Here is a 57,065-nt window from a genome sequence, read left to right on the forward strand (position 1 = left end):
CAAAAAGGAAGCCCACTAGCAGAGCGTTATTACCAGATTCGAAGCAGGAGAGGACCGCAAAAAGCAACTATTGCACTCGCACATCAACTTCTTAAAATAGCTTATATCCTTTTGAAAGAAAATCTCACTTATCAGGAGTTTGTGCTACAAAAAAGGCTACTAGAGACGAGCCAGTAGCCTAATACAATTTTTTCACTTTCATTATATCACAAGGGGAGTCTTTTTGCGCTCTTTTGAGTTTTCGTATAAAAAGTCCTAGACTCTTCAATTGTCTTTGGATTGTAGAGCAAGACGCAGTGGTTGAGTGGGCTCTACTACGCTTATTTTATCAGCTTTTACAGCCCTACTCAACTGTGCGGAGGTGGGACGACGAAATCGAATTCTAACGAATTACCGATTTCTGTCCCACTCTCTCTTTTTCTTGTTGTTATGAATTTGGATCATCCAAACTGCGGCCATGAAGACCTTTCTCGCGTTGAACTTGACGCAATTTTTCAGGTGTCACATCATTGCCTTCCTCGTCGACAATCTTGATGCCTTCAATATGATGGCGAACAGAGCGACGGTAGCCTTCGATGTACTCTTCACGAAGCTTGGCTTGTTCCACTTTTTCCTCAGCAGTTAAGCCTTCGGTTTTTTTCTTTTTAGCCAGTTCGTTGATGCGTTCAATTTTTTTAGGATCCATGATTCTACCTCTCTTACCTGTTATTTGGTATTAATCTGATTAAACTGGGCCAGCTGTCCCGCCTTTGCTGTCAGAGATGCGAGGAGAGCTAGGCGGTTGTTACGCACAGCCTCATCTTCTACCATGACCATGGTGTGGTCAAAGAAAGAGTCAATAACTGGACTGAGGGCAAAGAGTTGGTCCAGATTGGCAGCTAAGTCAGCTGTCAACTCCACTTTTTCAATGGCCGCAGCCAGGTCTTTTTCCTCTTGATTTTCAAAGAGAGCTGGATTGACAGCTGTCTGCCCTTGAGCTTTCTCAGCTAGATTGAAGACTCGAGACAGGCTTTCCACTGCTGACTTAAAGTTGTCTTCTTTGGCTTTTTCCGCTAGAAGCGCAGCTGTTTCTACCAAATCGCGTACAACGAAGTGAGTGCTTTGAAGAACAGCTGTCACGATATCTTTCGGAATACTGCGATCCATCATCTTCTCAACACGGGCACGGAAGAAGTCCAGCACAGCCTCTTGATTGTCATAACTTAGACTATCAAACTTCAGTTCGTAAAGTCGACCAAGAAGCTGGGCCAAGTCAATGTTCCAACCAAACTTGTCCAAGATACGCACGACACCCTGAGTCGCACGGCGTAGTGCATACGGGTCATTGGAACCGCTTGGAATCAAGCCAACTGAGAAGAAGGACAGAATGGTATCCAGCTTATCAGCCAGAGCCAAGACGGCTCCGACCTTGGTGTCAGGCAATTCGCCATCGGCTGAAGTCGGCATATAGTGCTCCCGAATGGCAGCTGCGACCGCAGCATTCTCACCAGCCAGCAGAGCATACTTTTCACCCATGATACCTTGCAGCTCATCAAATTCCCCAACCATGCCAGTCAGCAAATCAAACTTATAAATAGCCGCTGCACGAGCCAAGTCAGCTGTCTCCTCAGCATCCAATCCTGCCTCTTGTGCCAAGAGAGCAGCAATCTTGCCAGTCCGCTCCATATGCTCTGCCAGAGAGCCTATCTTTTCATGGAAGGTCACATTGCTCAGCTTTTCAACCAAGTCAGCAATAGCCAGCTTTTGGTCTTCCCGCCAGAAGAATTCCCCATCTTCCAGACGAGCCACCAATACTTTCTCATTTCCCTTGATGACATTTTCCAGATGCTCTGCATTTCCGTTGCGGACAGAGATGAAGTGCGGCAAAAGTTTGCCTTCAGCATCGCGCACAACAAAGTAACGCTGGTGCTCTTTCATGGAAGTTACCAAGACTTCCTCAGGCACTTCTAAGTATTTGGCATCAAAATTACCCAAGAAAGCAGTTGGATATTCTACCAGATTCAAGACTTCATTGAGCAGGTCTTCGTCAATCTCGATAGAAACACCGTGCTCCTGCTCTAATGCCCGAATCTGTTCAATAATCATCTTTTCCCGCTCAAGAGGATTGGTAATGACAAACTGAGCCCGTAGGTCATCTTCATAGGAATTTGCTGAAGCAATCTCTGTTTCTTGCCCCAAAAAGCGATGTCCACGACTAGTACGACCGCTCTTGATGTCCAAGAAATCCAAGTCAAAGGCCCGCTCATCTAAGAGTACAGTTAAGGTGTGGACAGGGCGGATGTATTCAAAGGTGTTGTTGGCCCAGTGCATGCTGACAGGGAATGTCAGAGCTTGCAGGACTTCCGTCACTGCTGGGATGATTTCCTCTACCGGGCGACCGACTTCTTCCTTGGTCACATAGACGTATTCTTCTCCCTTGATTTCACGGAAAGTAATGTCCTCAACCGTCAAGCCCTTACCACGGACAAAACCTTCGGCAGCCTTGGTAAAGTTACCATCTGCGTCCAGTGCGATTTTCTTAGAAGGGCCTTTAAAATCTTCTGTTAAGTCGGACTGCTTGTCCGCCAAGCCAACCACGCGCACCGCCAAACGACGAGGCGTTGAGAACATTTCAATTTTCTCAAAGGTCAGACGATGGTCTGTCAGGAAGGCTCCCATCTTGTCGCGCAGCTGCTTCATGCTCGGTGTCACGACATAGGCTGGCATTTCCTCCAAGCCTAGTTCAACTAATAAATTTTTTACCATGATTATTCTCCCTCCTCTGCCAAGAGTTTCTCGCGAGTCTCTGCATCCAAAAGTGGGTAGCCTAGACGCTTGCGCTCAGCAACAAAGGTCTTAGCCACAACACGAGCCAGATTACGAATACGAGCGATGTAACCAGCACGCTCTGTCACAGATACAGCACCACGCGCATCCAAGAGGTTAAAGGTATGCGAGCATTTGAGAACATAGTCATAGGCCGGGTGCACTAGATGCTCGTCCAGACAGCGCTTGGCTTCCGCTTCAAACTTCTCAAAATTCCCCAAGAGCAAGTCTTGGTCGCTGACCTCAAAGCTGTATTTGGAATGTTCATACTCAGGATGAGTGAAAATTTCGCCGTACTTAACGCCATCAGCCCACTCAATGTCATAGACTGAGTCCACTTCTTGGATATAAGAAGCCAGACGCTCCAGACCATAAGTCACCTCAGCAGTCACCGGCTGAGTTGGCAGACCTCCGACCTGCTGGAAGTATGTGAACTGAGTGATTTCCATACCATCCAGCCAGACTTCCCAGCCCAGACCAGCCGAGCCAGTTGACGGATTTTCCCAGTTATCCTCGACAAAGCGGATGTCGTGCTCCAGCGGATTGATACCCAAGAGCTCCAAAGACTGCAAATAAAGTTCTTGGATATTGCTTGGAGACGGCTTCATGACTACCTGAAATTGATGGTGCTGATAAAGACGGTTCGGATTTTCCCCATAACGACCATCTGCTGGTCGGCGAGACGGCTCTACATAGGCCGCATTCCAAGGCTCTGGCCCAATAGCCCGCAGGAAGGTATAGGGACTCATGGTTCCCGCCCCCTTCTCATTATCATAAGCCTGCATGAGCATACAGCCTTGGTCATTCCAGAACTGCTGTAAAGTCAAGATAATTTCTTGAAAAGTCAATTTTTTAGACATTTGTTACTCCTTTATTTTTATTTCTAGCACTAGGCTCATCCTCTGTTCTGTTTGAACAAGCAAAAGAACCACATCCGACACTCCTAGGCTATTTACCTAGGGGCGTCAAGACGCGGTTCCACCCTAATTTATTACTTCATTACTTTTGAAATTATAACCGAAAGCGCCATCTGCACTGCTTCCCTATCCGGCTCCCACCAACCCAGACTCGCTAAAAAGTAGACAATGAGAATTCTCTCTGTAAAAGATTATAGCAGAAAATAGATAATTTGTAAAATACTTCTTGAGCTTCAGCTATAAATTCTTCCTATGTAAATTATAAATTTACTTTCTATCAATTTATCAGATAAGCATTTTCATAGAAATTTTCAAACACTTTCATATATTAACCTATTTACTTTAAAAACCTATTCTTTATCTAATTATTTATTAGGAAGAAACAGCCAGAAAAGCTTGATAGAATAGGATTTCTCTACAAAAATAAACTTTGAAAATCCTTGTTACTTTGACTCAGGTACTTGCATTTTTCATGAAAACGTTTTATAATAATAGTTAGCCTTAAAGTTTTCTTAAACTTAAGTCAAACATTTTATAAGGAGGAAAAACAATAATGAGTATTGGAATCATTATTGCCAGCCACGGTGAATTTGCTGCCGGCATTCATCAGTCAGGTTCTATGATTTTTGGTGAGCAAGAAAAAGTTCAAGTTGTAACTTTCATGCCAAACGAAGGTCCTGATGATCTGTATGCAAAATTCAATGACGCTGTGGCTTCGTTTGATGCGAACGATGAGGTATTGGTCTTGGCTGACCTTTGGAGTGGGTCTCCATTTAACCAAGCTAGCCGTGTCATGGGTGAAAATCCAGACCGCAAGTTCGCTATTATTACAGGTTTGAACTTGCCTATGCTAATTCAAGCCTACACAGAGCGCATGATGGATGCAAACGCTGGCGTAGATGCTGTCGTTGCAAACATTATTAAGGAAGCTAAGGAAGGCGTAAAAGCACTCCCAGAAGAGCTAAATCCAGTCCTAGAAAGCGCTGCTCCTGCTGCTGCACCAGTTGCTCAAGCAGCTATCCCAGAAGGAACTGTTATCGGAGACGGCCAGCTCAAAATCAACCTTGCTCGTATCGATACTCGTTTGTTGCACGGACAAGTTGCGACAGCTTGGACTCCAGATTCAAAAGCAGACCGTATCATCGTAGCTTCTGACTCAGTAGCTAAAGATGAACTTCGTAAAGAACTCATCAAACAAGCTGCACCTGGTAATGTTAAAGCAAACGTTGTTCCAATTGATAAGCTGATTGCTGTCTCAAAAGATCCACGCTTTGGTAATACGCACGCTCTTATCTTATTTGAAACTCCGCAAGATGCCCTACGCGCTATCGAAGGCGGTGTGCCAATCAAGACTCTCAACGTCGGCTCAATGGCTCACTCAACTGGTAAGACAATGGTCAACAACGTTCTGTCAATGGACAAGGACGATGTGGCAACTTACGAAAAATTACGTGATCTCGGAGTTGAATTCGACGTACGTAAAGTACCAAATGACTCTAAGAAAGATTTGTTTGACTTAATTAACAAAGCCAACGTTCAATAATCTGAAACGTTTCGCTCTCATATTATTATGAAAGGATTTAAAACATGTCTATTATTTCTATGGTTTTAGTAGTCTTTGTTGCCTTCCTAGCTGGTCTTGAAGGTATCTTGGACCAATTCCAATTCCACCAACCGCTGGTTGCTTGTACCTTGATTGGACTGGTAACTGGTAATTTGGCAGCCGGTGTTATGCTGGGTGGCTCTCTCCAGCTGATCGCTCTTGGCTGGGCTAATATCGGAGCTGCTGTAGCACCTGATGCGGCCCTCGCTTCTGTTGCCGCTGCCATCATCATGGTACTGGGTGGAGACTTCTCAAGCAAAGGAATCGCTGTAGCACAAGGTGTTGCTATTCCACTTGCTGTTGCTGGTCTCTTCTTGACTATGATTGTCCGTACTTTGTCAGTCGGTTTGGTTCACGGTGCAGATGCTGCTGCGAAAAAAGGAGACTTCAAAGGCGTTGAACGCGCTCACTTCATCGCTCTCTTCATGCAAGGAGCACGCATTGCTATCCCTGCAGCACTGCTTTTGATGATTCCTGCTGAGTCTGTTAAATCTGCTCTTGAAGCTATGCCAGCTTGGCTATCAGAAGGTATGCAAATCGGTGGTGGTATGGTCGTTGCCGTTGGTTATGCCATGGTTATCAACATGATGGCAACTCGTGAAGTATGGCCATTCTTCGCTATTGGTTTCGCTTTGGCTGCTGTCAGCGAACTCACTCTAATTGCCCTTGGTGCAATTGGTGTCGCTATTGCCCTCATCTACCTTGCCCTGTCTAAAAAAGGCGGAAATGGTGGTAGCGGAGCAACAGCTTCATCTAACGATCCAATCGGCGACATCCTAGAAGACTACTAAGAAAGGAGACACACTATCATGACAGAATTAAATACTGTAAAATCTGATGAGTCAGGAAAATTGACTCTTTCAAAGGCTGACCGTCAAAAAGTTTGGTGGCGTTCTACTTTCTTGCAAGGTTCTTGGAACTACGAACGTATGCAAAACCTGGGCTGGGCTTATTCACTGATTCCAGCCATTAAGAAACTTTATACTAAAAAAGAAGATCAAGCTGCTGCTCTTGAGCGTCACTTGGAATTCTTCAATACTCACCCGTATGTTGCAGCTCCAATCATCGGAGTTACACTTGCACTTGAAGAAGAAAAAGCAAATGGTGCAGCAATTGACGATGCGGCTATCCAAGGGGTTAAAATCGGCATGATGGGACCTCTGGCTGGTATCGGAGACCCTGTCTTCTGGTTCACAGTTCGTCCTATCCTTGGTGCACTTGGGGCATCTCTTGCTTTGACAGGAAATATCATCGGTCCACTTATCTTCTTTGTAGCTTGGAATGCTATCCGTATGACTTTCCTCTGGTACACACAAGAATTGGGCTACAAGGCTGGTTCTGAAATCACTAAAGACATGTCTGGTGGTATCCTCCAAGACATTACCAAAGGCGCTTCAATCCTAGGTATGTTTATCTTGGCTGTTCTGGTTGAGCGCTGGGTATCAATTAAGTTTGTCTTTAACGTTTCATCTGTTAAGCTAGATGATAAAGCATATATCCATTGGGACAAATTGTCTAGTGGCTATAAGGGTATCCAAGAAGCCTTTGCTCAAGTAGGTCAAGGACTATCTCAAACCCCTGAAAAAGTTACAACTTTCCAACAAAACTTGGATTCCTTGATTCCTGGTTTGATGGGGCTGCTTCTAACTTTCGCTTGTATGTGGTTGCTTAAGAAGAAAGTATCCCCTATCACTATCATCATCGCTCTCTTTGTAGTTGGTGTACTAGCTCACGTTGCTGGTTTGATGTAATCAAAAAGAAGGTTTCGGCCTTCTTTTTATTGTGGTATAATAGCTATATCATTTAAAAGGGAGATGTTCTATGGCGCAATCGCAAAATAAATCGATTGAATTTCAAACGACAGGAGTTTCCTATCTGGGTTTGGGTGGCAAGGTTGGGAAGTTTTTGGTCGGTGATGTCGCACTGGAATTCTACGCTGACGCCAATGTAGAAGACTATATCCAGCTACCTTGGTCTAGCATTCAGCAGATCGGTGCCAATGTCTCTGGGAAAAATATCAGTCGACATTTCGAAGTGTTTACGGATAAGGGCAAGTTTCTCTTTGCCTCAAAAGACACTGGAAAGATTCTCAAAATTGCACGGCAACATATCGGGAATGAGAAAGTCGTCAAATTGCCTACTTTGATCCAAACAATTGGCCAATTCTTTAAAAATCTATTTGCAAAAAAATAGAAAATCCTGTATAATCTAGGAAACGGATAAGTAAGACTATCGCTTCTTTCAGAAAGTCTGCGGGTGCTGCGAGCAGATAGGAGCCTAGTGTGAAATTCTACCGTTGCAATACAACTACATACATAATCAAGTGCACACCTGTGAAGTTGGATGGAACCGCGGCCTAGCCGCTCCAACAGTTTCCTCGGTGTGCTTTTATTTTTGGAGGTCTTATGTTAGATTTAAAACGTATTCGTACAGACTTTGATGCTGTCGCAGAGAAATTAGCTACCCGTGGCGTAGCAGCTGATGTGCTCAATCAAATGAAGGAAATTGATGAGCAACGACGTGATTTGCTGGTGAAAGTAGAAAATCTCAAAGCAGAACGCAACACCGTTTCTGCAGAGATTGCCCAAGCTAAGCGCAACAAAGAAAATGCAGATGACAAGATTGCAGCCATGCAAAAACTATCTGCTGAAGTCAAGGATTTGGATGCTACTTTGGCTGAATTGGATGCTAAATTGACCGAGTTCACCACAACCCTGCCAAACATTCCGCACGATAGCGTGCCAGTCGGGGCAGACGAGGATGACAATGTAGAGGTCCGTCGCTGGGGTACACCGCGCCAATTTGACTTTGAAGCTAAGGCTCACTGGGATTTGGGTGAAGATTTGGATATCCTGGACTGGGAGCGTGGAGCAAAAGTTACGGGAGCCCGTTTCCTCTTCTACAAGGGCTTGGGAGCTCGTTTGGAGCGCGCTATCTACAACTTCATGCTGGATGAGCATGGCAAAGAAGGTTATACAGAAGTCATCACTCCCTATATGGTCAACCATGACTCTATGTTTGGTACCGGGCAATATCCTAAGTTCAAAGAAGATACGTTTGAACTGAGCGACACTAACTTCGTGCTCATTCCGACTGCTGAAGTTCCACTGACCAACTACTATCGAGACGAAATTCTAGACGGCAAAGACTTGCCAATCTACTTCACAGCTATGAGCCCATCATTCCGTTCTGAAGCTGGTTCTGCTGGTCGTGACACGCGCGGTCTGATCCGCCTACACCAATTCCACAAGGTTGAAATGGTGAAATTTGCCAAGCCAGAAGAATCTTATGAAGAGCTAGAAAAGATGACTGCCAATGCAGAAAACATCCTGCAAAAGCTCAATCTTCCTTACCGCGTTGTTGCTCTTTCTACTGGCGACATGGGCTTCTCAGCTGCTAAAACCTACGACTTAGAAGTCTGGATTCCAGCTCAGAACACCTACCGTGAAATCTCTAGCTGCTCTAACACAGAAGATTTCCAAGCTCGTCGTGCCCAAATCCGCTACCGTGACGAAGCAGATGGCAAGGTCAAACTCCTCCACACTCTCAATGGTTCTGGATTGGCTGTCGGACGCACAGTCGCTGCTATCTTGGAAAATTACCAAAATGAAGATGGTTCTGTGACCATTCCTGAAGTCCTACGTCCTTACATGGGTGGCTTAGAAGTCATCGCACCAAAATAAACAATGAAAGGTCCGAAACAATCGGACCTTTTCTTATTTCTCCTTAAGGAGAAACTCAACAGTTCAAAAAAATAAACGAAATATAGGATTTTCTACTTTAAAAGAGAGTGGGACAGAAATCGGTAATTCGTTAGAATTCGATTTCGTCGTCCCACCTCCGCACAGTTAGTAGGGCTGTAAAAGATGATGAAATCAGCGTAGTAGAGCCCACTCAGCCACTGCGTCTTGCTCTACAATCCAAAGAAAAGAGGCTAGGACTTTTGTCCCAGCCTCTTTTCTTTTATTTAACGTGACTTGCTAACTCTTCTTGAGCTTTTTTATTTGATTCTTCTTTTTCTTTTTCCCATTTTTCCAATGCTTTTTGATAATCAGCTACTGTCAGAACCTTATCTTGAAGCTCCATTCCCTTAAATACATAGACATCACCCTTGATACCTACATAAGAGTAGGCTTTGGTAAATGGTACAACTTTTTGAACCATTGGTGAGGCACCTGCAGAAATAGACGGGATCACAATGGAACTATCTGTTAACCAAGCCTGCGCTGCTGCATATTTCGTATAGCGAGCATTGGTATCTTGCTTTTCTGCATCTGCCTGATCCAAAAGCGCTTTGTAGTCCGTTAAACCAACTTTGGAAGCAAGGTCTTGGTTTTGGCCTTTTGTCAGACCAATATTGTCCAAGATATCCCCTGTCTCTGGGTTAAAGATATTCAGATAAGTCACTGGGTCTTGGTAGTCTGCTGACCAACCAGACATATTGAGGTCATAGTCCTTTTGGGCAGCTGTTTCTGCGAAGTAAGTAGAGTTATCAAAATCGTCTGATGACATTTGATGCACGTCAATCACAACGTTTTCTTGGCCTAGAGCTGCCTCAACAGATTGTTTGAAAGAGTTGGTCCGCTGCACCATGATTTTATCAGTTTGGTCAACTGGTACATCTAGATGAATTGGGAATTCAACTCCCTGTGCTTGCAAAGCTTCTTTTGCCTTAGCAAATTCTGCCTTGGCCTTATCTGGGTTGTAAATGCTGTCCTGGGCATCAGCTAATTTGACACCTTGCCATTCATCCCCATAAGAAGCCAACTGTGATTCAACGACATCCGAGAAATCCTTGCCATCTACTTGCACAAAACTAGGAGGTACAAGCAAGCTTCTGATGATTTTCGTTGCTCCTTCATTACCATTCATCTGAGCACCAAAGGATTTACGGTCAAAAGCGAAGTTAATTGCCTGACGGAAGTCTTTATTTTGAATCGCTTCTTTGCTAGCAGCCTTTTGGGCATCTGTCTTAGAAGTGTGGCTATAAGCCTGACGATTCAAGTTAAAAGCATAGAAATAGCTAGTTGAGTTTTGTGGAGTAAAGATGATGTTGTCTTTGTATTTCTTCTCTACTGATGCGTAGTTTGAGCTAGTCGGATAGAGACGAGCTTGTGTGTAAGCACCATCAGTAAAGTTACGGATCAATGACTCCTGGTCAGAACCATCGTAGTAAGTCAACTTGACATCTTCGATCTTCACATTGTCCTTGTCCCAATAGTTTTGGTTTTTAGAATATTCGATAACAGACTTAGAAGTAAATGACTTTAATACATACGGACCATTGTAGAGGATACCGGAAGGTTTCACGGTACCAAAGTCCTTACCTTCCTTCTTCAGAAATTCTTCGTTAATCGGGAAGAGAATGCCCATGGTTGTCTTAGAATTCCAATAGCTTTCTGGCTGATTCAGGGTGTATTGGACTGTATAATCGTCGATTGCCTTGACACCTACAGTAGAGAAATCATTGCTTTCCCCTTTGATATAAGCATCTAATCCCTTGATAGAGTTTTGCACGATTGGTAATGCTTCTGATTTTTCATCTGCAGCGTGCTTGAGCCCTGTTACAAAGTCTTGTGCCTTGACAGCAGCATATTCTTCACCTTCTGCTGTGTACCATTTAGCATCCTTACGCAACTTATAAGTATAAGTTAGGCCATCTTTAGACACAGTCCAGTCTTCAGCCAATGAAGGGATAAGATTCCCATATTGATCATTTTCTAAAAGACCGTCGACCAAATTGGCAATAACGTCAGAAGTGGAGGAACGATTGGAATTTACATAATCCAATGTATCTGGATCTGTATTATAGACATAAGAATATGTCTTTGCCGAGCTGGTGCTTGGCTTGCCACAAGCAGCTAAGAATAGCGCTGATGCTGCAACCAAACCAGTAATAGCCAACCATTTAGATTTTTTCATGAGCAAATCTCCTTCTTTAGATTATGTATTATTATACATCATTTCTAGACAAATACAAGTCTTATTTTAGAAAAATTTAAATTTCTATGCATTTTTCTTATTCTTATTGAAACAAAATATAGGAAAATTTCTATGCATTTTCATATATTTTCATAAAAATACAGAAATTCTTATAAATAAAAATTTGCTCAATGTTTTACAAAGAATCTTGAATAGGTTTGGCAAAAATATCGGCTTTTTTATGTTACAATATACTTACTACTAATCTAGGGGAAAGAAATGAAAAAACTTTTTATATTCCTACTGCTATTCTTTGGCCTGATTGCCAAGCCCGTTCTGGCAGATGACTATGAAATTGCCGCTAAAAGTGCCATTGCTGTCGATGCAAACTCAGGAAAAATCCTCTATGAAAAGGAGGCTACAAGCCCACTAGAAGTCGGTGCTATTACTAACATTTTGACTGCTTATCTGGTTTACGAGGCCATTGCTGATGGCAAACTGAGCCTAGAAACTGAGGTTGATATTTCTGATTATGCTTACCAGCTGACAGTAAATCCCTCTATCGCGAACCTGCCTCTGGAAGCGAGACGCTACAAGGTAAAGGACTTACTGAATGCCTCTCTTTTGGCCAGTGCCAACAGCGCTACCATTGCTCTGGCAGAAAAAGTTGGTGGAAGCGAGGAAAATTTTGTCAAAATGATGAAAGCCAAACTCAAAGAATGGAATATTTCTGATGCAACCATTGTAAATGCTACTGGTACAGATATTCGTTTACTAGATGGTTCGCTAGAAACTACCAATACCGAAGAGGAGGTCGCAGAGAATTCTAAAAGCAAGAAAAAACAAGAGACTGTCAATAAGTTCAGTGCTTATGATATAGCTGTGATTGCTTCACATCTGATTGATGACTACCCAGAGGTCCTTGGCATCACTTCCAAATCTCATGTGAATTTTGCAGGAATCCAACTAGAAAATCCCAATTTAATGTTGGAAGGCTCTCCTAGTTTTCGGACAGGAGTGAAGGGGTTGAAGACAGGCGGGTCTGAGCAGAATGGTGTTTCATTTGTCGGCGTGACAAGTGAAAAAGGGATGCGATTGATCACAGTCGTTTTAGGAGTCGCACAAGAAGATAACGACCCTAATACCCGTTTTGGCGTTACATCTAGCCTAATGACCTACGTTACACAGAATTTCTCTCCGACAGTCCTTGTCAAAAAAGGGGAAAGATACAACAACTCCCAAGTAGCTATTAGAGACAGCCAAGAGGATAAGGTCGCTGCAGTTGCTAGTGAGGACCTGGTAATCCTAGAACGGATAGCCAATCAGGCTGAACATAAAGTCACCTTTACTCCAAGTCCACAGGAGCTGCAGGCACCCTTGAAAAAGGGTAGTGTAGTGGGCACCCTCACTTATACAGATTCTGAGCCAATCGGCCAGGGCTACATCGAAAATAAGAAAACTTCTATTTCTATGATTACAGAAAAAAAGGTTGAAAAAGCTATCGTTTTCAAAGTCTGGTGGAACGACTTCATCCGCTTTGTCAATGAGAAGTTATAAAAGAAATACCGCGAATCAATTGATTCGCGGTATTTCTATAGTTTGTAAACGTTTAACGTAATAAAAAAAAGTTCTTTGAGGGTTAACTCGCAATCGAGTATCCGCTACTGTTTAACAGATCCTCTGAATTTTTTAAACACTTTGCTTAAGCAAAGATTTATTCACAATTAAAAAGAGGTCAGCGCCTCTTTTTATCCAACAGACCCTTCCATTTCATAGCTGATGAGACGGTTCAGCTCAACAGCGTATTCCATTGGAAGTTCTTTGGTGAATGGCTCAACAAAGCCCATGACAATCATTTCTGTTGCTTCGGATTCCGATAGGCCACGGCTCATAAGATAGTAAAGCTGCTCTTCGGAAATCTTAGAAACCTTAGCTTCATGCTCCAAAGCTACCTGTGAGTTGTGAATTTCATTAAATGGAATAGTATCTGAAGCAGACAAATCATCCATAATAATGGTATCACACTCGATATGGCTGACAGATTTCTTAGAATTGCGAGCAAAGGTCACTTGTCCACGGTAGTCCACCTTACCTCCGCCCTTGGCAATGGACTTGGAAACGATAGATGAACTAGTGTGTGGCGCATTGTGGATCATCTTAGCCCCTGTATCCTGATGTTGACCAGCATTGGCAAAGGCAATAGAAAGCATGGTACCACGCGCCCCTTCTCCATCAAGGTAAACAGATGGGTACTTCATGGTTGTTTTGGCACCCAAGTTTCCATCAATCCACTCAACTGTCGCATCTTTCATAGCCCGAGCTCGCTTAGTTACGAGATTGTAGACATTATCAGACCAGTTTTGAATGGTCGTATAGCGCATATAGGCACCATCAAGAGCAAAGATCTCGACAATAGCCGCATGTAAGCTGTTGCTTGAATAAGTAGGCGCTGTACACCCTTCTACGTAGTGAACACTTGCTCCCTCATCAACGATAATCAAGGTGCGTTCAAATTGACCGGAATTTTCATTGTTGATACGGAAATAGGTTTGTAGCGGAATATCCACTTTGACACCTTTTGGCACATAGATAAAGGTACCACCAGACCAGACGGCGGAGTTGAGAGCTGCTAGCTTGTTATCTGTTGGAGGGACCATCTTAGCAAAATACTGCTTGAAGAGCTCTGGGTATTCCTTAAGAGCTGAGTCGGTATCTGTGAAGACGATTCCTAGCTTTTGGAACTCTTCCTTCATATTGTGGTAGACCACTTCGGACTCATACTGGGCAGCTGCACCAGCAAGGTAAGCTCGCTCTGCTTCTGGGATCCCAATCCGCTCAAAGGTTTCCTTGATCTTCTCAGGCACTTCATCCCAGCTTCTAGCTGGCTTATCAGAGGCCTTTTGGTAATAAATCAAGTCATCAAAATTAATTTCTGACAAATCTGGTCCCCAAGTCTGCATTGGCATCTTCTTGAAAACCTCGTAGGACTTAAGGCGAAAATCCAACATCCATTCTGGTTCATTCTTGGCTGCAGAAAGCTCACGAATGACCGCTTCATTCAGCCCTTTCCCTGTCGAGATAACAGGCTCAACATCGTCATGGAAACCAAACTTGTACTCACCAAGATCAATTGGTTTTGGTTCTACTCTTTCTTCTGACATAATTTCCTTTCACATTCTTACTTTTTATCTTCTTCAATTGCTCGCTTAAGGGCATTCCAACCCAAGGTCGCACACTTAATCCGCTGCGGGAATTTGGCAACGCCAGCCAAAAAGGCTCCATCTCCCAATTCTTTCTGGCGACTGTCTTCTTGGCCCTGAACCATCTGCGAGAAGACTTCTGCTAATTCCAGCGCCTGCTCTTTTGTCTTGCCCAGAACCGCATCCGTCATCATGCTGGCCGAAGCCGTTGAGATAGTACAGCCGGAATTTACAAAGGCAATATCCTCAATCTGATTTTCAGCATTAAACTTCACAGACAGGCTGATGACATCACCACAGGTCGGATTATTGAGGACTACCTGCTCCACATCTTCCAGTTTCCCATGATGATGGGGGTGAGCCGAGTGATCGGTCACAACCGCCTTGTATAGACTGTCTAACTTAGAAAGCGCCATTGAAAAACTCCTTTGTCTTTTCTAAAGCATCTACCAACTTGTCACAATCCGCATAGGTATTGTAGATATAAAAGCTGGCCCGCACAGTCGCTGGCACCTGCAGGTAGGTGAGCAAAGGCTGAGCACAATGGTGACCCGCCCGAACAGCCACTCCTTCATAATCTAGAGCTGTTGCGACATCATGTGGATGGAGACCATCCAGATTAAAGGCAATCACGCCTGAGCGCTGGGCCAAATCCTGAGAGCCATAAATGGTCAAGCCTTCCACAGCCTGTAACTTAGGAAATACGTAGGCAATCAGGTCCTGCTCATGCTGAGCAATGGCATCCATCCCCAAGTCTTCCAAATAATCAATGGCCGCCGCAAGTCCGATTGCTCCTGCCATATTCGGAGTGCCGGCCTCAAATTTCCAAGGAAGTTCCTTCCAGGTCGCTTCCTGCTCATAGACGAAATCAATCATTTCGCCACCGAACTCGACCGGCGACATCTGCTCCAGCAACTCTTCCTTGCCATAGAGAACCCCGATACCAGTTGGACCTGCCATCTTATGCCCTGAAAAGGCGAAGAAGTCCACATCCAAATCCTGCACATCAATCTTCATGTGCGGAATGGATTGAGCTCCATCTACCACCAAAAGCGCTCCTTGCTGATGAACCAACTGGGCAATCTCCTTGATGGGGTTGATGACACCCAGGACATTGGAAGCATGAGCCAGAGAGACAAACTTTGTTCGCTCATTGAGCTTGGCACGGAAATCCTCCATATCCAGAGCACCGTCTTTGAGATAGACATAGACCAACTTGGCTCCAGTCTTCCTACAAGCTTCCTGCCAAGGAATGACATTGGAATGATGCTCCATGATAGAGATCAGCACTTCATCACCAGGCTGCAGACTTTCAGCCGCAAACTGAGCCACCCAATTGAGACTCGTCGTGGTTCCTCGCGTAAAGAGGACTTCTCTGCTAGAAGCCGCATTGATAAAAGAACGAACTCTTTCCCTAGCTGCTTCATAGGCCGCTGTCGCTCGCTCGGCTAGCGTATGCACACCGCGGTGGACGTTGGCATTGTCCCTAAGATAGTAGTTCTCGATAGCCGCCAGCACCTGCTTGGGTTTCTGGGTTGTCGCCGCATTGTCCAAATAAACCAAAGGCTCATCATTGACAATTTGGTCCAAAATGGGAAAATCTTGCTTGATTGCTTCTGCATTAAATCCAGACATAAAGACTCCTATCTACTTACGCGGGACAAGGCCCAGCTTTTTATCTTTTTGCGAGAATAATATCGATATTTTCAATCATTTCATCACGGACTTCTTTAACAGGGATTTCTACAATCACTGAGCCTAAGAAGCCGCGCACGACCAAGCGCTCAGCTGTCGCCTTATCAAGACCCCGACTCATGAGGTAGTACATATCCTCTGGATCCACCTGGCCGATAGAAGCTGCGTGACCAGCTGTCACATCGTTCTCATCAATCAAAAGGATGGGATTAGCATCTGAGCGTGCTTGATCAGACAGCATAAGAACTCGGCTTTCCTGCTGCGCATCTGCTCCCTTAGCGCCTTTGATAATATGTCCGATACCATTGAAAGTCAAGGTTCCTTTTTCTAGGATAACCCCGTGCTGCAGGATATTTCCGATAGAGTTGCAGCCATAATTAGTTACGCGGGTATCAATCCCCTGAACCTGCTTGCCACTTGAGAGCGCCACTACTTTCATATCCGCATGGCTTCCATTACCGTAAAGGTCGCTATCAAAGTCAGCCACGACATTGCCTTCGTTCATAACGCCGATAGCCCAGTCAATCATGGCATCATTATCCAGCTTACCACGACGGCTGATATAAGCCGTTACATTTTCGCCCAAACGGTCAATAGCTGAAAACTTAATCTGAGCTCCAGCCTGAGCAATAACTTCGACAGTGATATTGGCAGTTGCTGGAACAGAGCCCTCGCCGTAAGTTTCCAAGCGTTCCAAGTAGTTAACCTTGGAATGCTTGCCTGCGATAATCAAAATATGCTTGTTAAAAGGAACATCGCTTTCGCTGTCCTGATAAAAAATTCCTTCAATCGGCTGGTCAATCTCAACATTGTCCGGTACATAAAGAACCGCACCGCTGTTAAAATAGGCAGTGTGATAAGCCGCCAATTTGTCCTCGTCATACTTGACCGCAGACATAAAATGCTTCTCTACTAACTCTGGTATCTCTTCCAAAGCTGTGTGGAAATCAGTGAAGACCACACCTTGGGCTGCCAAGTCAGCTGGCAATTGCTCAAGGACAGTTTGGGTTCCCATTTGGATGAACTTGAGATTGTCTCCAAGAGCCGTGAAATCTGGCACATTGGTCAAAGGCTCGCTATCAGCAATCCGTCCGTCTCCCAGATTCCAGCGGTGAAATTTAACCCGCTCAATAACTGGCAAGTCCAGTTGATCAATCCGGTCAAAGGCCTGCTGACGGAGATCAGCCAACCATACTGGTTCTGCGTGAACTTGTGAAAATTCGTGAATTAATTCTTTCGTCATGTCATTCTCCTATCTTTTATCAAAGTCAAAAGAATGTTTGACTAGACTTCTTCAGTATAGTTGAAGCCCAACTCTTCAGCCAATTTGGCATAGCCTTCTTTTTCCAAGCGAACTGCCAATTCTGGACCGCCAGAAAGAACAACTTTCCCCTCCATCATGACATGAACCACGTCTGGAGTGATATAGTTGAGCAGGCGTTGGTAGTGGGTGATGATCATAGCGCCAAAGCCCTCTCCACGCATAGCGTTGACCCCTTTAGACACGACCTTGAGAGCGTCGATATCCAGACCTGAGTCAATCTCATCCAAAAGCGCAAAAGTTGGCTCTAGCATGAGCAACTGCAGGATTTCATTGCGTTTTTTCTCACCACCTGAAAAACCTTCATTAAGGTAGCGCTCAGCCATCTCTTCTTTCATGTTGAGCAATTCCATCTTTTCATCTAGTTTAGTAATGAAGTCGCGGACAGAGATTTTTTCATCGTCTTCCTTGCCAGCATTCATGGCCGCACGGAGAAACTCTGCATTAGTAATACCAGGAATTTCACTAGGATACTGCATCGCAAGGAAAAGACCCATACGAGCTCGTTCATCCACTTCTAGCTCCAAGATATTAACCCCATCAAAAAGCACCTCTCCTTGAGTCACTTCGTAGTTAGGATTGCCCATAATGGCTGCAGACAAGGTAGATTTCCCTGTTCCATTTGGACCCATGATCGCTGCAACTTCTCCCGTTTTCAGAGTAAGATTTACTCCTTTGAGAATTTTTTTCCCTTCAATTTCAACATGAAGATCTTTGATTTCTAAGACAGACATTTCTTTTTCCTTTCTTTGCTTAGCTGATTTACATACTTTAGTATACCAAAAAAAAGCCCAAAAGGCTTTTATTTTGTTTAGAACTATTCTTGTTTGTGTTTCTTTTGGTATCTCTTCTCTCGAACTTCTTCTCTATAAGAGGAGTTTCCGATAAAGCGCAGGATATTGAGCAGAGGCGTCCTCTGCGGCCCCAGAACCCCTATTAGTTCTACCAAGAGTTCAACACCTAGCAGAAGACCAATTACGAGGAGGAGGCCACCGATGCGGGTCGATACATTTAGCAGGAGGGAAATCATTGAGAAAATCATCGAAATTCCATAGATAACCAGAACTGTTCCCCGATGTGTCAATCCTAAGGACAAGAGCCTATGGTGAAGGTGGTGGCGGTCAGGCTGGTAAAATTTCTGACCAGACAAAGTCCGACGAACGATTGCTAAAAAAGTATCGGTAATCGGTACACCCAAAATAATCATAGGCGTGACAATCGCTACCGCCGTCGCATTTTTCAAGCCTTGTAGAGACAGGACCGAAATCATAAAACCGATGAAAAGAGCCCCCGTATCCCCTCCATATATAATGGCTGGATGATAATTGTAAGGAAAGAAGCCAGCAATAGAGGCAACTAAAACCAAGATTGTCAAAGTCAGGAATAAATTATGACCCGGTAAGAAAAAGTAGGAAACAATGCCCATAGTCAGCAAGGAAATAATGGAGACCCCGCTGACAAGACCGTCTAAACCATCCATGAGATTGACCGCATTGGTAATAGAGACAATCCAGAGAATGGTCAGAATAAAAGATAACCAAGGTGGGAAAAAGAGATGGGGACCACCAAAAGGAATCTTAAAGTCATCCAAGCGGAAATCCGTCAGCCACCAAATCAGGCAGGCAGCCAGCACAATCCCCCCTAACTTCATCAAAGGACTTAATTCTTTAATATCGTCGATAAGCCCCGTCAGGGCAACAAGCAAGCCCCCCAACACAACCGGCCAAATATAGTCAAAATAAGTCTGTTCAAAAAAAGTGACGCCAACAATCTGCGGCATGAAGACCAAAGTTGCCAAGGTAAAAGCCGTCACAACTGCCAGACCGCCTGCACTCGGCATGGGCTTCTTATTGATTCGTCGAGCATTAGGATAGTCGACTGCATCCATTTTAAAAGCCAAGAGCCGAACGAGGGGAGTCAGCAAAACTCCAACAAAAAATGTCGCCAGCAGCACCAAAATGAACTTCAATGGAAAAGCAATCATACGCATTCAACTTTCTGCAACTGTTGGATGGCTTCTGTCACCAAAAGCAGACGCCCGTGTTCTTGTAGGACAGAACGTGTAATATCTGTATCCTCAGCAAATTCACGCATTTTAGCCAGTAACCAAGCTGGATAAAGAGCAGGTTGCTCTTCCAAATCTACCAAAATAGTCAGGTAATAGGCAGAGTCATATTTATAAAGTTCTGATAGGTCTATTGGGTAGTCAACCGTTTTGGCGAAAGAAACTGCACTCTGCAAATCAGTAAATGACAAAATATAGTAGACATAACGGTCTAGATTTTCTTCCCTATCTTCTGAAGAATCTACAGAGGCCTCCTGATCAGCCTCTGCTGCTTCTAAAGATTTGACCGCCTCAAGGTCATCCTTACTCTTTTCAAAGATATTTTTTTCCAAAGTCTTTAAGAATTCATCTGGCGACATCTGGCTAAGTTCATCCATGTCTGGTAGATTACCCAAGTCTTCAAAATTCAAATTCTTATCAATCTTGGATCTCGTCACAAAGACATCCAGCTTGTCTGGCTTAGGCGTCACTCGAAAGCTTAGCATACCACTGTCTAAAAAGCTTTCCGGCATTTCCAGCTCATCCAAAATAGTATAGAAAAACTCTTCTGTTTTTTCTTGGGGAACTAGGAAATCTGCAATTTCCATTCCGTGTTCTTCCAAATCTTCCAACTGAATGGTGATTTTAATCGTCGAATCATTAATCTGTTTCACTTCCATCTCATCAACCTCATACTTTCATAGTCTTTCTATTATACTAAAATTCTAAACTTATTTCAAAAAAACAACTGGTCAAATAAGAAAAGGCTGGGAAAATTTCCCAAGCCTTGATTAACCAATAATGACCTTGATCAGACCGTAAACCAACAGCAAAACTCCGAGTCCGATCCGATATTTACCAAAGATTGTAAAGTCATGATTCTTGACATAGTCTGTCAGGAAGCGAATCACATAAAGACTGACACCGAAGGCCACTCCCATCGCTACCAATAAAAGGAATAATTGATCGAAACCTAAAGAATTACCCTTGATAATAAATTTCAGGATTTTCAGCCCACTTGCACCAAACATGATTGGAATACCCAAGTAGAAAGTAAACTCTGTCACAACTGGTCGGCTGACACCATTCAAGAGACCACCGACAATGGTCGCACCTGAACGACTAGTTCCTGGAAAGAGGGACAAAACTTGGAAAAGACCGATATAAAGAGCGGTTTGATAAGGAAGTCTACTCAATTCTGTAACAGTCGGTTCCACCTGCTCTCGTTTTTCCAGATAGATAAAGGCAACCCCGTAGATAATCAGCATGATTGCGACGGATACCAGATTATAAAAATGTTCTTCAAACCAATCGTCTAGGAAAAGACCGATGATTGCAGCTGGCAAAGCAGCAACGACTACCTTGGCCCAGAGCTGCCATGTCAGCTGAATTTGACGAGCTGTTTTCCCTGGTTTAAAAGGGTTGAGCTTATCAAAATAAATCACCACAACCGCCAAGATGGCTCCCAGTTGAATGACAACATTGAACATTTCCATGAAGGCTGGATTTTCATTTTTATACTTAATAAAATCTTGAATCAGAATCAAGTGGCCGGTACTCGAAATGGGTAGCCACTCTGTAATTCCTTCAACAATTCCATAAATAATGGACTTTAAAATTTCAATAATAAACATAGATAACTCCTAAAACAACTTTAACATTTATTATACCACATATTGGAGGAGAGGAAAAGCTTTCTCAAGGGCTTTAGCAAGCTTTTTATCAAAAGGCTCCGCCCCCGCCGCCTCCACCGCCACCAGAGAAGCCACCTCCTGCTCCGCCTCCCGATGAAACAGAGAAATGACTGGCCGTCGAGGCAATGTGGCCATAATTTGAAAAACTATGGGAACTTGCGTAAAAAATAGGATGAAGATTGTATTGTACATAAGTATTCATAGACGCGTTTTCCAAGGAAATCTGACGCAGCTTCATGACCCGACTAACACGATCCGCATAGCCAAATAGGGTAGCATAGACCAAAAGTCGGTTCCACAGAACAATGCCCTCTACCTCGGTATCGTATAGGCGAGCGATATAGCGTAGCATATTCGCAAAGCTATTCCAGAGATAGAAATCGTGGGCTCCCTCATCGCTCAAGACACCATCCCGCTGATATAACTGCAAGGCCCTGCCCAGCAGAACGGTCAACACCGAAGCAACAGCTGCAAGCGGAAGATAGGACCAAATAAAACCGTCTAGCTTGATCAAATAGATAAAAAATGTCAAGAGAGACAAGCCAAAAGCAAGGAAACTTGCCATTAGAGCCAACCACAAGAGAAGCTTTTCTCCTCGTTTCAAAGGACGATAGTGATCCAGCAAGTTTAGCTTCCGAATCTCCTTTAATACTTGTTCAGACAAAAGGTTTAAATCAGTTGAAAAGCGAGTTTTTATCCGATTACCTATTTGGCGGATTCGTGCTTCATCTGTTGATTTTTTATTTTTATACAGGTCTTCTGAAATCTGATAAGATTCAAACAAGTCTGCTACAGCCGCCTGTTTATGGTCACCAAATGCCATCTGTAGGAATTGACCTTCAAACTCTGACAAACCTTTTTTAGAAGTTGGTTTCAAGATTGGCTTGTCTGCAGTTCCTAAAAGCTCTATGTAGCCTCGATCCATCAAATCCAGCAAGGTTGCCTGCACTAGATTTTCAAATTTTAAATGCGCCCGTCCGCCACTGGTCGGATCAACTTCCCTCATATCCACAGCAAAGATATTGGCCGCTACAATGAGAGGGGCCAGATCTTGCGGAGCTTCATAGAGCCGAGCGTCTTTAGGAAAAGCTTGGCTAGGGCGAATCTTAATCCGAAAAATCAGATAAAATATCCCCGAAAGCATCAGCAAGAACAAGCCCAAAAGTGGCAGATAAACTTTCCCCAAGCGATGATAAAACTGGCTCTTAGCTACAATCTCTTTCTCAACTGCTTGAAAAGTCTGTAGATAGTCGGTCGCTTTTGGATCCTCTACTGCCTGATGCAGAGCTTGGCGATGCCAATATCCATGCAGTTCAACCTTCTTCCTGCTAGGCAAATGAGATAGCTGTATCCGATAATCACCTCGGTCCCTATTTATAGTGGCCGATTGGCCAAAATAACCTGTATGGACATACATGTCCGTTAAGGTCCAAGTTCCCAGGCCCCAAACCTTAATCGTCACATTTTGCAGCTCTTCTTCCCAATCACTGATCGGCGTCCATTTGAGCTCTGCAATATCTTTATGGAGAAACAGAAGATTGGTCAGGTTCCATGTGACTGTTACTTTGACCGTGTCGCCTTCTTTACCAGCATTGTAAATCTTAACCTCGTAGCCATCTCCTAAATCCGTGACTCGTGGCTCAAAGTCATACTTTACGACTCCATTCGTTTTCACAGAAACTTTTGGATCTGAATCAATAGCAAAGCCTTCTGGCATCTTTCCTGCTGAGCCTAGGGAGACCATCTGGCCATTGTAATCATCATCAAAATGATAAGTCACCTCTTCTGTATAGGTGGCTGTATTATCGGCGTGGATCTCCAAATCTCCTTGATATGACTGGATTTGATAGTCTAAAGCTGACACCGTTCCAGCAAAAAATAAACTCAAAAAAAGAATAAAAATCCCTAACAAGTACCTTTTCATAAACCAAAGTCCTTTTCTAAATCTTTATCCTATTATAGCATTTTTCTCAAGTAAGGGCTTACCAGGATTGAAAAGTCGAATATTTTTCGGTAGAATAGAAAGAACTATTTTAGAAGGACTAGGAGAGAATATGAAAAAATTCATTTTAACCTTATTGACAGCCCTCCTCGTCTGTCTGGGAACCCTTACCGTAGCTCAGGCGGATGATTATCTTAGAATTGGGATGGAAGCGGCCTATGCCCCTTTCAACTGGACCCAAGATGATGATTCAAATGGTGCTGTTAAAATCGAAGGAACAAATCAGTATGCCAATGGCTACGATGTCCAAGTTGCCAAGAAGATTGCTCAGGAAATGGGCAAGGAACCTCTAGTTGTGAAAACCTCTTGGAATGGACTGATTCCAGCCTTGACCTCTGGTAAAATCGATATGATTATCGCTGGTATGAGCCCAACAGCTGAACGGAAAAAAGAAATCGCCTTTTCTAACAGCTACTATACCAGTGAGCCTGTTATGCTGGTTCGAAAAGACGGTAACTACGCCAATGCCAAGACTCTCAAGGACTTTAAAGATGCTAAAATCACCTCTCAGCAAGGTGTCTATCTTTACAATCTGATTTCTCAACTGCCAGGTGCTAAGCAAGAGACCTCCATGGGAGATTTCGCCCAAATGCGTCAAGCTCTAGAATCTGGTGTTATTGACGGATACATCTCTGAACGTCCCGAAGCTCTGACAGCTGAAGCTGCCAACTCTAAGTTCAAAATGATCCAATTTAAAGAAGGATTTGAGGTCGGCGAAGAAGATGCCTCCATCGCTGTCGGCATGCGTAAAGACGACAGCCGAATCGAGCAAGCTAATGCAGCTATCGCTAAACTCTCAACGGATGACCAAGTCCAGCTGATGGATCAAATGATTAAGAATCAGCCTGTAGATACTGATACCGACGATGCTGAAGATACATTCTTCAACAAAGTTTTTAAGATTTGGAAGGAAAATTGGCCACAATTCTTACGTGGAGCTGGTTTGACCTTGCTCATTTCCATCACAGGAACAATCGCTGGCCTCCTCATCGGTTTGCTGATTGGGGTCTATCGGACAGCACCCATTTCAAAAAATAAGGCTCTAGCCTTCTTACAAAAACTATTCGGTTGGTTCCTCAATGTTTACATTGAAATCTTCCGTGGTACGCCTATGATTGTACAATCCATGGTTATCTACTATGGAACAGCTCAGGCCTTTGGTATTTCGATTGATCGGACGGCTGCAGCCATCTTCATCGTCTCTATCAATACTGGTGCTTACATGAGTGAAATTGTCCGTGGTGGTATCTTTGCTGTTGACAAGGGACAATTCGAAGCAGCTACTGCGCTCGGAATGACCCATGGTCAAACCATGCGCAAGGTCGTCCTACCACAGGTAGTTCGCAATATTCTGCCTGCGACGGGGAATGAATTTGTCATCAATATCAAGGATACATCTGTCCTCAATGTTATCTCTGTGGTGGAGCTCTACTTCTCAGGAAATACCATTGCAACTCAGACCTATCAGTATTTCCAAACCTTCACCATTATCGCAGTTATTTACTTTGTCTTGACCTTTACCGTCACTCGAATCCTACGTTTCATCGAGCAGAAATTTGACACAGATCATTACACAACAGGTGCCAACCAAATGCAGACGGGAGAATTGAAACAATGACCGAAACAATTTTAGAAATTAAAAATCTCAAAAAATCTTATGGGGAGAATCAAGTCTTAAAAGACATTTCTCTGACTGTCCATAAAGGCGAAGTTATCTCCATTATCGGAAGTTCAGGTAGCGGAAAATCAACCTTTCTCCGCTCCATCAACCTCCTAGAAACACCTACTGCTGGCGAAATTCTCTACCGCGGAAAAAATGTCTTGGACGAAAACTACGACCTGACTCATTACCGCGAAAAATTAGGCATGGTGTTCCAAAGTTTTAATCTTTTTGAAAATCTCAATGTCCTAGAAAATACCATCGTAGCTCAGACAACCGTGCTCAAAAGAGAGCGCGCTGAAGCAGAAAAGATTGCCAAAGAAAATCTAGAAAAGGTAGGTATGGGGGAGCTCTACTGGCAAGCCAAGCCTAAACAACTCTCAGGTGGACAAAAGCAGCGGGTTGCCATTGCACGTGCGCTTTCCATGAATCCTGATGCCATCCTTTTCGATGAACCAACTTCAGCTCTTGACCCAGAAATGGTTGGCGAAGTCCTGAAAATCATGAAAGAATTGGCTAAAGAAGGCCTGACTATGATTGTCGTAACCCACGAAATGGAATTTGCCCGCGATGTTTCCAGCCGTGTTATCTTTATGGATAAGGGCGTCATCGCAGAAGAAGGCACTCCACAAGAATTCTTTACCAATCCTAAAGAAGAACGAACCAAGGAATTCCTACATCGCTTCTTGAAATAAACAACCAATCAAACAAACAAGACGGAAAAAGATACATCCGCCTTGTTTTTTTATTCGCAAAATAAAAAAGCGGGTTTCCCCACTTTCCGAAGATTAGTCTTCAAACTTTTCATGATTCTTATCGTAGAAATCAATCAAGCCAAGAGCTGTTTCAAAAGAAATATTCTTTACTTTTGCACGTCCTTGAGCAAGAGCAATAATTGACATTTCACGCGCGTTTGTTTCTTTACTAATACGGTAACCTGTAATTTTTTTGTCACGAACCCATCCAACGACTGACTCTACTTTTTCAAAATTTGATTTAGCCATTTCTTACTCCTCTCTAACTTATTTCGAATACTAATATAATGGTTTTTATACAGTTTGTCAACTTAGAAAAACCAAAACAAACAAATTAAATAATTCTGAATATTCTATATTTATTTAGCTTTGAGGGCTGAAAGGATCTGGGTGCGAATACTCTCCACTCCATCAGGATTTGCTGGAAGGAAGATCGTGTTATTTCCTTGCTTATCTGCAAAATTATTCAAGGTATCTAAATACTGGTTAGTCAAGAGGATGGACATAATCTGTTCTTCTGTCAACTCAACATTGGCGCCTTTAAGCTCCTTAATTGAGTCTGCTAAGCCGTCTACGATTGCCTTCCGCTGCTCTGCAATACCGACCCCATGAAGACGGTCTTTCTCAGCCTCAGCTTCTGCAGCAGTAACGATTTTGATCTTATCTGCTTCTGCCAATTCCTGAGCTGCCACGCGCTTGCGTTGAGCCGCGTTGATTTCGTTCATAGATTGCTTGACTTCTGCATCTGGCTCAACCTTGGTAATCAAGGTCTTGACAATGATGTAGCCATAAGTCGACATTTCTTCAGCTACCTGCTTTTGAACTTCTAGGGCGATCTCATCTTTCTTTTCAAAGAGCTCGTCCAAGGTCAGCTTAGGAACAGAGGAACGCAAAGCGTCTTCGATGTAGGACTTAATCTGCGCTTCTGGCCGCATGAGTTTATAGTAAGCATCCGTGACATTGTGTTCATTTACCCGATACTGAGTCGCAACATTCATGGTCACAAAGACATTATCCTGAGTCTTGGTCTCAACAATAATGTCGCTCTGTAGCAAACGCAACTGAACACGAGCGGCGATTTTATCAATCCCCAAAGGCAAACGGACATTCATCCCACTTGTACTAGTCTTGTGGTAACGACCAAAACGCTCAATGATGGCAACAGATTGCTGGCGCACGACATAAAGCGAGCTAAATGCCAATAGACCACAAAGAAGAAGAAAAATGAGAAAGAAGAAAAAGAAATTCAGTAACATAAGCGCATCTCCTTAATTTAATATAGTATATTCTAGCACAGTCCTCACTCACTTGCAATTAAAAAGTGGGATTTTACTAAAATATTCTTAGGATCAGACTAACATGTTGTAAAGCGTTTCATTTCCGTTTAGATTGATGAAGGAAGGATCAAAATGCTCGATTCGATTGATCAGACCCGCATAGTCATGTTTATTGGCCAGAGCAATCCCAATCAGGACCGGTCCGGTTCCTTTGCTGGCCCGCTTGATGTATTCAAATCGAGTGATGTCATCATTTGGCCCTAAGATATCATTTACAAATTCACGTAAGGCACCAGGCCGCTGCGGGAAATTCACCACAAAATAATGCTTGATGCCATCATAGATGAGGGCACGCTCTTCCATTTCAGGCATACGGTTAATGTCATTATTTCCGCCCGAAATGATACAGCAGACAGTTTTTCCTTTGATATATTCTCGCAACACTTCCAAGGCTGCTACGCTAGCTGAACCAGCAGGCTCTGCGATGATTCCTTGTTTAGAATAGAGGTCAATCAAGGTTTCTGAAATCAAGCCTTCATCAACCCCGATAAGCGTTTCTACATTCTTTTTCGTTGCTTCATAAGTAGATGCCCCTACCTTTTGGACTGCGATACCGTCCGCAAATTTGTCAATTTCATTGAGTTTGACAGGACCACCTGCTTCAAAAGCTGCTTTCATACTGCGGGCCCCATTAGCCTCTACCCCAATCACTTCAATTTGTGGCTGGCTTTCCTTGATGTAAGTGGATACTCCTGCGATGAGACCGCCGCCTCCTACTGGTACCAAGACCAAGTCTAAATCGATGGACTCCCGAGCTGTATCTTCTAGGATTTCATAAGCAACCGTTCCCTGACCTGCTTGAACATGAGCATCATCAAAAGGATCAATGAAAGTCCGATTTTCCATCCGTGTGAATTCCATAGCCGCCCGAGCAGAAGCATCAAAAGTATCTCCTACTAGCTTAATCGTAACAAAATCTCCACCAAAGAAACGAACCTGTCCAATTTTTTGTTGAGGAGTTGTGATAGGCATAAAAATAGTAGCTGGGATTTTCATTTCATTACAAGTGTATGCGACACCCTGAGCGTGATTGCCCGCAGAAGCGCAGACAACCCCACGTTCTCGCTCTTCTTTACTCAACTGAGAAATGGCATAATAGGCACCACGGATTTTGAAAGAACGAACACGTTGGGCATTTTCCTTTTTAAGATAAATTTTTGCCCCGTACTTCTCTGACAAGTAATGATCATAATCAAGCGGTGTATTGACAACAACATCTTTTAATACCTTATGAGCACGGACGATATCTTTTGCTGTTAACATTCCTTTTCCTTTCCAAATGAGGTAAACAAACTCAGCTGGGATACCAGCTGAGTTTTCCACACAATCTTAGTTGTAGATCTTGAAAGCGTCGTCGTCATTTTTACCAACGAATGGCATTGCTTTACGCAATTCCGCACCGACTTTTTCAATTTCAAGGTTAGCTGCTTGTTCACGGTAAGCAGTGAGTTTTGGACGTCCAGCCTTGTAGTCATTTACAAAGTCATTTGCAAATTTACCATTTTGAATGTCTGCAAGAACTGCTTTCATGTTTTCTTTGACTTGCTCAGTAATCACACGTGGACCTGATACATAGTCACCATATTCAGCAGTGTTTGAAATAGATTGGCGCATTTTCTTGAATCCACCTTCATAGATCAAGTCCACAATCAGTTTCATTTCGTGCAGCACTTCAAAGTAAGCCAATTCTGGAGCATAGCCTGCTTCTGTCAAGACTTCAAAACCTGCTTCGATCAGGGCAGTCAAACCACCACAAAGTACAGCTTGTTCACCAAAGAGATCTTCTTCAGTTTCTTCTTTGTAAGTTGTTTCAAGCAAACCAACACGAGCTGCACCAACACCTTTACACCAGTCCATAGCGATATCTTTGGCATTTCCAGTCGCATCCTGATATACCGCGTAAAGAGCTGGAACACCGAAGCCTTCTTCAAAAGTACGGCGAACCAAGTGACCAGGACCTTTTGGTGCACACATGAAGACATCTACATCGGCAGGAACTTTGATAAATTCAAAGTGGATATTGAAACCATGAGCAAATCCAACTGCGTTACCAGCTTCCAAGTTAGGAGCGATTTCTATTTCGTAAAGTTCTTGTTGGATTTCATCTGGAGCCAAGATCATGATAACATCAGCCAATTTAGCAGCTTCTGCTACTGTGTACGTGTCGAAGCCATCTTCTTTAGCTTTGTCAAATGACTTACCAGGACGAACACCGATAATCACATCATGACCTGTATCACGCAAGTTTTGTGCATGAGCATGACCTTGTGAACCATAACCGATAACGGCGATCTTTTTACCGTCAAGTGCTGCTACTTTTACATCTTTTTCGTATTCCATTGTTACTGCCATAATGTTTACTCTCTTTTCTATTTTTATTGCCTCTTAGGCGGTTTTAACAAATTTAAGCCGGATTTTATACTCACTGAAAATCAAAGTTCAAACTAGGAAGCTAGCCACAGGCTGTACTTGGGTACGGTAAGGCGAAGCTGACGTGGTTTGAAGAGATTTTCGAAGAGTATTAATCACGGGTAAAGCCAGTTGCCCCAGTCCGTGCGATATTTCGAATGCCGTAAGGACGGATGACTCGTAAGAGCGCTTCGCTCTTTTCTGCATCGCCCGTCATCTGGATAGTAATCGAGCTTGGCGCCACATCGACTACCGTTGCCCGGAAAGGCTGGATAATGGCCAAGATTTCTGCACGCTTTGCAACTGGTGCCGATACCTTGATTAAAATAACTTCTCGCTCTAGGTGAGGATGATCAGTAATATCTCGCACCCGAATCACATCAATCTGACGATTAAGCTGCTTGATAATCTGCTCCACTTCATTGAGGGAATTTACATCAATGATAATGGTGATCCGAGAAACATTTTCATCCTCGGTCGCACCGACAGAGATACTTTCGATATTGACCTGACGTCTGGAAAGCACACCAGTGAAGCGATTCAGAACACCCGAACGATTTTGGAGTTTAGCTGTCAACATTCTACGCATGGAACTTCACCCCCAACATCTCATGATTGCTCTTGCCAGCTGGCACCATTGGAAGCACGTGCTCCTTGCGGGAAATATCTACCTCGATAAACATCGGTATATCTTCCTTTAGGACTTCCAAATCTTGAGCAATGGTCTCGGGATTATCAAATTTATAGGATTTGACACCATAAGCCTGAGCCATCAGCTGAAAATCTGGCAAACTGTCAAAGACTGACTCGGAGGTACGACCATCATAGAAGGCTTCCTGCCACTGGCGAACCATACCTAGCGAATGATTATTGAGCATGATGACCTTAATCGGAATCTTGTAGATATTGAGAATAGCCATCTCTTGGTTTGTCATTTGATAGCCACCGTCTCCGACAAAGAGCACCACTTCCTTATCCGGATTGGCAATCTTGGCCCCAATCGCTGCTGGAACACCAAAGCCCATGGTTCCAAGACCACCAGACGTGACGAGCTGACGCTCGTTGCGATAAGGATAGTACTGGGCTGTCCACATTTGGTGCTGGCCAACATCCGTGACCACAATGGCGTCGCCCTTGGTCAACTCACCCACGCGCTCAATAACAGCCTGAGGTTGGACAACTCGTTCCTTCTTATCATAAGAGCGTACCCGCTCCTTGTCTCGTGTCACCTTTTCTATCCACTTGCTGGTATTGTTGTGCACTTGCTCTTCTTCAAGCAACATTTGCAAAGCTTTCTTGGCATCTCCTACAATAGGAATATCCACGCTGATGATCTTACCGATCTCTGCTGGATCGATATCAATGTGGGCCACCTTAGCACTTTTAGCAAAGGTCTTAGGATTACCAGTCAGACGGTCATCAAAACGACAACCAATACTAATCATGAAGTCCGCTTCCGTCATCGCAATATTAGCCGCGAAAGAACCATGCATGCCACCCATACCTAAGAACAAAGGATGATCTGTCGCAATCGTTCCCTGACCTAACAATGAGGTCACTACTGGAATCTGATACCGCTCTGCAAAAGCAACCATCTCCGCTGCTGCCCCTGCATAGCTAATACCACCACCAGAAAGAAGAACAGGTTTTTTAGCCTTAGAAAGCTGTTTAAGAATCTTCTTAATCTGTAATTCATTAGGCTCAATTGTTGGTTGATAGCTTGGCAGATGCAACTGAGTGTCATAGATAAAATCCGTATCCAGAGCTGAGACATCCTTTGGCAAATCAATAACGACTGGCCCCGGACGACCTGTGGTCGCAATATGAATGGCCTCCGTAATGATTCTTGGTATGTCTGCCGTCTCCCGTACCTGATAATTGTACTTAGTGATGGGAGTAGTAATACCGACAATGTCGGCCTCTTGAAAGGCATCCTTACCAATGCCTGGTGTCGCTACCTGCCCAGTAAAAACCAAAAGGGGAACACTGTCACTCATAGCGTCGGCGATCCCAGTAATGGCATTGGTTGCCCCCGGACCACTGGTTGCAACGGCCACACCAATTTTCCCAGTAGACTTAGCGTAGCCCTCTGCTTCATGAACACACCCCTGCTCATGGCGACCAAGAATATGGCGGATACCTTTAAAGCTATAAATAGCATCATAGAGGGGCAAGACTGCACCACCAGGATAGCCAAAAATAGTATCAACACCAAGATTTTTCAAGGTTTCCAAGACCAGCTGCGAGCCGGACTTAGGAGTTTCTAATTGGATTCTTTCCATATTTCCCCTTTCATTTATTTACAATTTTCTAAAAATTCAAAAAGCTTTCTACTATGATAACATTTTTGAAAAAAATTGCAAGTATCGCGGATGTTTTTTTTCATTCTGATTGAAAAAAATAAGAAAATCCCGCTAAATCCGAATGTAGCGAGATAGTTATCTTATATCCATCCTTGATCTTGAGCAATTCGGACAGCTTCCATACGATTGTCTGCTGCTAGCTTAGTCAGGATGGTCGACATATAGTTGCGAATAGTTCCATTTGATAAATAAAGTTTTTCAGCAATTTCTTTATTAGAAAGCCCAGTTGCTGCTGCTTCTAAGACTAGAAGCTCCTGATGAGAGAGGGGATTTTTATGAGTCATCAGCACTTCCATAAGTTCAGGTGAGTATTCTTTTTGCCCAGCCAAGACAGTGTGGATGGTCTTCATCAGATCCGCAATGCTACGTTCCTTGAGTACATAGGCATCAACATCTGCCTTGACTGCCCTCTCAAAATAGCCTGGCCGCTTAAAAGTCGTCACAATGATGACCTTGACAGCTGGCTGATGCTCCTTCACCCATTCTAGGACATCCAGCCCTGTCTGATAGGGCATCTCTACATCCAAGATAGCCACATCGACTAGATTGGTCTTGAGTAGCTCCATAGCTTCACGACCATCTGCCGCTTGAGAAACACTAGTAACATCCGGCTGCAACTGCAAGAGCTGGCTAAGGGCATCCCGCAGCATGCTCTGATCTTCTGCTAATAATAACTTCATCGTTCGTCTCCTTTAATCCTATACGGCAAGCGCACGCGAATAATGGTTGGCTTGTGATTGCTGATGACCTCCACGCTACCATCAAGCCCCTCCAAGCGCTCACGTACCGAATGCAAGTCTTGACCCGTCACTTGCTTAAAGCCTCGGCCGTCATCTTCAACTTCCAAGATCAAATCTCGATCCTGACTATACAAATCAATTCTGGACTTCTTGGCCTCCGCATGCTTGATAATATTGGTTGCTAATTCCAACAAAATCATACTAATGGTAAACTGCATTTCCGTAGGGATGCTGGCAACATTGAGCTGATTATGAAGCTCCAAGTCAATATCGCTCATTTCCAGCATGGTTCGGATTGTTGCTAATTCTTCATCTAGCGTCCGCGTCTTGAGATTGTCTACAATCCGTCGAACATCAGCCATGGCCTGCTTACTGATCCGTCGCACTTCTTCCATCTCTTTCTCCGCCTGCTCGTAGGCCTCCATTTGCAGGAATTGTTGGGCAAGCTCTGTCTTAACACTAAGCATGGCAAAGGTATGTCCCAGACTATCGTGTAAATCCCGTCCGATTCGATTGCGCTCATTTTCCGCTAAGAAGAGATTGAGCTGGGCATTCTGCTTACTTTTTTCTTCCTTGAGCTGTTCAGCAACTTGGATACGGTGCAGACCCAGCGTCAAGAAATCCGAAAAGAGAAAGGTCGTTGAGAAAAAGACCAGATAGCCAGTGTTCAATTGATGTTGCAGATACAACCCGACCAAAAGAGCCGGCTGGATAGCTAAGAAACTCCAGAAGCGCCAAGATGTAAAGGAAATTTCCTTATAATGATAAATTAGAAGATTTGATAAATAAAAAATATACCACACAAATCCCCCATTCAGCCAAATGGAAGTGTAAAAAATGTAAGCAAGCATGACCCACCAGGAGAGAGCCTGGTAGAAAGGCTTTTTCTCTGTGAGGATGGCGTAATAGGCCCCTATAAACAATGCTGTCCAAAGCAAAGTCAAAAGCGGGGATTCACCGCTGATGACACCCGCTATTGGAAAGATGATAAAGACCAGAGAAATATGAAACATATGATGTATGTTTTTGAATTTTTCCCACATAGAATTATTTAACCTCAATCCGTTTTTTGAGCTGAAGGACTAAAATGCTAAAGAAAATGGTGTAGGCTAGAACGATTAGCATGGCAGAGACATTCCAGTCATGGTGTTCCAAATAGGAAGAGACCACCTGCATGAGCTGATAGCTTGGCGTTAGCTTGCCGATGGGTTGTAGCCAGTCCGGAAACATAGTCAGTGGAAACCAAAGCCCACCCAAGACCGCTAAAGCCATATAAACGATATTGCCTACGACCGACATAAGCTGGGCACTGGGCAGGAGACTAACCAAGACGCCCATGGCGATAAAGACCATACTGCCAACCAAAAGAATTAGGGCAATCACGAGCCAGTCCATCATGGGCATCTTGACTCCACGAACGAAATGTCCAACAGAGAAGACTACGATGATGGAAAGCAGAAAGGTCAGCAAAGTACTGAAAAGCTTGGATATATAATATTCTACCATAGAAACGGGCGAATGCTGAATCATTTTTTGCCAGTTATTGGTCTTGTCCGACTGCAAGGTGCTGGGAATGCTGAAAAAAGCACTGGACATGATGCTAAAAACGGTCATAGAAAAGAGATAGGTCTGGAGCGCAAGCGTCGGTACATCAGAACCTGACATCATTCCTGAAAAGATCAGATAGAACACGCTGGGCAGACCGATAGAGAGCAGGTAGTAAGCCGCCTGCCGCTTCATCAAAATCAACTCCATTTTCATTAAACTAACCATATTTTTCATAATGCTGCTCCTTTACTCTTGTGTCGTCTCAAAAATACTATCCAGCAGGGTTCGATTGCGGACTTCGATTTCTTCAATCGTACAGCCATGCTCCTGCAGAATTTGCCAGACCTGACTGGCGTCCTTGGTCGCAAAGGATAAGGCCTTTTGCTTGATTTCAATCTCTGTCACACCAGCTATCTTTTCCACAACTTCTTTATAGGAAAGAGGCAGTGTGAAGTGTTTTTCCTGCTCTTCCTTGCGCATAGCATAAGGCGTGGTGTCGCGGATTAGCTCTCCCTTATGGAGCACCAAAATACGGTCAGCCGTATGCTCCACTTCTTCAATGTAGTGGGAAGAATAGACAATGGTCACGCCTTGCTTCTTGAGCTGATCCACAATTTCCCAGAAATGCTGGCGGGTCGAGGTATCCATAGCCGATGTCGGCTCATCCAAGAAGAGAATCTTTGGACGACCAATCAAGGCTAAAATAAAGGAGAAGAGACGTTTTTGACCACCAGAGAGCTTGGAAGCCAGCTGGTTCTTCTGCTTATCAGAAAAGCCCAACAAGGCATCGATTTCCTCTTCGGACAGGCTATTAGGATAGATAGAGCGAAAGAAAGAGAGGAGTTCCTTGACTTTCAAATCCCCCACCACTGTATTTTCCTGTGGCAAAATGGCAACCATCTCTTTCAAACGATTATCCGTTGGCTTTAAGCCTTGAACCAGTGCTTGACCAGAAGTCAGGAATTTATCGCCTAGGAGACAATCCATCAGAGTTGTTTTACCAGCTCCGTTGGGGCCAATCAGAGCCACACAATCCCCTTCTTCAATGTCAAAGGAAATGTGGCGCAAAATCTCTTTCCCCCGAATGCTTTTAGATAGCTTTTTCACTTCAATCAATTTCATGATCTTCCTCCTTAATAAAATCATAGATGAGCGGCCAGATGACAAAGACAACTAGAATCACTCCCCCTACTCCTATATAAAATTGCCGGGGTAGAAATTCTAACAGAAAACCCGGTATCATTTGAAAATACCATACACCCATTGCAACTCCAATGAATAAGATGGACAAGTACTTTTTCATTTCTACTTTCCCCTTTTGCTTAACTTAGCCACTTCCTTTAGGACATAGCTAGCCATTCCCAAGCTAGCGAAAATCTCCCAAGGAAAGCGGTAAAGAGCTGCTCCGCTCATTCCTGCTAACTGATAAAACATCATCCCAACAAGACTCAAGACTGCTACTTTTATCAACCATATTTTCATGTAACTACTCCCTATTTCTTCATTTCTTACTTGTATTATAAAACTTCCTTCCTCTTCCGACTAGATGATTTTGTCACTAGACCATATGACAAATGTCATGGTTTCTAGACAGCAAAAAAAGACGAGATAACTCGCCTTTTAAATATTCTTATTCTTCTTTCAAGCCGCCTAATTTCATACCTAAAATAAACATTGAAGGAGAGGCGTCTTTTATGTCATTAAGTCCCAAGTCTTTAAAGAAAGATAGGCTTGCTACTTTCGCTACATCCATTTTCTCAAAATCCAGATCAACTATGGCCTGTAATTTCTTATCAGCTGTCACGGAGTATTCAATCGTCACTCCTTCCATATTCTTAGCTTCCACGTAGTTTGGTTCTGATTCCATTCCTTCTCGAATAATAGCGGTCATTTCCTCTGGGCTCATAGTAGCTGCAGCACCACTGGCTTCTTCTGGCAAATTACTCAACAGCTCCATTCGAAGTTTCAAGAGCTTATCTCCTCGATAGGTCACTGTATCACGATGATGGATGCCTTTGAGGTCTCCGACCAAGGTTTTAGAGACAATAGCTGTACTTTCAGAAGAAGCACTCGTAGAGGAGTCACTTGAGCTTGAGCTCGAGCTAGAACTTGTTTTAGCAACTTTTGATTCAGCTGGAACTTTCGGACGATGCTTGCCATATTTTGGAAATACGCAACCTGTCAATAATACAGAAGCAGAAATAACTAGAATAAATAACTTTTTCATAGTACACCTTTTCTTTTTATTTTTTCCAGTATACCATAATGCCACTATCTTGTCTAAATCTTGCATATAAAAAAATTAAAGAGGCTGGGGCAAAAGTCCTAGCCTCTCAATTGTCTTTGGATTGTCGAGCAAAGACGCAGTGGTTGAGTGGGCTCTACTAAGCTGATTTCATCAACTTTTACAGCACTACTCAACTGTGCGGAGGTGGGACAGAAATCGAATTCTAACGAATTACCGATTTCTGTCCCACTCCCAAATAAATTATTCTACACTGAAAATATATGGATACACTGGCTGATTTCCTTGGTGGATCTCAACTTCTAGATCTTCATATTCTTCCATCAGATCTTGAGCAAAGCCATTTGCCAATTCCTCGTCACCATCTTCACCGATATAGATGGAAACAATCTCACTGTCTTCATCCAACATCTTCGCAAAGGTTGCCTTCAGAGTTGTTAACATATCTGGATTTGACACAAGGATTTTGCCATCAACCATACCCAAGTTATCATTTTCATGGATTTCGAGGCCATCAATGGTCGTATCACGAACTGCAGTCGTAATGCTACCGCTGACCACGTCGCTCAAGGCAGCTGTCATTCGCTCATGGTTCTCTTCGATTGTTTTTCCACTATCAAAGGCCAAAAGACTTGTCAAACCTTGAGGAAGCGTACGTGTTTCAATCACTGTCGTTGGTTGCTCAAGTACTTCCGCTGCAGATTGAGCCGCCATGAAGATATTTTTATTGTTAGGTAGGAAAATGATATTGCGCGCATTAACCTGGTCAACAGCCTTGATAAAGTCCTCTGTAGAAGGGTTCATAGTCTGACCGCCAGAAATGATATAGTCCACACCCTGAGCCTTGAAGATTTCAGCAAGGCCGTCACCAGCTACTACTGCGATAATAGCATATTCTTTTTCTTCAGCTGGCTTGATAGCTTTTTCTTCCTTCTCAAGCTGGGCTTCGTGCTGGTTGCGCATGTTGTCCACTTTTACCTTGACAAGGCTACCATACTTCAGTCCCTCTTGCATAACAAGACCTGGATCTTCTGTATGAACGTGCACTTTCACGATTTCATCATCATTAACTACCAGCAAGGAATCCCCAAGCTCATTCAAATAATTACGGAATTCATCATAGTCAAAGTCCTTGACATAGGTTGGTCCTTGCTTCAAAGCCACCATGATTTCTGTACAATAACCAAAAGTGATGTCTTCTGTCGCCACATGGCCTGCTACAGACTTGTGGTGTTCAGCATTGATCATCTGGCTCATCGTAGCTGGAGTCGCTTGGAAATCTTCTGATGCGATGTATTCGCCAGTCAGGGCAGAAAGGAAACCTTCATAGATAAAGACCAAACCTTGACCACCAGAGTCCACAACACCAACTTCCTTGAGAACTGGCAACATATCTGGCGTTTTAGCAAGGGCAGCCTTTGCTCCTTCAAGAGCCGCTTTCATAACTTCGACAGCATCATTTGTCGCTTCAGCTTTCTTCTTAGCGCCGATAGCCGCACCACGAGAAACGGTCAGAATTGTTCCCTCAACTGGCTTCATAACAGCCTTATAGGCCACTTCTACACCAGACTGGAAGGCAAGAGCCAAAGCTTGTCCATCAAGCTCAGCTTTGCCTTTTACGCTTTGTGAAAAACCACGGAAGAGCTGAGATGTGATAACACCAGAGTTCCCACGCGCACCCATCAAGAGTCCCTTGGCAAAGATCGCGGCTACTTCACCAACTGTTGAAGCAGACTTATCAGCTACTTCTTTGGCACCATTTTCAATGGTCATGCCCATATTCGTTCCTGTATCACCATCTGGAACTGGGAAAACATTTAAAGAATTGACATATTCAGCCTGTTTATTTAAACGAGTTGATGCCGCCTGCACCATTTCTTGAAATAAACTAGTAGTAATATTTGACACGATTATTCTCCTACAACTTTAATATTTTGGATATAGACATTCACTGTGTGGGCAGTGATCCCAAGTTGATTTTCCAAACTAAACTTAACGCGTTCTTGGATATTTTTGGAAACTTCACTGATTTTAATGCCGTAGCTCAAAACGGTATAAACATCAACTGCAATACCACCATCCTCAGATGTTTTTACTACCACACCCTTAGCATAGTTTTCTTTACCCAAAAGAGCTTGAAAGTTATCTTTAATTGCATTTTTACTGGCCATTCCAACCACACCAAAAATTTCGGTTGCTGCGCCGCCAACGATGGTTGCAATCACGTCATCAGTCAGCTCAATTTGACCATCTTTTGTATTGATTTTTACAGTCATCACTTGTACCTCAAAAGTATTTTATAGTTTATTTTACCATATTTTAGACAGGGTGTAAAAGAGGAAGGACAGAAATAAACTGTCTAGTCTGAAAATTCAACAACAAAAAAGGGAAGGAATAAATCTTTCCAATCCCTTTCATGTATTAAACGCGTTCAACTTTACCTGACTTAAGCGCGCGAGCTGAAGCCCAAACTTTTTTAGGTTTTCCGTCGATCAAAACAGTAACTTTTTGAAGATTTGGTTTAACAGCGCGTTTTGTTTGGTTCATCGCGTGAGAGCGGTTGTTTCCAGATACAGTCTTACGACCTGTAAAGTAACATACTTTAGCCATTAGTGTGTTTCCTCCTATTAGATCTAATATTACGGATGTGCTAGCACCACATACCGTACTATATTATCAAAAAACTTGGCTTTTGGCAAGTACATTTTCCCAAACTTTGCAATTTCTAACCAATAATCCGTTTTCTTAAATGTAAACAATCTTCAAAGAGCCAAAGGCAACATTGCCGCGCACATATAAAGTCTTGTCTTTCTCATTGACATTATGCGGATTGACCACTGTACCGAAAGCATTGTCCACATTTAGCTCTACTTGCCAGTTACTTAGGATATAAAGCGTCGCACTACCGAAGGCTACTTCCACATCAAAACTAGCAGAATCACCTAAAATTCTGGCATTATCAAAATATACGGTCACACTACCAAAAACACATTCTACTTTATCATGGACGAAATTCTCCGAATTGATATAGCGAGTGCCGCTGCCAAAAGAAATCTCTCCTTCCGTTGTAGACAAGCCCTTTCTAGACAAACAACGAACGCCCCAGATCCTTCTCGGTTTAAAAATCATGTTAAGCCCAATGCAGGCCAAAACACCACCCATTACCAAGGTGCCTGTAGAGATAGCCAAGAAGTGATAGACAGAATTAGCAATTATCAGAGCAATAATCGTCATGATCAGGGCAGCACCAAAATCTCGCTCCAAGAAATTTTCCAAAGCAAAATACGCAAACATGCCGACCAAAAGCAGGGGCCAGATATTAAAATTGAACATAGGAATACCAAAGTTTCCCTGAAGCAAAATCCAGCCGGCTAAAACCAAAAAACCGACGCCTAGAATTGTTTTTTTCATGATGATTACCTCACTTCACTTAACTTTTCTTTTAGTAGTTGATAATAATGCCTTGAAACATGCACTTTCTTATGTGTTTCAGAAAACTGGACGGAACTGGTACCCGAGAAAGACTTTTCTAGAGAATAAATCGCTCTAGCATTAGCAATGGTTGATTTGGAAATTCTGCAAAAATAGCGAGGCAGCAATTCCTCCAACTCATAGAGTTTCAACTTGACCTCATAGGCATCATTGCGCGCGTGAGCAAAGATTTTGGCTCCGTCCGTCTCGAAAAAGAGAATCTCCGCTAAATCTACAAAATACTCACTATTTTCCTTATAAAAGAGAATGGCTGGAGCAGTCGCTTCATTCAAAGCATCTTGAATCTTCTGAATCCTCTCATCAATCCGCGATACTCGAATCACCAATTCTGTATCAGCCAAACGATCGTCTAGCTCAATCCGAACTTTCATAAGCACTCCTCCCCTCTTTCTATCTTCATTATAACAATTTCTTGAAAAGAAACAAGGGACTTTCAGTAAGTGGTCAATATAGGCTGGTAAGTGGTTGTTTTAAAAGTTTAAAATGAAATAAAAAATCTTGAATTTTCCAAATATAAGGCTTCAAAGAAATTGATCATTACCTATTTTTTTCAACACGACAATACTGATTTACTACTATTTCCACGATCATAAGCTCTCTATCCAGCCTAGTAATGGATAAATCAGGTTTGAACAATTCTAACGCTACTTCTCAAACCACACTTGGCTCTTTCGCTTAGTTTTAGATAAAAACTAAAACTTATTCTCCATACTGGCTTATGTCTCATTTGACAATTTTTTTCCGTTTTGATATAATGGACGCTCAGGAGGTATCGTATGTCAAAACAAAAAATTAATCGTTTCGTCGGATCTATTGGAGCTTTTATTGGAATTCTTGTATTCGTCGCTTATATTCCACAAATTATCGCAAACTTACAAGGATCCAAAGCTCAACCTTTCCAACCACTATTCGCAGCAGTTTCTTGCCTGATTTGGGTTATCTACGGTTGGACAAAAGAACCTAAAAAAGACTGGATCCTCATTATTCCCAATGCTGCGGGAGTGATATTAGGTGGCCTAACTTTTCTTACTTCTTTATAAGAATTATATAAACAAAACCAGCAACCCCATAAAAAAGGTGCTGGTTTTCTTTCTGCCGATTGCAGGGATCGAACCTGTGACCTACGCGTTACGAGTGCGTTGCTCTACCAACTGAGCTAAATCGGCCTCTACCTGTCTCCTATTCTAGCACTCTGAATGATTTTGTCAAGTTCCTATTGGTAGTTTAGAAACTCGAATGAAGTGAAATATTCTACCTAGGAATATACAGCTTCCATATTTCAAACAAGTTCTAGAAAACTTTATTTTTTCTATATAAAGCTATTGATGTAGCTGATTAATTGTTTTATAATAGCTTGAATTCAAAAAAAGTGAGGGATCTTATGAAATTCTATTCATATGACTATGTACTGAGTCAGATTAGCCAGCAGAATTGGGTGATGGTGATTGTATCAGCATGCTTGGTTTTGGTAACAGGATTTTTCGCCTTTAAGGCCTATAAAGATAGACGAGGAAGTAAGTTCCGTGAACTGTCCATTATTTCTATTTTGACCCTAGTAGCAACTGTTCTGATTAGCATTACTAATTTCCAAAGTAATCAATCAAATGACAATCAATTCCGTAGCTCCTTGCATTTTATTGAGGTTGTCTCAAAAGAATTAGGCGTTGAAAAGGAAGAAGTCTACGTCAATACTTCAGCTACGACAGATGGCGCAATTATCAAGGTTGGCAAACAATTCTACCGGGCTATTAGCGGAACCGACCAAGATAGCTATTTATTAGAAAAAATGGAACTGTACAAATCAGACGTTGAACTCGTGGAGGTTGAAAAATAATGAGCTTTTTTATTACAATTGCAATTAAGTTAGCTTTGGGACTTGTTTCCCTCGTTTTTGTCATCAATGTGACAGGTAAAGGGAATTTAGCACCAAGTTCCGCAACAGACCAAGTACAAAACTTTGTTCTCGGTGGCATTATCGGCGGGGTCATCTACAATAGCTCCATTACGATCCTTCAATATGCAGTCATCTTGATTATCTGGACTATTCTGATTTTGCTCTTAAAATGGCTAAATACCAACGTTTCCTATATCAAACATCTGATTGATGGGAAACCAACCATTATCATCAAAAACGGTAAACTAGATCCTGAAGCCTGCCGTTCAAAAGGGCTATCCGCATCAGACGTCGCTTTGAAATTACGCTCTCAAGGAGTCTTCCAACTGAAAGAAGTCAAAAGAGCTGTCATCGAGCAAAATGGTCAATTGATTATCGTAAGAATTGGCGATGAAAATCCAAAATATCCAATCATTACCGATGGAGTTGTCCAACTTGAAATCTTAGAAACTATCGGCAAGTCAGAAGAATGGTTGATGACCGAATTACAAAAAGAAGGCTTTGAAAATGTCTCCGATATCTTCATTGCAGAATATGACAAAGGCGAAATTAATGTCGTGACCTATTAAAAATATTTTGTCATTTCGTAGCAGTTATTTGCTTTTTGTCAGTAAAAAGTATATACTTGTACCAGTTATCTAGCTTGAATGAGAATGAAACCACATCTAACTTAGATAATATACTTAATAAACGGAGGAAATTTCCATGTCAATCGAAGAAAAATTCAACCAAGCTAAAGGTTCTCTCAAAGAAGGCTTCGGTAAACTTACTGGCGATACAAAAACTCAAGCAGAAGGAACTGCTGAAAAAGTAGCTTCTAAAGTGAAAGAAGTCGCTGAAGACGCAAAAGGCGCTGTTGAAGGTGCTATCGCAGGCGTTAAAAACATTATCAAAAAAGACGAAGAATAATCATCGTCTCTCGTTCTTATAGAAAAAACACTCTTATCCTATGCTTTTAGCAGAACTAGGGATGAGGGTGTTTTTCTATATTGTTAAAGCATTGATTTTTCAAAATATAATAAAAATATCTCATTAATGTTAAACTAAGATTTTTTTCTACGATCCTCTTATAAATCGAGATACACAAGGGCCATGTTAACAAAACAAGCTGGAGTCTCACTACGGCCTATTTCTAAAACCTTAGCTCATAGTGATAAAGAAATCACAAAAGCATATGTAATTACAGCTGATTCGCTAATCAAACAGTTGGTGAAAATTCTTGAATGCCTGCAAAGATTGATGAGTCCATTGGTCCTGTCACTAAACTGGGAATGATGATGTTATCGATTCATTATCTCAAATACCGCTGTATGAACCCACTCATTATTCATTTGTAGGTCATTTTCTATGATCCTACTAAAGGTGAAACCATTTTTTAAAAGCACTCTCTTAGAGGCAAGATTATCCGTTGCCGCTCCCGCAATGATTCTATTTAAACCATAAGTATGAAATGCCTTGTCTAAAACAAGTTTAACCGCTTCGCTTGCATAGCCTAAATTAGTAACATTTTCTCCAATCCTATATCCAAGTTCTGCTGTTTTTCTATCGCTCCCTAAAACACTTAAATTGATTCTTCCGACCATCATGCCTTGCGAATCTCTAATAAGATGCATGTAGGTGTCATGATTTTCTTGTTCCATTAACAATTCCGCTGTAATTTTTTTAAAACCTTCTAGATCAAAATAGTTAGCTGGTCTGGGAGGTAAATTTCGCTCAAAATACTCCCGATTTTCTTTTTCAAAAGAATAGACATCTAGACTATTTTCTTCAGACAGCAACTCTAAACCTATTCTGTTCATTGCCCTCAATCCTTGTCTGCTTCATTTTCTTTTACGAGATCTTTTTGTGAATCTTTTTCAGAGAGTTTTTGATCGATATACTTGTTAATGATTTCATAAAATTCCTTGGTCGTCTCACTATCTAATTTTGTCGAATTATGGACTTGATTGACTTTCAATTGAACAGATTGAATACCGTAAGAGGCTTGTTTTTGGTGAATTATTTCTAATTCTTCTTCTGAAATCGGGTCACCAACAATTGTCAAGACCAATTCATTGTCCCTTGACTTGTAGACTTGATTGATGACCGTATAATTGGCAAACTCTTTTCCTACAAACTGTTTGACACCTTCTTTTCGCGCTTGTTCTATAGTCAGAGTAACCGCCGAATAACCGGCTGGAACAACCAATAATACAATCAAAGATATCAAACCAATTTTCATTTTAATGCTTAGCTCTTTGAATGAAGTTAAGGGAGATTTTCTCATTAAAATTTTTGCTCCTATAATGTTGGCTAGCATTATAAAGACACAGTTAATCAAGAAAAGATAGAGAGCACCAAATAAAAATCGTACATTTCCATTAGCTAAACCATAGCCGGCAGTGCAGATAGGTGGCATCAGAGCTGTAGCAATGGCTACTCCTGGCACAATATTGTTTGCTTCTTTTTTCCTTGAACCGATCACACCAGCAATCCCACCGGCAATAGCAATGAGGACATCCCAAATCGTTGGAGAAGTTCGTGCAATCAACTCGCTACTTGCATAAGATAAGGGAGTAATCCAGAAATACAGAGTCGATACAAGTAAACTGACCAATACTTGAGTAAGTAAAACCCCTAGAGCTTGCTTAACTAAACGAGTGTCAAAAATAGCTAAACCTAATCCTAGTCCAACAATCGGTGTCATGAGAGGTGAAATTAACATGGCCCCTATAATAACAGCTGTTGAATTCATATTTAGTCCGATAGAGGCAATAAAAATTGCACACATCAAAATCGCTATATCTCTCGATCTAACATGAAGATCATCGTATAATTTTTCACGGTATTCCCGTGTTGAATAGTTTCTGGTCATTGGTTACTCCTTTTATTTGATTTATTTCTGTTTATCCATTGATGAGGGCAGAGTGATTTTCTGTCAAACATTACATATGTATTTAAATTTTCTTAGTTCTCACCTGTAAGTCTTTTGAAAAATATCCCTTTTTACTAGACAAATAAAAAAGTATCTATCAGTCTATCCTCCATATTATATCAAAAATTTCATGGTCTTTCCCTGAAGAAATCCATCAGTTTAAAAGATTTTTATATCCTTTCCAAGATAGAGAACAGACAAAATTTCAGTTTCCTTATTCTAAGAACAAAAGACTGCATCTCCTATAAAAGAAGATGTAGTTTCATGATTAGGCGTGATGAGTATGTTTCACAATCCATTGCTCCATTTTGATAGTTAACCAGAAGCCATAGATTCAAAACGTGATGATGGTTAGAAGAAACCACTTAATCTAGTTACCGAACAGTTGTGCTCCAGTCCCGTCAAAGTATAGACGTTGACCATCCACTAACGTATGTTTGGTTTACCAATTTTGCATCATGCAAACCGCCCAAGGTGTTGCGATCCCCAAGGTAAGCCCGCAAATTATGGCTACTAAGATAGAGTATCCAATATAATCTAGGATTCCTCCGTCAAAATAACTTTCAGATTTCATATTATCTCCTTTATTTTTATATGTTTATATTCTAGACACTCTATTGCATTATTATTTTTTACATTTGAACAATCTTACGATAACTTCTTGAAGTAATCATAAAGATTAAAGCATAGATGAGTGCAAAGATTCCACAGATTGATAAGGTTATAATCAACATCATGGTCGCATCGACTACTCCAATGACCTTTAGAATCAAGCTCAACATATGATAAGCAAAGGCCAGATGGAGGAAGGCAAAGATTACAGGAAGAAAGAAAACGGTCAAGATTTACTTGTTAATAGTTTGCTTGATCTGCTTTTGATCCAAACCAACCTTTTGCAAAATTACAAAGCGTTCGCGGTCTTCATATCCTTCAGAGATTTGTTTGTAGTAGATGACTAATACTGTACCGACCATAAAGATAATGGATAGGAAGATACCGATAAAGAAGAAGCCACCAAACATTGCATTGCCTTCTTGGCTATTATTTGCTTTACTAGATCCGTAAACAACGCTTTCCTGATTTTCAAAATGAAGCGATTGTTTATAAGGAGAGAACAAATCTTGTCCTCTCCAGAGTATGACTTTTTGGTAACCCACTACAGTTGACAAAGAGCCTGAATTTGGTGTGAAAAGTGGTGTGAATTTTGTTAAAAAACGTCAAAAAAACACCCCATGGTGTGAACCATGAAGTGTTGTAAAGCCTGTAGTGTAGCTGGTTCTTAACGTTTTGAGAACTGGCTAGCTTTACGTGCTTTCTTAAGACCTGGCTTCTTACGTTCTACCATACGGGCATCACGAGTAAGAAGGCCTGCGCGTTTCAATGAATCGCGGAAGTCAGGGTCTACTTGAAGAAGGGCACGAGCGATACCGTGACGGATAGCGCCTGATTGACCAGCGTAGCCACCACCATTAACGTTTACGAAAACGTCATATTGACCAACAGTTGAAGTAACTGCGAATGGTTGGTTGATAACCAAACGAAGGTCAGCGTGTGGGATGTACTCTTCAACATCTTTTTTGTTTACAGTGATTTTACCAGTTCCTGGAACAAGGCGAACGCGTGCAACAGCGTTTTTACGACGTCCAGTACCTGCATATTGTGCTTGTGACATACTTTATTGTTCCTTTCCTTAGATAAGTCCTGAAATATCAAGAACTTCTGGTTGTTGTGCAGCGTGAGTGTGCTCAGCGCCTACAAATACTTTCAACTTCATACCTTGAGCACGGCCAAGAGTATTGTGTGGAAGCATACCTTTAACTGATTTTTCGATCAAACGAACAGCGTTCTTAGAGCGAAGTTCACCAGCAGTGATAGACTTCAAACCACCTGGGTACATTGAGTGAGTGTAGTAAACTTTATCAGTTGCTTTTTTACCAGTCAATTTAACTTTTTCAGCGTTGATAACGATTACGAAGTCACCTGTATCAGTGTGTGGTGTGAATGTTGGTTTGTTTTTTCCACGAAGTACGCTTGCTACAACTGCAGAAAGGCGTCCAAGAGGTACATCAGTAGCATCTACTACATACCATTTGCGTTCAACTTCACCTGGCTTAGCCATGTATGTTGTTTTGTTCATGATTTCTCCTATATGAATATCGTTTTTGTTTACAGGGCGGATGTTCCGGTCCGCGGGTTATTTGAAAGGTTCCGGGGCCTTACAAATGGGGTAAACAATACCGCCTACTATCATACCAAATTTTCTAACCAAAAGTCAATATATTTGATGCAATTATTTATAAAATAACGATTTCATTTCTATTTAGTCTGAAAGTTCACTGCCAATGCTAAAGAGTCCTAGAGTACCTGGCCCAGTATGCGTCGAAATAACCGGACCAAGAGGCAGAATCAGAACTTCTGTGACCTGTCCAGAAGCTAACAGCTGCTCCTTGACATTTTCAGCGACTTCTTTTTCACCTGCATAGGCGACCACCACCCGTGGATCAGAAATCGTCTCTAAAGTCATCCGAACCACCTCAGCCTGCGCCTTCTTCTTGCCTCGCACCTTAGCGACCGAATCCAGACTGCCGTCAGCTGTCACTGCGATGATGGGCTTGATATTGACCAAGCTTCCCATAAGAGCCGCTGCCTTGGAAATGCGGCCACCCCGCATGAGGTGATTGAGGTCATCTACTAAGAAATAGGTCTGGACTCTAGGCACTAGACTTTGGAGCAAGTCTGCCGTCTGCTCCAGACTTTGACCTGCCGCTCTCGCTTCTGCAGCCTTCATAACCAAGAGGCCTTCACCCATCGAAGCTGCCTTGGTATCAAGGATGGTGATGATCGCCTCAGGGTAATCCTCTAAGACCATCTCCCGCGCCATGACTGCACTTTGGTAGGTCCCAGACAAGGCTGAAGCAAAAGCCACATAGAGAACTGCTGTGCCCTCCTGAGCATACTGGCGAAAAACATCTTCAAATTGGCCGACATTGATCTGGCTGGTAGTCGGCTTGCTGCCGGACTCCATCTTGGCTAAAAGCTGCTCACTGGTCAGCTTATCTGGTCCGACGGTCTCGTAGGTTTGCCCGTCCAGCTGAATGGTCAAGCCCAGAACCTGCACATCATGTTCTTGGGTCCAGCTTTCTGGCAGGTCTGCCGTCGAATCCGTTAAAATTTTAAAGGTCATCTTTTTTCTCCATCATTTTTAGTTGCCACAGAGAAGGCTGCTCCATGGACATAAGAGGGTTAATAGTGGTGCTTTGACTGCCACCATATCGAGACTAGCTATTGGAAATTGCTTGCTTCTTAGGAAACCTAGTTTCGCTCGGTTAGTCTAGGATCGGCTCAAACGTCTCTGTTTGATATTTTTCTAACAGATAGCTTCCAAGTACTTGCATTAGCCCACCCGATTTCTAAAGACTTCATACATGAGAATGGCCGCTGCGACGCTGGCATTGAGGCTTTGGACATGGCCATTCATGGGAATAGTCAGCATCTCATCCACCTGCTTCTTGATGTTGCTGGAAATCCCCTTGCCTTCGTTGCCAATAATGAGGGCCAGCTTGCCAGCCGTATTCCACTTATGAACAGGCGTTCCCTGCATATCCGTCCCAAAAATCCAGAAGCCAGCTTCCTTGAGCTTGTCCAGGGTCTGGCTGAGATTGGTCACTCTGGCAATGGGAATATGCTCGATAGCGCCCGTAGAGGTCTTAGCCACAACGGGTGTCACGCCGACTGCTCGGTGCTTGGGAATGATGACTCCCGTGACATTGGTAGCGTCAGCCGTCCGCAAGATAGAGCCCAGATTATGCGGGTCTGTCAAGCCATCCAAAATCAACAACAGAGGATTCTCTTCCTGCTCTGCTTTTTTCAAAACATCCGCCAAATCTGCATAGGCAAACTCTGATACCCGCAAGACAAAACCTTGGTGAACGGCTCCATCCGTCATCTCCTGCAAGGTTTTCTTAGGTGTCCAAGAGATAGAGACCTTCTTTTCTGCCGCCAAATCTTTCAGCTTGCTCACGTTTTTGCCACGCAAGTCGTCCTGAATGTAAAGTTTATTTCCCGTATTGGCCATCAAGGCCTCGGTCACAGCATGCACGCCGTAAACAATATCATTTTTTTCCATACTAACAGTATATCACAAGCTCCCCCAAAAAATCTGTCTAAAAGCTAAATATCTCTCTATGACAGCCTAGCATTTCTCAGCAATCAGCTAAAAACTTCATTTTGTTATCCTATTTATTTTTGAAACAATTCCCTATTTGAGACCTAGAAACAAGCTAGACTAGCCAGTTCCGCTAGCCGTTTTCCAAACAGAAAGAAATACTCCCTCATCAGACACTTACTTTTGTCCAACAGCTATCTCAAGTATCATTTACCTTAAAAACTAAAGGAAAGTGACCGACCGAGGCCTAATTTGCCACGAATCTATAGGAAAAGTAATCAGCCGAGACCTAGGTTGCCATGAATCTATAGGAAAAGTGACCAGCCGAGACCTAGATTACCAAGAAACTAAAGGAAAAGTGGCCAGCCGAGACCTAGAATACCAATACACTATAGGAAAAGTAGCTAGCCGAGACCTAGATTCCCATGAAACTATAGGAAAAGTGACCAGCCGAGACCTAGATTACCATGAAACTATAGGAAAAGCGACTGACCGAGGCCTAGATTGCCCACATCTCTCTTGAACAGTTCCTATTTTGAAACAAGCTCTCCAACATCAAAAAAGAGAGAACAAATCGTTCTCTCTTGTGCTTGCACTGTCATCCACCAGGGCTGACTAGAAGCTATTATTTTACTTTAGCAGTGCTTGTGATGACTTCAACTGCTTTTTTAACCGCGATATCATGTTTAAGCATTTCTTCTGAAAGCAATTGGCGAACGCGGTCTGCTTCCATGTTGTAGTCTGTTGCCAATGAAGTGATTTCTGCTTCAACTTCTTCAGCGCTAGCTTCAAAGCCTTCTGCTTTCGCAACTGCTTCTACAACAAGGTTCGTCTTAGTACGTGCTGCAGCATCTGCTTCATATTGTTTGTGAAGGTCTTCTTGAGTTGTACCAGTGATTTGGAAGTACATATCAGGAGAGATACCTTGACGTTGCATGTTGCCGAGGAATTCGTTCACAGCGCGATGAACTTCTTCGTGAATCATTTCTTCTGGAAGGTCAACGATTTCTGCATTTTCTACTGCAAGGTCAATCGCTGCTGCTTCAACTGCATCGTTGTAAGCTGCTTCTTTCGCTTCTGCTAATTCTTTACGGTATTTTTCTTTCAATTCAGCAAGAGTTTCAACTTCTTCGTCGATGTCTTTTGCAAGTTCATCATCAAGAGCTGGAACTTCTTTTTCTTTTACTTCATGGATTGTTGTAACGAATTTTGCTTCTTTACCAGCAAGGTCAGCTGCTTGGTAGTCTTCTGGGAAGGTTACAACAACGTCTACTGTTTCACCAGCTGAGTGACCAACCAATTGGTCTTCGAAACCTGGGATGAATTGACCTGAACCAAGTCCAAGTGAGAAGTTATCGCCTTTTCCGCCGTCAAATTCAACACCGTCAACAGAACCAACAAAGTCGATGACAACTGTATCACCTTCAGCTGCTGCTCCATCTTTCAGAACCAATTCAGCCAAGTTGTTGCGTTCACGCTCAATGCGCTCATCAACTTCAGCATCAGTAACTTCCTTAGAAACGTCTACAGATACTTCAAGGTCTTTGTAAGCACCCAATTTCACTTCAGGTTTTGTCACAACTTCAGCAGTGATCACCCATTCTTGACCTTTTTCCATTGAAGTCACATCAATTTTTGGTTGTGCAACCACTTCAAGACCAGCTTCTTTTACAGCTGCTTCATAAGCTGCTGGAAGCAATGCATTCAAGACATCTTGATAAAGTGATTCTTCACCAAAACGTTGGTTGAAGACTGGACGAGGAATATGACCCTTACGGAAACCTGGTACAGCAATATTTTTCTTAACTGCATTAAAAGCACGATCCAAAGCAGGTTTGATTTGGTCTTGACCGATAGTAAAAGTCAATACTCCACGATTTGTTTCTTTGTTTTCAAATGATACAGACATTCTGTCAGTTCTCCTTCAAATTTTTTACATACAATCCATTATAACATAAGTAGCAGTTTTTTCAAGCGACACCTTTTATTTTTCGCCTTTTTCCCCGTTCACAAGTCAAAATTCAAGCCACTTTTTGCTCTTTTTTGACCATTTGCCCAGCTCTTAGCAGACAATATTCTCCCATCACTGTGGGTTTATTTCCCTCACCAGCACGAGAATCGACTGGTAAAGTCTATTATTTGGGAAAAGAGAGTGAGACAGAAATCGGTCATTCGTTAGAATTCGATTTCGTCGTCCCACCTCCGCACAGTTGAGTAGGGCTGTAAAAGCTGATGAAATCATCCTAGTAGAGCCCACTCAACCACTGCGTCTTGCTCGACAATCCAAAGACAATTGAGAGGCTAGGACTTTTGTCCCAGCCTCTTCTACTAAGATTTTCGAATCCTATCTTCAATATAAGACGCTCTAGCTCCACCAATCAACTTGGGACGACTGGCAAGGGCAGTAACGTGAGCCTGACCCAAACTGCTCAGTTGAGGGCCAATGGGAACCTGAACATGCTTGACATGCATTCCGATTGACGTATCCCCCACATCCAAGCCAGCATGAGCTGTGATGAACTCAACCTCTACAGGATCTTCCATATAGTCAAAAGCTGCTAGCTGGCCACTCCCGCCTGCATGGAGGCTGGGCAGGACATTGACAATTTCTAGGTCTTTCTTTTCTGCCAATTCTCGCTCTACAACTAAGGCACGGTTGAGGTGCTCACAGCCTTGAACGGCCAAGTAAATCCCCCGAGCTTGCAGGATATCTAACAGGGTCTTGACAATGACCTGACCGACTTCCCTACTGGAATGCTGGCCAATGTGTCCCCCCATGACTTCGCTAGAAGATAGACCTAGGACAAAAATATTTCCCTTGACCAAACCCGCCTTGTCCAAGACATCTGTAGCGATCTGTCTGGTCTCCTTTTCAAGCTTCTCTAAATCCATCTCTTACCTCACTTACTCTGGCTGAACGGCTCTTTTCAAGACAAGGGGAAAGGCTCTGTAAAGGGCATAGCCGACCACCAAGCCAAAAATATTTTGCATGACATTGCCCCAAATCGCTGCGATAGCTGCACCCGGTCCACTCAAAATGCTACCAAAGAGAGCATAGCCTCCGACCATGGCAAGCCCGGCCAAGAGCAAACCAATATAACGCTGCTTGCCAGTGAAGCCGGCAAAGTAGCCTTGAAGGCCATGGCAGATGAGACTAAAGACCATCCACTGAGGATAACCAGCCACCAAGTCAATCAAGAGACCGGACAAGCCACCAACCAAGGCTCCTTCCTTACGACCAAAATAAAATGCGGTAAAGTAAATCCCTGCATCTAGCAAGGTTAGAAAACCAGTGGGCGTAGGGATTTTGAAAAAATTCCCCAAAACAATGGATAGGGCTGTAATGACAGCCAGCAAAGCGATTTTTCTTGTCTGATTATTTTTCATATTGAATAACTCCATACTGATCTGAGCGCTGGATAGCGCGGTAAACAAAATCTTTTGAATAGTTGACAGCTTCAAGAGGGGATTGACCTGCCAAAAGCTGACTAGCTATGCTAGAAGCGAAAGTACAGCCGGCTCCTGTATTATTATTTGGTAAAACAGGGCTTTCCAACAACACAAAGTCTCTGCCATCGTAAAATAAATCAAGGGCCCGATCTTGGCTGAAACGATTTCCTCCCTTGATGACGACATTTTGAGCTCCTAGTTCATGGAGGGTCACAGCCGCAGCCTTGAGATCATCCAAAGTCTTGATCTCCGACTGGGTCAGGATCTCTGCTTCTGGTAGATTGGGCGTGATAATGGTTGTATAAGGGAAAAATTTGATCAATTCATCTCGGAGGGCCGAAACTTCCACATCGTGGGTTTCCTTACAGACTAGGACAGGGTCTAACACGACTGGTATGCTTGTTTGCTTTTTGATGAAGTCCAGAGCCTGATCTGCAATGGCAACCGTCGGTAACAAGCCCAACTTGATGGCCGAAAACGGTACATCTTTGAGCGAGGAGAGTTGCTGCGCAAGGACCTGCTCATCGGTCGGAAGAACTTCAAAGCCCTTGTCCGTCATAGCGGTCAAGCAAGTCACCGCTACAAAACCATGCAGGCCATGGACCGTATAAGTAGCCAGATCCGCATGAAGACCACCACCACTAAAAATATCATTGCCAGAAAGAGCTAAAATCAGCTTATTCTTCATAAATAATCTCCTTTAGATAAAGACCATTAGGCGCTGCGGTTGGCCCAGCTAGCTGCCGATCCTTTTCTTCTAAAATCCGTTCGATTTGGTTGACCGGCATCCGCTTATTTCCAATCTTGAGCAGGGTTCCCACCATGTTGCGGATTTGCTTATAGAGAAAGCCATTGCCCAAAAAAGTAAAGACTAGAAAATTACGTTGCGCATCAAAAGTCAGACTAGCCTTTGTAATCGTGCGAACCTTATTTTCCACACTGGTACCCGAGGCTGTAAAACCTGTAAAATCATGCGTTCCCTCCAAGGCTTTAATGGCTTGCTCCATCAGAGGAATCTCCAAAGGATAGGGATAGTGGGTCGCATAGTGGCGCATCATTGGATTTTTTGGCCGACCAATATCCACCAGAAACTCATAGGTCTTGCTGTGTGGCTTGTAACGGGCATGGAAATCCTCCGTCACTTCCTCCACAGAAATGACATCTATATCCTCTGGCGTCTGGGTATCCAAGGCAAAACGCAGCTTTTCTTCATCTCTAGCTGACGGGAGGTCAAAGTGAATGACCTGCCCAAGCGCATGAACGCCGCTGTCGGTCCGACCAGCTCCGTGGATGACAATGGGCTGGCCTTTGTTGATGCGAGTTAAGGTTTTTTCGATTTCTTCCTGAACGCTCCGAGCATGAGGCTGGCGCTGAAAGCCAGCAAAGTCATGCCCGTCGTAGGAAATAAGGGCTTTATAACGAATCATGCAACTATTTTAACAGGAAAAAAAGCCTGTCGCAAGAGAGAAAGAATACAACTGTCTGGGTACAGAAAGCATTGACAGAAAGAGCGAAATCAAGTAAACTAAAAAACGCAAGGAGGATACTATGGCAAAGGATATTTCTTATAGGCAAGGACAGGAGCGCTTTCGCTATCGGGCTGCTGCAGTCATCATTGAGGAGGAAGCCCTCTGTGTCATATCTTCTCCTAGCGAGGACTATTTCTATTCAGTGGGAGGAGCGGTCAGATTTGGAGAGACCTCCGAAGAAGCCGTCCAACGAGAAGTTTTCGAAGAAACAGGACAAAGGTATGAGATTGAGAAGCTGGCTTTTGTTCATGAAAATTTATTTTCCAACTCAACCGGTGTCCTCAAAGGACTAGAATGTCATGAGATTTGCTTCTATTATTTGATGAAGCCTCACGGCAAGCAATTTGACTACCAACATAAGCAAGAACAAGTCTATTGGATTCCCCTTACAGACTTGGAAAACTATAAAGTATTTCCAAAAGAAATCACACACATCCTCAAGCACCTCCAAACAGGCATCCAGCATATCATCAGCAAAAAAGAATGAAGTGAACAGTATCACTTCATTTTTTCTTTATTCTCCCAACATGACCTGCTTAATAGTCAGTTGATCCAGCCTCCTGCTGGATAAATAGATTAAACCTTCATAAACTAAGACAAAGACTAGCAAAGTCATCAGGCAGACTCCAAAATCAAAATCATAGTCAACTTTCTGAGCTATGGATTTTTCCATCAATCTGAGTAAAAGCTGCATAATCCCGTATTGATAGCCTGTTCCTAAGACGAAGCCCAAAAAAGCAAGAAAGCGGTAGGGAGCAAACAAACTCTTATGGCACTCATTTCTGTTGTAACCAAAAACCTTCATAATAGCTAGGGTTTCTTGATTTTCCTGCAGGAGTACTCCTAGCGACAGATAGAGGATTGCTACTGATAGGACCGTACCGATTGACATCATCATTATCTGAATGGTTTCGTCTGTCAATTCTTTCATACCAAATGATAGTTGAATCATAGCTGAAAAGCACATGGAACCGAAAATGACAAAGAAAATTAATAACTTTCTAGACCAGAGCAGGCTGGCAGAAAGGTCTTTTAAAAAGGGGCGGTCTTTCCTTATTTTCTTTCCTGCTTTCCTTTTTGGTGACTTTTGACTAGAGCTGACCCGCTTGAGCAAGTCTAGAGCAGGCAAATGTAGACAATAACTAGCGTAGAGAACGGCTAAAGCAGCAAAGGCAAGAGTCGGCAAGACAACGAGAAACAAGAAGAGGGACCAATGTTGCCGAATGGTGATTTCAGGCAAAACTCCGCTTTGATTACGCAACTGATAAAAATGCGGCATCATGATAAACGAAGAGAAATAGCCTGTGCCTGTTCCCAAACCAATTGGAAGACTAAAAAGCCAAAACTTTCTAGCAACTTCCCAGTTTTTATAGCCCATAGCCTTTAAAATTCCTAATTCTGGCTTATGCTGGTCGATAAATTGTCGAATGTAAAAGAAGAGAAGGAGTATCGATGTTAGGGATAAAACAGCTCCGCTAATTGATGCAATTAACCAAGAAATCGCAACTTGAGCATCGTAAACAGCTCGAATATCAGGCAACCAATTTGTTTGATCTAATAAACTGATATCCAGATAAAAATTTAAGAAGAGATTGGTCACAAAGACCGCACAAAAGCTAATAATTGATACAACGACTAATCTATACAAATCTTTTATTGAAAACATAGCTTACCATCCAATCTCATAGGCCGTCTTGGGCTGACTATTTGTCTCTAAGCTTTGAATCTGACCGCTATTGATATGGACAATGGTCTTAGCCATCTGAGCAATATTTGCATTGTGGGTCACCATGACCAGTGTAAATCCTAGCTCCTCTTGAAGACTTGAAATATAGGCTAGAATCTGACGACCTGTTGCTTCGTCCAAGGCTCCAGTCGGCTCGTCCAAAAAGAGGACACGTGGTCTTTTAGCTAGGGCTCGTGCAATAGCCACCCGCTGCTGCTCACCGCCTGATAGCTGACTTGGATAATGCTGAAGTTTATCACCTAAACCTAAAGCCTCCAAAATACGGACATAATCATGATTGCCTGCTAGATTAGCACCCATTTTGACATTTTGCTCCACTGTGAGATTTGGAAGTAAGAAATACTGCTGAAAAATAAAGGCAATCTTCGCTCGACGAAAAGCCGTCAATTGAGCTTCTGTCAGCTGGGATAGATCTTCCTCACCGTAGTATACATGACCACTGTCTGGTTTTTCTAGGCCTGATAAAACGTTGAGCAAGGTTGACTTTCCAGATCCAGAAGCTCCCAAAATGACCAAGTAATCTTGGTCAACAATCTCTAAGTCGATCCCTTTTAAAACTTCTCTTCCATTGTAGGACTTACGAATGCCCTTTAATCTAATCATTCTTGCTTTCCTTTCATTTCCTTTAGGAGGGCAGTAAATACTTGCGTTAAGCGTTCTGTTATTTCCTCCTGACTAAAAGAATAAATACCTGATGCTATCATGCTAGCCAAACCATGAGAATAGATAAATAAATGCTGATAAACGAACTCTGCACTCTCTATGGACATAGGATAATCCTCCACAATCGACTCTAATATCTGCTGATAACTATGGTCTTTCTGAGGTAAAAAGTCCTTGAAAGACTCAATGGGGTGCTTGTGAGGATTTAGATAGAGAATTTTAAAAAGCTGAGGTTCCTGACTGGCAAAAAGGATATAGGCCATGCCAACTGCTCTGAAAGGCTTGGCTCGCTCCAAAGCCGAACGAATATATTGAACCAGAACGAACTCAGCCGCCCGAACAACCGAATGACTTAGATCCTCCATATTTTCAAACTGACCGAAAATAACCTTGGGGCTAGACTGTAATCGTTCCGCCAGAGAACGAGCAGTCAAACCAGCCAAACCGTCTTCTCTGACAATCCCTAGAGCTGCTTGGATAATTTCATCACGAGTAAATTTATTTTTAGGTGGCATAGAAACTCCTTTTAGATACAATTGTTGCACAACATTTGTTTCTTAAAATATAATATCACACAAAACATTAAAAAACAAGTATAAAAAGAAGCCTTTCGGCTTCGATTTTTATTTGATACATCGCCAAATAAAACGGGATCCTCATTTAGTCAACAAAGGAGTAACAATTCCTCTATCTTTTAGGAATCCGTACAAACCATGGACACAGCCATGGTTTTCTTCATTTTCACAAGATAAGAGTTTCAATCAAAACTTATCGGGTATTCTCAACTTAGTCTCTTCTTAAGAATTCATCCAAGTAATAGTCAAAGTAGGTCTTGCTTCCTGTGATGACTACCGCACGACCTTCAATACCGTAACGTATCTTCTTGGCTTGGACATCCGTTAAGCTTATTTCAGCTTCCACCTTAAAGAAGTTTCCTTTTTCCGTTTTCGT

General features: G+C 42.8%; 59 protein-coding genes, 1 tRNA gene and 3 pseudogenes (1 of these 63 running past the window's edge). 15 read left to right on the plus strand and 48 right to left on the minus strand.

The annotated features are described in order from the left end of the window. A pseudogene (locus tag D8793_RS12325) lies at positions 1–177 on the plus strand (IS110 family RNA-guided transposase); the annotation flags it as partial. 250 nt (positions 178–427) lie between these two features. Here D8793_RS12325 and D8793_RS00010 read toward each other — a convergent pair. Genes D8793_RS00010 through glyQ form a run of 3 tightly spaced genes read right to left on the minus strand, consistent with a single transcriptional unit; the run spans position 428 to position 3,665 of the window. Then, entirely contained in the window at positions 428–685 is a 258-nt protein-coding gene (locus tag D8793_RS00010; protein ID WP_062123395.1) for a DUF896 family protein, read from the minus strand. A gap of 20 nt (positions 686–705) precedes the next feature. After that, positions 706–2,745, minus strand: coding sequence for a glycine--tRNA ligase subunit beta (gene glyS / locus D8793_RS00015; RefSeq protein ID WP_125371091.1), 2,040 nt, complete (start codon positions 2,743–2,745; stop codon positions 706–708). Positions 2,746–2,747: 2 nt separating this feature from the next. Continuing rightward, positions 2,748–3,665 carry a glycine--tRNA ligase subunit alpha gene (gene glyQ, locus D8793_RS00020; RefSeq protein WP_002893545.1) on the minus strand — a complete coding sequence of 306 codons (918 nt, stop codon included), beginning with the start codon at positions 3,663–3,665 and terminating at the stop codon, positions 2,748–2,750. A gap of 610 nt (positions 3,666–4,275) precedes the next feature. Between glyQ and D8793_RS00025 the strand changes: the two genes are divergently transcribed. The 5 genes from D8793_RS00025 (at position 4,276) to serS (ending at position 9,008) form a co-directional block, all read left to right on the plus strand. Further along, positions 4,276–5,265, plus strand: coding sequence for a PTS sugar transporter subunit IIB (locus D8793_RS00025; protein WP_125371092.1), 990 nt, complete (start codon positions 4,276–4,278; stop codon positions 5,263–5,265). Positions 5,266–5,309: 44 nt separating this feature from the next. After that, on the plus strand, positions 5,310–6,116 hold the full coding sequence (locus D8793_RS00030; protein WP_125371093.1) for a PTS mannose/fructose/sorbose transporter subunit IIC: 807 nt from the start codon (positions 5,310–5,312) through the stop codon (positions 6,114–6,116). 18 nt (positions 6,117–6,134) lie between these two features. Continuing rightward, complete coding sequence (locus tag D8793_RS00035) at positions 6,135–7,076, plus strand: PTS system mannose/fructose/sorbose family transporter subunit IID (protein ID WP_125371094.1); 942 nt, start codon at positions 6,135–6,137, stop codon at positions 7,074–7,076. A gap of 70 nt (positions 7,077–7,146) precedes the next feature. Next, positions 7,147–7,518, plus strand: a complete 372-nt coding sequence (locus tag D8793_RS00040; RefSeq protein WP_015605694.1) for a DUF956 family protein — start codon at positions 7,147–7,149, stop codon at positions 7,516–7,518. A gap of 212 nt (positions 7,519–7,730) precedes the next feature. Beyond that, positions 7,731–9,008: a serine--tRNA ligase gene (gene serS, locus D8793_RS00045; protein WP_125371095.1), complete on the plus strand. Its 1,278-nt coding sequence runs from the start codon at positions 7,731–7,733 to the stop codon at positions 9,006–9,008. Between the two features lie 280 nt (positions 9,009–9,288). Here serS and D8793_RS00050 read toward each other — a convergent pair whose 3' ends face one another. Then, on the minus strand, positions 9,289–11,247 hold the full coding sequence (locus tag D8793_RS00050) for a peptide ABC transporter substrate-binding protein (protein ID WP_185761022.1): 1,959 nt from the start codon (positions 11,245–11,247) through the stop codon (positions 9,289–9,291). A gap of 279 nt (positions 11,248–11,526) precedes the next feature. Here D8793_RS00050 and pbp3 point away from each other — a divergent pair, with 279 nt between their 5' ends. Then, on the plus strand, positions 11,527–12,804 hold the full coding sequence (pbp3, locus tag D8793_RS00055; protein ID WP_125371097.1) for a D-alanyl-D-alanine carboxypeptidase PBP3: 1,278 nt from the start codon (positions 11,527–11,529) through the stop codon (positions 12,802–12,804). Positions 12,805–12,995: 191 nt separating this feature from the next. Here pbp3 and sufB read toward each other — a convergent pair whose 3' ends face one another. The 9 genes from sufB to D8793_RS00100 form a co-directional block, all read right to left on the minus strand. Continuing rightward, complete coding sequence (sufB, locus tag D8793_RS00060) at positions 12,996–14,408, minus strand: Fe-S cluster assembly protein SufB (protein ID WP_125371098.1); 1,413 nt, start codon at positions 14,406–14,408, stop codon at positions 12,996–12,998. A gap of 17 nt (positions 14,409–14,425) precedes the next feature. Next, complete coding sequence (gene sufU / locus D8793_RS00065; RefSeq protein WP_002902442.1) at positions 14,426–14,863, minus strand: Fe-S cluster assembly sulfur transfer protein SufU; 438 nt, start codon at positions 14,861–14,863, stop codon at positions 14,426–14,428. Next, on the minus strand, positions 14,850–16,082 hold the full coding sequence (locus D8793_RS00070; RefSeq protein ID WP_125371099.1) for a cysteine desulfurase: 1,233 nt from the start codon (positions 16,080–16,082) through the stop codon (positions 14,850–14,852). The genes sufU and D8793_RS00070 overlap by 14 nt, the downstream gene beginning before the upstream one ends. A gap of 40 nt (positions 16,083–16,122) precedes the next feature. Continuing rightward, positions 16,123–17,385, minus strand: coding sequence for a Fe-S cluster assembly protein SufD (sufD, locus tag D8793_RS00075; protein ID WP_125371100.1), 1,263 nt, complete (start codon positions 17,383–17,385; stop codon positions 16,123–16,125). A 41-nt stretch (positions 17,386–17,426) separates the two neighbouring features. Further along, a complete protein-coding gene (gene sufC, locus D8793_RS00080) occupies positions 17,427–18,197 on the minus strand; it encodes a Fe-S cluster assembly ATPase SufC (protein ID WP_005591767.1) in 771 nt (256 codons plus the stop codon). Positions 18,198–18,280: 83 nt separating this feature from the next. Further along, the gene (locus tag D8793_RS00085; RefSeq protein ID WP_125371101.1) at positions 18,281–19,453 is read right to left on the minus strand and encodes a glycosyltransferase family 4 protein; all 1,173 of its coding nucleotides are present in this window, start codon (positions 19,451–19,453) and stop codon (positions 18,281–18,283) included. After that, positions 19,444–20,187 (minus strand): adaptor protein MecA, encoded by a 744-nt coding sequence (gene mecA / locus D8793_RS00090; RefSeq protein ID WP_125371102.1) that lies wholly within the window; start codon positions 20,185–20,187, stop codon positions 19,444–19,446. Before mecA ends, D8793_RS00085 begins: the two co-directional genes overlap by 10 nt. 111 nt (positions 20,188–20,298) lie before the next feature. Further along, a complete protein-coding gene (locus tag D8793_RS00095; RefSeq protein WP_125371103.1) occupies positions 20,299–21,141 on the minus strand; it encodes an undecaprenyl-diphosphate phosphatase in 843 nt (280 codons plus the stop codon). A gap of 88 nt (positions 21,142–21,229) precedes the next feature. Beyond that, on the minus strand, positions 21,230–23,125 hold the full coding sequence (locus tag D8793_RS00100) for a DUF2207 domain-containing protein (protein WP_125371104.1): 1,896 nt from the start codon (positions 23,123–23,125) through the stop codon (positions 21,230–21,232). Positions 23,126–23,255: 130 nt separating this feature from the next. Here D8793_RS00100 and D8793_RS00105 point away from each other — a divergent pair, with 130 nt between their 5' ends. Together D8793_RS00105 and D8793_RS00110 are read left to right on the plus strand one after the other, a co-directional pair. Then, positions 23,256–24,821, plus strand: coding sequence for an ABC transporter substrate-binding protein/permease (locus D8793_RS00105; RefSeq protein WP_125371105.1), 1,566 nt, complete (start codon positions 23,256–23,258; stop codon positions 24,819–24,821). Beyond that, the gene (locus D8793_RS00110; protein WP_005591761.1) at positions 24,818–25,558 is read left to right on the plus strand and encodes an amino acid ABC transporter ATP-binding protein; all 741 of its coding nucleotides are present in this window, start codon (positions 24,818–24,820) and stop codon (positions 25,556–25,558) included. Before D8793_RS00105 ends, D8793_RS00110 begins: the two co-directional genes overlap by 4 nt. 93 nt (positions 25,559–25,651) lie before the next feature. On the opposite strand, the gene D8793_RS00115 is transcribed toward D8793_RS00110, so the two are convergent. The 17 genes from D8793_RS00115 to D8793_RS00195 all read right to left on the minus strand — a co-directional run bounded on the left by D8793_RS00115 (position 25,652) and on the right by D8793_RS00195 (position 40,123). Beyond that, positions 25,652–25,867 (minus strand): capsule biosynthesis transcriptional regulator, encoded by a 216-nt coding sequence (locus D8793_RS00115; protein WP_001130035.1) that lies wholly within the window; start codon positions 25,865–25,867, stop codon positions 25,652–25,654. Between the two features lie 110 nt (positions 25,868–25,977). Continuing rightward, a complete protein-coding gene (locus D8793_RS00120; protein ID WP_005591760.1) occupies positions 25,978–26,874 on the minus strand; it encodes an SPFH domain-containing protein in 897 nt (298 codons plus the stop codon). A gap of 93 nt (positions 26,875–26,967) precedes the next feature. After that, positions 26,968–28,218 (minus strand): threonine ammonia-lyase IlvA, encoded by a 1,251-nt coding sequence (gene ilvA, locus D8793_RS00125; protein WP_125371106.1) that lies wholly within the window; start codon positions 28,216–28,218, stop codon positions 26,968–26,970. Between the two features lie 66 nt (positions 28,219–28,284). Continuing rightward, complete coding sequence (ilvC, locus tag D8793_RS00130; protein WP_125371107.1) at positions 28,285–29,307, minus strand: ketol-acid reductoisomerase; 1,023 nt, start codon at positions 29,305–29,307, stop codon at positions 28,285–28,287. A gap of 169 nt (positions 29,308–29,476) precedes the next feature. Then, a complete protein-coding gene (ilvN, locus tag D8793_RS00135; protein WP_005591757.1) occupies positions 29,477–29,953 on the minus strand; it encodes an acetolactate synthase small subunit in 477 nt (158 codons plus the stop codon). After that, a complete protein-coding gene (locus D8793_RS00140; protein WP_125371108.1) occupies positions 29,946–31,646 on the minus strand; it encodes an acetolactate synthase large subunit in 1,701 nt (566 codons plus the stop codon). The genes ilvN and D8793_RS00140 overlap by 8 nt, the downstream gene beginning before the upstream one ends. A 161-nt stretch (positions 31,647–31,807) precedes the next feature. Further along, entirely contained in the window at positions 31,808–32,407 is a 600-nt protein-coding gene (locus D8793_RS00145) for a response regulator transcription factor (protein ID WP_125371109.1), read from the minus strand. Beyond that, positions 32,404–33,510: a sensor histidine kinase gene (locus D8793_RS00150; protein WP_125371110.1), complete on the minus strand. Its 1,107-nt coding sequence runs from the start codon at positions 33,508–33,510 to the stop codon at positions 32,404–32,406. The genes D8793_RS00145 and D8793_RS00150 overlap by 4 nt, the downstream gene beginning before the upstream one ends. A gap of 4 nt (positions 33,511–33,514) precedes the next feature. Continuing rightward, positions 33,515–34,249 carry an ABC transporter permease gene (locus D8793_RS00155; RefSeq protein WP_125371111.1) on the minus strand — a complete coding sequence of 245 codons (735 nt, stop codon included), beginning with the start codon at positions 34,247–34,249 and terminating at the stop codon, positions 33,515–33,517. Positions 34,250–34,261: 12 nt separating this feature from the next. Then, on the minus strand, positions 34,262–35,137 hold the full coding sequence (locus D8793_RS00160; RefSeq protein WP_125371112.1) for an ABC transporter ATP-binding protein: 876 nt from the start codon (positions 35,135–35,137) through the stop codon (positions 34,262–34,264). A gap of 183 nt (positions 35,138–35,320) precedes the next feature. Then, entirely contained in the window at positions 35,321–35,497 is a 177-nt protein-coding gene (locus D8793_RS11830; protein ID WP_185761023.1) for a hypothetical protein, read from the minus strand. A 148-nt stretch (positions 35,498–35,645) separates the two neighbouring features. Continuing rightward, positions 35,646–36,242: an SP0191 family lipoprotein gene (locus D8793_RS00170; protein WP_125371114.1), complete on the minus strand. Its 597-nt coding sequence runs from the start codon at positions 36,240–36,242 to the stop codon at positions 35,646–35,648. Positions 36,243–36,503: 261 nt separating this feature from the next. Next, positions 36,504–38,168, minus strand: coding sequence for a fatty acid kinase ATP-binding subunit FakA (fakA, locus tag D8793_RS00175; protein WP_125371115.1), 1,665 nt, complete (start codon positions 38,166–38,168; stop codon positions 36,504–36,506). 2 nt (positions 38,169–38,170) lie between these two features. Next, positions 38,171–38,536, minus strand: coding sequence for an Asp23/Gls24 family envelope stress response protein (locus tag D8793_RS00180; protein WP_005591747.1), 366 nt, complete (start codon positions 38,534–38,536; stop codon positions 38,171–38,173). Between the two features lie 145 nt (positions 38,537–38,681). Further along, positions 38,682–38,870, minus strand: a complete 189-nt coding sequence (gene rpmB / locus D8793_RS00185) for a 50S ribosomal protein L28 (protein WP_001140948.1) — start codon at positions 38,868–38,870, stop codon at positions 38,682–38,684. 135 nt (positions 38,871–39,005) lie between these two features. Continuing rightward, the gene (locus D8793_RS00190) at positions 39,006–39,671 is read right to left on the minus strand and encodes a LiaF transmembrane domain-containing protein (protein WP_125371116.1); all 666 of its coding nucleotides are present in this window, start codon (positions 39,669–39,671) and stop codon (positions 39,006–39,008) included. 5 nt (positions 39,672–39,676) lie between these two features. Then, positions 39,677–40,123: a LytTR family DNA-binding domain-containing protein gene (locus tag D8793_RS00195; RefSeq protein ID WP_015605723.1), complete on the minus strand. Its 447-nt coding sequence runs from the start codon at positions 40,121–40,123 to the stop codon at positions 39,677–39,679. Between the two features lie 405 nt (positions 40,124–40,528). Here D8793_RS00195 and D8793_RS00200 point away from each other — a divergent pair, with 405 nt between their 5' ends. Next, the gene (locus D8793_RS00200; RefSeq protein ID WP_005591744.1) at positions 40,529–40,792 is read left to right on the plus strand and encodes a SemiSWEET family transporter; all 264 of its coding nucleotides are present in this window, start codon (positions 40,529–40,531) and stop codon (positions 40,790–40,792) included. Positions 40,793–40,845: 53 nt separating this feature from the next. On the opposite strand, the gene D8793_RS00205 is transcribed toward D8793_RS00200, so the two are convergent. After that, positions 40,846–40,918 (minus strand) — tRNA-Thr (locus D8793_RS00205). A gap of 215 nt (positions 40,919–41,133) precedes the next feature. Here D8793_RS00205 and D8793_RS00210 point away from each other — a divergent pair. The 4 genes from D8793_RS00210 to D8793_RS00225 all read left to right on the plus strand — a co-directional run bounded on the left by D8793_RS00210 (position 41,134) and on the right by D8793_RS00225 (position 42,921). Continuing rightward, positions 41,134–41,586 (plus strand): DUF3290 family protein, encoded by a 453-nt coding sequence (locus tag D8793_RS00210; RefSeq protein ID WP_125371117.1) that lies wholly within the window; start codon positions 41,134–41,136, stop codon positions 41,584–41,586. Next, positions 41,586–42,215 carry a DUF421 domain-containing protein gene (locus D8793_RS00215; protein WP_005591742.1) on the plus strand — a complete coding sequence of 210 codons (630 nt, stop codon included), beginning with the start codon at positions 41,586–41,588 and terminating at the stop codon, positions 42,213–42,215. Before D8793_RS00210 ends, D8793_RS00215 begins: the two co-directional genes overlap by 1 nt. 136 nt (positions 42,216–42,351) lie before the next feature. Next, a complete protein-coding gene (locus D8793_RS00220; RefSeq protein ID WP_045500673.1) occupies positions 42,352–42,555 on the plus strand; it encodes a CsbD family protein in 204 nt (67 codons plus the stop codon). Between the two features lie 183 nt (positions 42,556–42,738). Then, positions 42,739–42,921, plus strand: coding sequence for a hypothetical protein (locus D8793_RS00225; protein WP_005591740.1), 183 nt, complete (start codon positions 42,739–42,741; stop codon positions 42,919–42,921). A gap of 5 nt (positions 42,922–42,926) precedes the next feature. On the opposite strand, the gene D8793_RS00230 is transcribed toward D8793_RS00225, so the two are convergent. From D8793_RS00230 to truA, 13 genes and pseudogenes are all read right to left on the minus strand, one after another. Continuing rightward, positions 42,927–43,445, minus strand: coding sequence for a GNAT family N-acetyltransferase (locus D8793_RS00230; RefSeq protein ID WP_005591739.1), 519 nt, complete (start codon positions 43,443–43,445; stop codon positions 42,927–42,929). A 5-nt stretch (positions 43,446–43,450) separates the two neighbouring features. Beyond that, positions 43,451–44,500 carry a DUF389 domain-containing protein gene (locus D8793_RS00235; protein ID WP_125371118.1) on the minus strand — a complete coding sequence of 350 codons (1,050 nt, stop codon included), beginning with the start codon at positions 44,498–44,500 and terminating at the stop codon, positions 43,451–43,453. A 328-nt stretch (positions 44,501–44,828) separates the two neighbouring features. Further along, a pseudogene (locus D8793_RS12025) lies at positions 44,829–45,134 on the minus strand (hypothetical protein). Positions 45,135–45,192: 58 nt separating this feature from the next. After that, positions 45,193–45,633: pseudogene (locus D8793_RS00240) on the minus strand (FtsX-like permease family protein); the annotation flags it as partial. A gap of 206 nt (positions 45,634–45,839) precedes the next feature. After that, complete coding sequence (rpsI, locus tag D8793_RS00245) at positions 45,840–46,232, minus strand: 30S ribosomal protein S9 (RefSeq protein WP_015605730.1); 393 nt, start codon at positions 46,230–46,232, stop codon at positions 45,840–45,842. Positions 46,233–46,250: 18 nt separating this feature from the next. Next, a complete protein-coding gene (gene rplM, locus D8793_RS00250) occupies positions 46,251–46,697 on the minus strand; it encodes a 50S ribosomal protein L13 (RefSeq protein ID WP_003026230.1) in 447 nt (148 codons plus the stop codon). A 183-nt stretch (positions 46,698–46,880) separates the two neighbouring features. Beyond that, positions 46,881–47,744 carry a DegV family protein gene (locus D8793_RS00255; RefSeq protein WP_125371119.1) on the minus strand — a complete coding sequence of 288 codons (864 nt, stop codon included), beginning with the start codon at positions 47,742–47,744 and terminating at the stop codon, positions 46,881–46,883. Positions 47,745–47,954: 210 nt separating this feature from the next. Next, complete coding sequence (gene rlmB, locus D8793_RS00260; protein ID WP_125371120.1) at positions 47,955–48,686, minus strand: 23S rRNA (guanosine(2251)-2'-O)-methyltransferase RlmB; 732 nt, start codon at positions 48,684–48,686, stop codon at positions 47,955–47,957. Positions 48,687–49,350: 664 nt separating this feature from the next. Further along, the gene (tig, locus tag D8793_RS00265; RefSeq protein ID WP_125371121.1) at positions 49,351–50,634 is read right to left on the minus strand and encodes a trigger factor; all 1,284 of its coding nucleotides are present in this window, start codon (positions 50,632–50,634) and stop codon (positions 49,351–49,353) included. Between the two features lie 419 nt (positions 50,635–51,053). Beyond that, positions 51,054–51,617 (minus strand): TIGR01440 family protein, encoded by a 564-nt coding sequence (locus D8793_RS00275; protein ID WP_125371122.1) that lies wholly within the window; start codon positions 51,615–51,617, stop codon positions 51,054–51,056. Between the two features lie 12 nt (positions 51,618–51,629). Continuing rightward, positions 51,630–52,112 (minus strand): ECF transporter S component, encoded by a 483-nt coding sequence (locus tag D8793_RS00280; protein ID WP_045500643.1) that lies wholly within the window; start codon positions 52,110–52,112, stop codon positions 51,630–51,632. Further along, positions 52,102–52,863, minus strand: coding sequence for a bifunctional hydroxymethylpyrimidine kinase/phosphomethylpyrimidine kinase (locus D8793_RS00285; RefSeq protein ID WP_125371123.1), 762 nt, complete (start codon positions 52,861–52,863; stop codon positions 52,102–52,104). Before D8793_RS00285 ends, D8793_RS00280 begins: the two co-directional genes overlap by 11 nt. Beyond that, positions 52,853–53,602: a tRNA pseudouridine(38-40) synthase TruA gene (gene truA / locus D8793_RS00290; protein ID WP_125371124.1), complete on the minus strand. Its 750-nt coding sequence runs from the start codon at positions 53,600–53,602 to the stop codon at positions 52,853–52,855. Before truA ends, D8793_RS00285 begins: the two co-directional genes overlap by 11 nt. Before the next feature lie 121 nt (positions 53,603–53,723). Here truA and D8793_RS00295 point away from each other — a divergent pair, with 121 nt between their 5' ends. After that, positions 53,724–54,191, plus strand: a complete 468-nt coding sequence (locus tag D8793_RS00295) for an NUDIX hydrolase (protein ID WP_125371125.1) — start codon at positions 53,724–53,726, stop codon at positions 54,189–54,191. Positions 54,192–54,218: 27 nt separating this feature from the next. Here the strand turns inward: D8793_RS00295 and D8793_RS00300 are convergent, their stop codons facing one another. The 4 genes from D8793_RS00300 to D8793_RS00315 form a co-directional block, all read right to left on the minus strand. Then, positions 54,219–55,370 carry an FtsX-like permease family protein gene (locus D8793_RS00300; RefSeq protein WP_125371126.1) on the minus strand — a complete coding sequence of 384 codons (1,152 nt, stop codon included), beginning with the start codon at positions 55,368–55,370 and terminating at the stop codon, positions 54,219–54,221. A 3-nt stretch (positions 55,371–55,373) separates the two neighbouring features. Then, a complete protein-coding gene (locus D8793_RS00305; RefSeq protein ID WP_125371127.1) occupies positions 55,374–56,054 on the minus strand; it encodes an ABC transporter ATP-binding protein in 681 nt (226 codons plus the stop codon). Continuing rightward, positions 56,051–56,629 (minus strand): TetR/AcrR family transcriptional regulator, encoded by a 579-nt coding sequence (locus D8793_RS00310; RefSeq protein ID WP_125371128.1) that lies wholly within the window; start codon positions 56,627–56,629, stop codon positions 56,051–56,053. Before D8793_RS00310 ends, D8793_RS00305 begins: the two co-directional genes overlap by 4 nt. Positions 56,630–56,900: 271 nt before the next feature. Beyond that, positions 56,901–57,065, minus strand: the 3' portion of a protein-coding gene (locus tag D8793_RS00315; RefSeq protein ID WP_125371129.1) for a bacteriocin secretion accessory protein. 1,191 nt of this gene lie beyond the right edge of the window; the window shows 165 of its 1,356 coding nt (coding positions 1,192–1,356); its start codon lies beyond the right edge, outside the window; its stop codon occupies positions 56,901–56,903.

The sequence above is a fragment of the Streptococcus cristatus genome, from assembly GCF_003943465.1.
Classification (GTDB): Bacteria; Bacillota; Bacilli; order Lactobacillales; family Streptococcaceae; genus Streptococcus; species Streptococcus cristatus_C.

Bases quoted from the DNA above. Each gene is read 5' to 3' on its own strand.
- D8793_RS00040 (WP_015605694.1), top strand. From the start codon at position 7,147: ATGGCGCAATCGCAAAATAAATCGATTGAATTTCAAACGACAGGAGTT.
- D8793_RS00280 (WP_045500643.1), bottom strand. From the start codon at position 52,112: ATGAAAAATAATCAGACAAGAAAAATCGCTTTGCTGGCTGTCATTACA.
- ilvA (WP_125371106.1), bottom strand. From the start codon at position 28,218: ATGTTAACAGCAAAAGATATCGTCCGTGCTCATAAGGTATTAAAAGAT.
- glyQ (WP_002893545.1), bottom strand. From the start codon at position 3,665: ATGTCTAAAAAATTGACTTTTCAAGAAATTATCTTGACTTTACAGCAG.
- D8793_RS00195 (WP_015605723.1), bottom strand. From the start codon at position 40,123: ATGAAAGTTCGGATTGAGCTAGACGATCGTTTGGCTGATACAGAATTG.
- D8793_RS00105 (WP_125371105.1), top strand. From the start codon at position 23,256: ATGAAAAAATTCATTTTAACCTTATTGACAGCCCTCCTCGTCTGTCTG.
- D8793_RS00145 (WP_125371109.1), bottom strand. From the start codon at position 32,407: ATGAAGTTATTATTAGCAGAAGATCAGAGCATGCTGCGGGATGCCCTT.
- D8793_RS00275 (WP_125371122.1), bottom strand. From the start codon at position 51,617: ATGGATTTAGAGAAGCTTGAAAAGGAGACCAGACAGATCGCTACAGAT.
- rpsI (WP_015605730.1), bottom strand. From the start codon at position 46,232: ATGTCACAAGCACAATATGCAGGTACTGGACGTCGTAAAAACGCTGTT.
- rlmB (WP_125371120.1), bottom strand. From the start codon at position 48,686: ATGGAAAAAAATGATATTGTTTACGGCGTGCATGCTGTGACCGAGGCC.
- D8793_RS00230 (WP_005591739.1), bottom strand. From the start codon at position 43,445: ATGAACAGAATAGGTTTAGAGTTGCTGTCTGAAGAAAATAGTCTAGAT.
- ilvN (WP_005591757.1), bottom strand. From the start codon at position 29,953: ATGCGTAGAATGTTGACAGCTAAACTCCAAAATCGTTCGGGTGTTCTG.
- D8793_RS00255 (WP_125371119.1), bottom strand. From the start codon at position 47,744: ATGACCTTTAAAATTTTAACGGATTCGACGGCAGACCTGCCAGAAAGC.
- D8793_RS00025 (WP_125371092.1), top strand. From the start codon at position 4,276: ATGAGTATTGGAATCATTATTGCCAGCCACGGTGAATTTGCTGCCGGC.
- D8793_RS00225 (WP_005591740.1), top strand. From the start codon at position 42,739: ATGTTAACAAAACAAGCTGGAGTCTCACTACGGCCTATTTCTAAAACC.
- sufU (WP_002902442.1), bottom strand. From the start codon at position 14,863: ATGGCGCTTTCTAAGTTAGACAGTCTATACAAGGCGGTTGTGACCGAT.
- mecA (WP_125371102.1), bottom strand. From the start codon at position 20,187: ATGGAAGTGAAACAGATTAATGATTCGACGATTAAAATCACCATTCAG.
- D8793_RS00180 (WP_005591747.1), bottom strand. From the start codon at position 38,536: ATGACTGTAAAAATCAATACAAAAGATGGTCAAATTGAGCTGACTGAT.
- D8793_RS00115 (WP_001130035.1), bottom strand. From the start codon at position 25,867: ATGGCTAAATCAAATTTTGAAAAAGTAGAGTCAGTCGTTGGATGGGTT.
- serS (WP_125371095.1), top strand. From the start codon at position 7,731: ATGTTAGATTTAAAACGTATTCGTACAGACTTTGATGCTGTCGCAGAG.
- D8793_RS00300 (WP_125371126.1), bottom strand. From the start codon at position 55,370: ATGTTTTCAATAAAAGATTTGTATAGATTAGTCGTTGTATCAATTATT.
- sufC (WP_005591767.1), bottom strand. From the start codon at position 18,197: ATGTCTGTCTTAGAAATCAAAGATCTTCATGTTGAAATTGAAGGGAAA.
- rpmB (WP_001140948.1), bottom strand. From the start codon at position 38,870: ATGGCTAAAGTATGTTACTTTACAGGTCGTAAGACTGTATCTGGAAAC.
- D8793_RS00155 (WP_125371111.1), bottom strand. From the start codon at position 34,249: ATGAAAAATATGGTTAGTTTAATGAAAATGGAGTTGATTTTGATGAAG.
- D8793_RS00190 (WP_125371116.1), bottom strand. From the start codon at position 39,671: ATGAAAAAAACAATTCTAGGCGTCGGTTTTTTGGTTTTAGCCGGCTGG.
- pbp3 (WP_125371097.1), top strand. From the start codon at position 11,527: ATGAAAAAACTTTTTATATTCCTACTGCTATTCTTTGGCCTGATTGCC.
- sufB (WP_125371098.1), bottom strand. From the start codon at position 14,408: ATGTCAGAAGAAAGAGTAGAACCAAAACCAATTGATCTTGGTGAGTAC.
- D8793_RS00095 (WP_125371103.1), bottom strand. From the start codon at position 21,141: ATGTTTATTATTGAAATTTTAAAGTCCATTATTTATGGAATTGTTGAA.
- tig (WP_125371121.1), bottom strand. From the start codon at position 50,634: ATGTCTGTATCATTTGAAAACAAAGAAACAAATCGTGGAGTATTGACT.
- D8793_RS00310 (WP_125371128.1), bottom strand. From the start codon at position 56,629: ATGCCACCTAAAAATAAATTTACTCGTGATGAAATTATCCAAGCAGCT.
- D8793_RS00305 (WP_125371127.1), bottom strand. From the start codon at position 56,054: ATGATTAGATTAAAGGGCATTCGTAAGTCCTACAATGGAAGAGAAGTT.
- truA (WP_125371124.1), bottom strand. From the start codon at position 53,602: ATGATTCGTTATAAAGCCCTTATTTCCTACGACGGGCATGACTTTGCT.
- D8793_RS00035 (WP_125371094.1), top strand. From the start codon at position 6,135: ATGACAGAATTAAATACTGTAAAATCTGATGAGTCAGGAAAATTGACT.
- D8793_RS00285 (WP_125371123.1), bottom strand. From the start codon at position 52,863: ATGAAGAATAAGCTGATTTTAGCTCTTTCTGGCAATGATATTTTTAGT.
- D8793_RS00200 (WP_005591744.1), top strand. From the start codon at position 40,529: ATGTCAAAACAAAAAATTAATCGTTTCGTCGGATCTATTGGAGCTTTT.
- D8793_RS11830 (WP_185761023.1), bottom strand. From the start codon at position 35,497: ATGAAAATATGGTTGATAAAAGTAGCAGTCTTGAGTCTTGTTGGGATG.
- D8793_RS00160 (WP_125371112.1), bottom strand. From the start codon at position 35,137: ATGAAATTGATTGAAGTGAAAAAGCTATCTAAAAGCATTCGGGGGAAA.
- D8793_RS00070 (WP_125371099.1), bottom strand. From the start codon at position 16,082: ATGTCTGGATTTAATGCAGAAGCAATCAAGCAAGATTTTCCCATTTTG.
- D8793_RS00085 (WP_125371101.1), bottom strand. From the start codon at position 19,453: ATGCGTATGATTGCTTTTCCATTGAAGTTCATTTTGGTGCTGCTGGCG.
- D8793_RS00220 (WP_045500673.1), top strand. From the start codon at position 42,352: ATGTCAATCGAAGAAAAATTCAACCAAGCTAAAGGTTCTCTCAAAGAA.
- D8793_RS00150 (WP_125371110.1), bottom strand. From the start codon at position 33,510: ATGTGGGAAAAATTCAAAAACATACATCATATGTTTCATATTTCTCTG.
- ilvC (WP_125371107.1), bottom strand. From the start codon at position 29,307: ATGGCAGTAACAATGGAATACGAAAAAGATGTAAAAGTAGCAGCACTT.
- glyS (WP_125371091.1), bottom strand. From the start codon at position 2,745: ATGGTAAAAAATTTATTAGTTGAACTAGGCTTGGAGGAAATGCCAGCC.
- D8793_RS00030 (WP_125371093.1), top strand. From the start codon at position 5,310: ATGTCTATTATTTCTATGGTTTTAGTAGTCTTTGTTGCCTTCCTAGCT.
- D8793_RS00215 (WP_005591742.1), top strand. From the start codon at position 41,586: ATGAGCTTTTTTATTACAATTGCAATTAAGTTAGCTTTGGGACTTGTT.
- D8793_RS00140 (WP_125371108.1), bottom strand. From the start codon at position 31,646: ATGGAAAGAATCCAATTAGAAACTCCTAAGTCCGGCTCGCAGCTGGTC.
- D8793_RS00110 (WP_005591761.1), top strand. From the start codon at position 24,818: ATGACCGAAACAATTTTAGAAATTAAAAATCTCAAAAAATCTTATGGG.
- rplM (WP_003026230.1), bottom strand. From the start codon at position 46,697: ATGAACAAAACAACATACATGGCTAAGCCAGGTGAAGTTGAACGCAAA.
- D8793_RS00010 (WP_062123395.1), bottom strand. From the start codon at position 685: ATGGATCCTAAAAAAATTGAACGCATCAACGAACTGGCTAAAAAGAAA.
- D8793_RS00100 (WP_125371104.1), bottom strand. From the start codon at position 23,125: ATGAAAAGGTACTTGTTAGGGATTTTTATTCTTTTTTTGAGTTTATTT.
- D8793_RS00120 (WP_005591760.1), bottom strand. From the start codon at position 26,874: ATGTTACTGAATTTCTTTTTCTTCTTTCTCATTTTTCTTCTTCTTTGT.
- D8793_RS00210 (WP_125371117.1), top strand. From the start codon at position 41,134: ATGAAATTCTATTCATATGACTATGTACTGAGTCAGATTAGCCAGCAG.
- D8793_RS00295 (WP_125371125.1), top strand. From the start codon at position 53,724: ATGGCAAAGGATATTTCTTATAGGCAAGGACAGGAGCGCTTTCGCTAT.
- D8793_RS00050 (WP_185761022.1), bottom strand. From the start codon at position 11,247: ATGAAAAAATCTAAATGGTTGGCTATTACTGGTTTGGTTGCAGCATCA.
- sufD (WP_125371100.1), bottom strand. From the start codon at position 17,385: ATGACGAAAGAATTAATTCACGAATTTTCACAAGTTCACGCAGAACCA.
- D8793_RS00235 (WP_125371118.1), bottom strand. From the start codon at position 44,500: ATGACCAGAAACTATTCAACACGGGAATACCGTGAAAAATTATACGAT.
- D8793_RS00170 (WP_125371114.1), bottom strand. From the start codon at position 36,242: ATGAAAAAGTTATTTATTCTAGTTATTTCTGCTTCTGTATTATTGACA.